At 53.3% G+C, this 57,671-nt stretch carries 47 protein-coding genes and 1 tRNA gene (2 of these 48 running past the window's edge); 19 read left to right on the top strand and 29 right to left on the bottom strand.

The features are described 5' to 3' along the window. Positions 1-479, bottom strand: the 5' portion of a protein-coding gene (locus tag ACE6ED_RS03335; protein ID WP_410825540.1) for a TetR/AcrR family transcriptional regulator. 214 nt of this gene lie to the left of the window's left edge; 479 of the gene's 693 nt are visible here — the first part of the coding sequence; the start codon lies at positions 477-479; its stop codon lies off the left edge, out of view. Positions 480-720: 241 nt separating this feature from the next. Between ACE6ED_RS03335 and ACE6ED_RS03330 the strand changes: the two genes are divergently transcribed. Then, on the top strand, positions 721-1,407 hold the full coding sequence (locus ACE6ED_RS03330; protein ID WP_410825539.1) for a DUF6273 domain-containing protein: 687 nt from the start codon (positions 721-723) through the stop codon (positions 1,405-1,407). Positions 1,408-1,498: 91 nt separating this feature from the next. Continuing rightward, positions 1,499-1,738, top strand: a complete 240-nt coding sequence (locus ACE6ED_RS03325; protein ID WP_410825538.1) for a hypothetical protein — start codon at positions 1,499-1,501, stop codon at positions 1,736-1,738. Here ACE6ED_RS03325 and ACE6ED_RS03320 read toward each other — a convergent pair. The 3 genes from ACE6ED_RS03320 to ACE6ED_RS03310 all read right to left on the bottom strand — a co-directional run bounded on the left by ACE6ED_RS03320 (position 1,716) and on the right by ACE6ED_RS03310 (position 5,893). Beyond that, positions 1,716-2,192, bottom strand: a complete 477-nt coding sequence (locus tag ACE6ED_RS03320) for a macro domain-containing protein (RefSeq protein ID WP_410825537.1) — start codon at positions 2,190-2,192, stop codon at positions 1,716-1,718. The genes ACE6ED_RS03325 and ACE6ED_RS03320 overlap by 23 nt on opposite strands. A gap of 124 nt (positions 2,193-2,316) precedes the next feature. Continuing rightward, a complete protein-coding gene (locus ACE6ED_RS03315; protein ID WP_410825536.1) occupies positions 2,317-4,383 on the bottom strand; it encodes a HelD family protein in 2,067 nt (688 codons plus the stop codon). A 289-nt stretch (positions 4,384-4,672) separates the two neighbouring features. Next, positions 4,673-5,893, bottom strand: coding sequence for an MFS transporter (locus ACE6ED_RS03310; protein ID WP_410825535.1), 1,221 nt, complete (start codon positions 5,891-5,893; stop codon positions 4,673-4,675). A gap of 162 nt (positions 5,894-6,055) precedes the next feature. On the opposite strand from ACE6ED_RS03310, the gene ACE6ED_RS03305 reads away from it, so the two are divergent. Next, on the top strand, positions 6,056-6,646 hold the full coding sequence (locus ACE6ED_RS03305) for a TetR/AcrR family transcriptional regulator (RefSeq protein ID WP_410825534.1): 591 nt from the start codon (positions 6,056-6,058) through the stop codon (positions 6,644-6,646). Between the two features lie 141 nt (positions 6,647-6,787). Here the strand turns inward: ACE6ED_RS03305 and ACE6ED_RS03300 are convergent, their stop codons facing one another. After that, positions 6,788-7,459, bottom strand: a complete 672-nt coding sequence (locus tag ACE6ED_RS03300; protein WP_410825533.1) for an O-methyltransferase — start codon at positions 7,457-7,459, stop codon at positions 6,788-6,790. Positions 7,460-7,584: 125 nt separating this feature from the next. On the opposite strand from ACE6ED_RS03300, the gene ACE6ED_RS03295 reads away from it, so the two are divergent. From ACE6ED_RS03295 to ACE6ED_RS03285, 3 genes are all read left to right on the top strand, one after another. Continuing rightward, entirely contained in the window at positions 7,585-8,493 is a 909-nt protein-coding gene (locus ACE6ED_RS03295; RefSeq protein ID WP_410825532.1) for a LysR family transcriptional regulator, read from the top strand. Between the two features lie 67 nt (positions 8,494-8,560). Beyond that, positions 8,561-9,007: a MarR family winged helix-turn-helix transcriptional regulator gene (locus ACE6ED_RS03290; protein ID WP_410825531.1), complete on the top strand. Its 447-nt coding sequence runs from the start codon at positions 8,561-8,563 to the stop codon at positions 9,005-9,007. Positions 9,008-9,147: 140 nt separating this feature from the next. Continuing rightward, positions 9,148-9,960: an NmrA family NAD(P)-binding protein gene (locus ACE6ED_RS03285; RefSeq protein WP_410825530.1), complete on the top strand. Its 813-nt coding sequence runs from the start codon at positions 9,148-9,150 to the stop codon at positions 9,958-9,960. Between the two features lie 53 nt (positions 9,961-10,013). Here ACE6ED_RS03285 and ACE6ED_RS03280 read toward each other — a convergent pair whose 3' ends face one another. The 8 genes from ACE6ED_RS03280 to ACE6ED_RS03245 form a co-directional block, all read right to left on the bottom strand. Next, the gene (locus ACE6ED_RS03280) at positions 10,014-10,394 is read right to left on the bottom strand and encodes a VOC family protein (protein ID WP_410825529.1); all 381 of its coding nucleotides are present in this window, start codon (positions 10,392-10,394) and stop codon (positions 10,014-10,016) included. Positions 10,395-10,528: 134 nt separating this feature from the next. Further along, entirely contained in the window at positions 10,529-10,876 is a 348-nt protein-coding gene (locus ACE6ED_RS03275; RefSeq protein ID WP_019685981.1) for a winged helix-turn-helix transcriptional regulator, read from the bottom strand. 160 nt (positions 10,877-11,036) lie between these two features. Then, the gene (locus ACE6ED_RS03270; protein WP_410825528.1) at positions 11,037-11,783 is read right to left on the bottom strand and encodes an SDR family NAD(P)-dependent oxidoreductase; all 747 of its coding nucleotides are present in this window, start codon (positions 11,781-11,783) and stop codon (positions 11,037-11,039) included. Positions 11,784-12,225: 442 nt separating this feature from the next. Then, entirely contained in the window at positions 12,226-12,648 is a 423-nt protein-coding gene (locus ACE6ED_RS03265) for a DUF1801 domain-containing protein (protein WP_410825527.1), read from the bottom strand. A 170-nt stretch (positions 12,649-12,818) separates the two neighbouring features. Further along, positions 12,819-13,532, bottom strand: coding sequence for a hypothetical protein (locus ACE6ED_RS03260; protein ID WP_410825526.1), 714 nt, complete (start codon positions 13,530-13,532; stop codon positions 12,819-12,821). 27 nt (positions 13,533-13,559) lie between these two features. Next, positions 13,560-14,711, bottom strand: a complete 1,152-nt coding sequence (locus ACE6ED_RS03255; RefSeq protein ID WP_410825525.1) for a hypothetical protein — start codon at positions 14,709-14,711, stop codon at positions 13,560-13,562. 97 nt (positions 14,712-14,808) lie between these two features. After that, on the bottom strand, positions 14,809-16,446 hold the full coding sequence (locus ACE6ED_RS03250) for a sensor histidine kinase (RefSeq protein ID WP_410825524.1): 1,638 nt from the start codon (positions 16,444-16,446) through the stop codon (positions 14,809-14,811). A gap of 1 nt (position 16,447) precedes the next feature. Further along, positions 16,448-17,137: a response regulator transcription factor gene (locus tag ACE6ED_RS03245; RefSeq protein ID WP_410825523.1), complete on the bottom strand. Its 690-nt coding sequence runs from the start codon at positions 17,135-17,137 to the stop codon at positions 16,448-16,450. Between the two features lie 139 nt (positions 17,138-17,276). On the opposite strand from ACE6ED_RS03245, the gene ACE6ED_RS03240 reads away from it, so the two are divergent. The 3 genes from ACE6ED_RS03240 to ACE6ED_RS03230 all read left to right on the top strand — a co-directional run bounded on the left by ACE6ED_RS03240 (position 17,277) and on the right by ACE6ED_RS03230 (position 19,785). Then, positions 17,277-17,879, top strand: a complete 603-nt coding sequence (locus tag ACE6ED_RS03240; RefSeq protein WP_410825522.1) for a hypothetical protein — start codon at positions 17,277-17,279, stop codon at positions 17,877-17,879. Between the two features lie 566 nt (positions 17,880-18,445). After that, a complete protein-coding gene (locus ACE6ED_RS03235; protein WP_410825521.1) occupies positions 18,446-19,273 on the top strand; it encodes a hypothetical protein in 828 nt (275 codons plus the stop codon). Positions 19,274-19,335: 62 nt separating this feature from the next. Then, a complete protein-coding gene (locus ACE6ED_RS03230; protein WP_410825520.1) occupies positions 19,336-19,785 on the top strand; it encodes a hypothetical protein in 450 nt (149 codons plus the stop codon). A gap of 1,178 nt (positions 19,786-20,963) precedes the next feature. On the opposite strand, the gene ACE6ED_RS03225 is transcribed toward ACE6ED_RS03230, so the two are convergent. Beyond that, positions 20,964-28,772 carry a pullulanase gene (locus ACE6ED_RS03225; RefSeq protein ID WP_410825519.1) on the bottom strand — a complete coding sequence of 2,603 codons (7,809 nt, stop codon included), beginning with the start codon at positions 28,770-28,772 and terminating at the stop codon, positions 20,964-20,966. Between the two features lie 394 nt (positions 28,773-29,166). Between ACE6ED_RS03225 and ACE6ED_RS03220 the strand changes: the two genes are divergently transcribed. The 8 genes from ACE6ED_RS03220 (at position 29,167) to ACE6ED_RS03185 (ending at position 37,907) form a co-directional block, all read left to right on the top strand. Further along, positions 29,167-29,871 carry a response regulator transcription factor gene (locus ACE6ED_RS03220; RefSeq protein ID WP_410825518.1) on the top strand — a complete coding sequence of 235 codons (705 nt, stop codon included), beginning with the start codon at positions 29,167-29,169 and terminating at the stop codon, positions 29,869-29,871. Between the two features lie 106 nt (positions 29,872-29,977). Next, the gene (locus ACE6ED_RS03215; protein WP_410825517.1) at positions 29,978-30,748 is read left to right on the top strand and encodes a prolipoprotein diacylglyceryl transferase; all 771 of its coding nucleotides are present in this window, start codon (positions 29,978-29,980) and stop codon (positions 30,746-30,748) included. Between the two features lie 98 nt (positions 30,749-30,846). Then, a complete protein-coding gene (locus tag ACE6ED_RS03210; protein ID WP_410825516.1) occupies positions 30,847-32,301 on the top strand; it encodes a HAMP domain-containing sensor histidine kinase in 1,455 nt (484 codons plus the stop codon). Between the two features lie 109 nt (positions 32,302-32,410). Continuing rightward, positions 32,411-33,175, top strand: a complete 765-nt coding sequence (locus ACE6ED_RS03205) for an ABC transporter ATP-binding protein (RefSeq protein ID WP_410825515.1) — start codon at positions 32,411-32,413, stop codon at positions 33,173-33,175. Next, the gene (locus ACE6ED_RS03200; protein ID WP_410825514.1) at positions 33,175-35,577 is read left to right on the top strand and encodes an ABC transporter permease; all 2,403 of its coding nucleotides are present in this window, start codon (positions 33,175-33,177) and stop codon (positions 35,575-35,577) included. The genes ACE6ED_RS03205 and ACE6ED_RS03200 overlap by 1 nt, the downstream gene beginning before the upstream one ends. A gap of 248 nt (positions 35,578-35,825) precedes the next feature. After that, positions 35,826-35,898 (top strand) — tRNA-Ala (locus tag ACE6ED_RS03195). A gap of 578 nt (positions 35,899-36,476) precedes the next feature. Further along, entirely contained in the window at positions 36,477-37,253 is a 777-nt protein-coding gene (locus ACE6ED_RS03190; RefSeq protein WP_410825513.1) for a hypothetical protein, read from the top strand. A 66-nt stretch (positions 37,254-37,319) separates the two neighbouring features. After that, a complete protein-coding gene (locus ACE6ED_RS03185) occupies positions 37,320-37,907 on the top strand; it encodes a DUF4256 domain-containing protein (RefSeq protein ID WP_410825512.1) in 588 nt (195 codons plus the stop codon). Positions 37,908-38,202: 295 nt separating this feature from the next. On the opposite strand, the gene ACE6ED_RS03180 is transcribed toward ACE6ED_RS03185, so the two are convergent. Beyond that, positions 38,203-40,248 carry an arginine--tRNA ligase gene (locus ACE6ED_RS03180; RefSeq protein WP_410825511.1) on the bottom strand — a complete coding sequence of 682 codons (2,046 nt, stop codon included), beginning with the start codon at positions 40,246-40,248 and terminating at the stop codon, positions 38,203-38,205. Between the two features lie 522 nt (positions 40,249-40,770). After that, positions 40,771-41,256 (bottom strand): transcriptional regulator NrdR, encoded by a 486-nt coding sequence (nrdR, locus tag ACE6ED_RS03175; protein WP_410825510.1) that lies wholly within the window; start codon positions 41,254-41,256, stop codon positions 40,771-40,773. A 111-nt stretch (positions 41,257-41,367) separates the two neighbouring features. Between nrdR and ACE6ED_RS03170 the strand changes: the two genes are divergently transcribed. Next, positions 41,368-41,589 carry a small, acid-soluble spore protein, alpha/beta type gene (locus ACE6ED_RS03170; protein ID WP_410825509.1) on the top strand — a complete coding sequence of 74 codons (222 nt, stop codon included), beginning with the start codon at positions 41,368-41,370 and terminating at the stop codon, positions 41,587-41,589. Positions 41,590-41,660: 71 nt separating this feature from the next. On the opposite strand, the gene ACE6ED_RS03165 is transcribed toward ACE6ED_RS03170, so the two are convergent. From ACE6ED_RS03165 to ACE6ED_RS03135, 7 genes are all read right to left on the bottom strand, one after another. Further along, a complete protein-coding gene (locus ACE6ED_RS03165; protein WP_410825508.1) occupies positions 41,661-42,224 on the bottom strand; it encodes a lytic transglycosylase domain-containing protein in 564 nt (187 codons plus the stop codon). After that, positions 42,221-42,817, bottom strand: a complete 597-nt coding sequence (coaE, locus tag ACE6ED_RS03160) for a dephospho-CoA kinase (RefSeq protein WP_410825507.1) — start codon at positions 42,815-42,817, stop codon at positions 42,221-42,223. The genes ACE6ED_RS03165 and coaE overlap by 4 nt, the downstream gene beginning before the upstream one ends. Before the next feature lie 13 nt (positions 42,818-42,830). Then, positions 42,831-43,826 (bottom strand): manganese efflux pump, encoded by a 996-nt coding sequence (locus ACE6ED_RS03155; RefSeq protein ID WP_410825506.1) that lies wholly within the window; start codon positions 43,824-43,826, stop codon positions 42,831-42,833. Positions 43,827-44,034: 208 nt separating this feature from the next. Continuing rightward, positions 44,035-44,871: a DNA-formamidopyrimidine glycosylase gene (gene mutM / locus ACE6ED_RS03150; RefSeq protein ID WP_410825505.1), complete on the bottom strand. Its 837-nt coding sequence runs from the start codon at positions 44,869-44,871 to the stop codon at positions 44,035-44,037. A gap of 51 nt (positions 44,872-44,922) precedes the next feature. Then, the gene (gene polA, locus ACE6ED_RS03145) at positions 44,923-47,586 is read right to left on the bottom strand and encodes a DNA polymerase I (protein ID WP_410825504.1); all 2,664 of its coding nucleotides are present in this window, start codon (positions 47,584-47,586) and stop codon (positions 44,923-44,925) included. A gap of 265 nt (positions 47,587-47,851) precedes the next feature. Then, positions 47,852-48,748 (bottom strand): SDR family oxidoreductase, encoded by an 897-nt coding sequence (locus ACE6ED_RS03140; protein ID WP_410825503.1) that lies wholly within the window; start codon positions 48,746-48,748, stop codon positions 47,852-47,854. 221 nt (positions 48,749-48,969) lie between these two features. Then, entirely contained in the window at positions 48,970-49,449 is a 480-nt protein-coding gene (locus ACE6ED_RS03135) for a DinB family protein (RefSeq protein WP_410825616.1), read from the bottom strand. Between the two features lie 154 nt (positions 49,450-49,603). Between ACE6ED_RS03135 and ACE6ED_RS03130 the strand changes: the two genes are divergently transcribed. After that, complete coding sequence (locus tag ACE6ED_RS03130) at positions 49,604-49,864, top strand: transposase (RefSeq protein WP_410825502.1); 261 nt, start codon at positions 49,604-49,606, stop codon at positions 49,862-49,864. A 1,132-nt stretch (positions 49,865-50,996) separates the two neighbouring features. Here ACE6ED_RS03130 and ACE6ED_RS03125 read toward each other — a convergent pair. The 6 genes from ACE6ED_RS03125 to ACE6ED_RS03100 form a co-directional block, all read right to left on the bottom strand. Then, positions 50,997-51,821 (bottom strand): carbohydrate ABC transporter permease, encoded by an 825-nt coding sequence (locus tag ACE6ED_RS03125; protein ID WP_410825501.1) that lies wholly within the window; start codon positions 51,819-51,821, stop codon positions 50,997-50,999. After that, complete coding sequence (locus ACE6ED_RS03120; protein WP_410825500.1) at positions 51,814-52,710, bottom strand: carbohydrate ABC transporter permease; 897 nt, start codon at positions 52,708-52,710, stop codon at positions 51,814-51,816. Before ACE6ED_RS03120 ends, ACE6ED_RS03125 begins: the two co-directional genes overlap by 8 nt. A gap of 10 nt (positions 52,711-52,720) precedes the next feature. Beyond that, positions 52,721-54,028: an ABC transporter substrate-binding protein gene (locus tag ACE6ED_RS03115; protein ID WP_410825499.1), complete on the bottom strand. Its 1,308-nt coding sequence runs from the start codon at positions 54,026-54,028 to the stop codon at positions 52,721-52,723. Positions 54,029-54,161: 133 nt separating this feature from the next. Continuing rightward, complete coding sequence (locus ACE6ED_RS03110) at positions 54,162-55,988, bottom strand: cache domain-containing sensor histidine kinase (protein WP_410825498.1); 1,827 nt, start codon at positions 55,986-55,988, stop codon at positions 54,162-54,164. Then, complete coding sequence (locus ACE6ED_RS03105) at positions 55,985-57,538, bottom strand: response regulator (RefSeq protein WP_410825497.1); 1,554 nt, start codon at positions 57,536-57,538, stop codon at positions 55,985-55,987. Before ACE6ED_RS03105 ends, ACE6ED_RS03110 begins: the two co-directional genes overlap by 4 nt. A gap of 34 nt (positions 57,539-57,572) precedes the next feature. Then, positions 57,573-57,671, bottom strand: partial view of a hypothetical protein gene (locus ACE6ED_RS03100; protein ID WP_410825496.1) — the 3' portion only. 948 nt of this gene lie beyond the right edge of the window; 99 of the gene's 1,047 nt are visible here — the last part of the coding sequence; its start codon lies beyond the right edge, outside the window; it ends in the stop codon at positions 57,573-57,575.

The following is a 57,671-nucleotide window of genomic DNA, read 5'->3' as shown; positions in this document are numbered from 1 at the left end:
TCGAAGATCCGGGCGATCCCGCGCAGATTGTCCGGATAACTTTCCGCTGCAACGTTCCGTATATTCGGGTCTGTCATCGCTTTCGAAAAAAACTGGACAAACAGCCGCGCCTGATCCTCCAAAGGGATCGCCATCTGCTCCGCTCCCTCCAGCTCCGAGACATTAATTGCCCGTCCGGATGGTTCACGGTAGGGAGGCAGCAGCTGGTTCAGCACAATATCCAGCATCTCGCCAGCGGCCATGCCGGGACGGATTTCGGACTCGATTTTTCGTCCATAGTAGGCCATAAATGCTTTAAACGCCTCTACGGTCAGCTCATCTTTATTTTTGAAATAATAGACTACGACACCCTTGGAACAGCCTGCATACTCCGCCACTTTATCCAAGGTCATGCCTTCCATCCCGCGCTCACTGATGCAGGTTAAGGTGGCATTGATCAGCTCGGCCCGCCGGCGGGGTTCCATTCCTATTTTCGGCATCTGTCGCCGCCTCCTTTTTTATACTGAACGGTCAGAATAAAAAAAGTGTACATAATCTCCCCAGGTTTTGTCAATCCGCTTAACCTCAGAAAATCCCCACCTTAAAGTTGAACCTTAAAGTACGGGAGTAATTAATCGGAAAATAAGAGCTTGCGGTATCAAGGTTATCCCCTGCTCAACCGGAAGATTGCATGAATGTTGTATGATCAAAGGCATAAAGGAAAATAAGGAGGAGACTTACGTGGGAAAAGGGAGTTTTACTTTCACGCCGAACCGGAGCTTTGAGCCCGGTGAAAAGATTACTTTCGGCCAGTATCCGCAATCTGAAGACGGGAGCAAGCTGCCGATTGTTTGGCGTATTCTCGAAATTTCAGGCAGCAAATGTTTTTTATTGAGCGAAGATATTTTGGACTGCAAGCGGTATCACGGCAAAAGTGCGGATGTTACCTGGCGGGATAGCCCAGATATCACATGGCAAGATTGCGATTTGCGCAAGTGGCTGAACGATGAATTTTATCACGCCGCTTTCAGCGCAGCAGAACAGGAATATATAGCAACCGTACATTGTACAGACAATGGAGCGGACAGTCCGGATACGGAGGACAAGGTGTTCGTGCTCAGCGTTGCCGAACTAGAGAGATTTTCTGAACTGCATGGCAGGGAATTGCGGCGGGCCGTTGGGACGGACTTTGCCAAATTAAAAAAAGCCGACGGATGCAGCTTGTATGTATATGACAAGTCGAACAAAGAGAACTACATCGTTAGAGACGGCAAAGAGGCCGCCTGCTCCTGGTGGTGGCTGCGGACCCGGGGGAATAAGCCTTCGCGTGCTTATTTTGTCGGTCCAGGCTGCAGTATCCGCAGTTATGCCAATGTCAGCTTGGCCCGTGACGGCGTTCGTCCCGCACTTATCCTGCGTCTTCCCTAAATAGAGGAGAACCATGCATCCTCAATAAAAATGCTAGGGGCGCCGCGCTTCTCCTGAAAGGCCTGCATCCAGGAAGCCCGCGCGCTCCCCTATGCAGTTTAGGTTTCTTATACTCCTATGTGCCTCTTATGTTTCTTATGTTTCTTATGTTTCTTATGTTTCTTATGTTTCTTATGTTTCTTATGTTTCTTATGTTTCTTATGTTTCTTATGTTTCTGCTGCCTCCACTGCTTCTGCTGTTTCTGCTGTTTCTGCTGTTTCTGCTGTTTCTGCTGTTTCTGCTGTTTCTGCTGTTTCTGCTGTTTCTGCTATTTCCCCGCACTCTCCGTAATCCCGGCTGGCAGGTATACCTCAAACCTGACTTCAGGCAGTTCAGCGGCCGCCGTTTCGATCAGCGGTTTCACAACCTCCCAGTCCAGTCCGCCAAGCCCGCAGCCTAAAGCAGGCACAGCGACGGAGCGTATCCCATGCTGGCGAAGTGTCTCGGTTAATCCGGCTAATCCGTTCCGGATATCCTCCAGCTTGGATTTGCCCCGCCAATGGCGTTTGGTCGGAAAATTAATAATCCACCGGGAAGCCGAGTCCGTATCTACAGGAACGGCCAACATCCGGCCCGGGGCCATCTCTCCCGCTGCACAAGCCGCTGCATAATGTTCAAAGTTACCAGGGTACGCCTGTTTAAACTGCAGGGCAATCCCCTTGCCCATTACCCCCATACAATTCACGGCGTTGACCAAAGCTTCTGCCTCCGACTCCAGTAAATTCCCTTGCTTGTATTCCAGCATATTCCCACCACCCTCGAATGTATGTTCCCATACTACCGGACCCGTAATATTTTGTCAATTCGCCCGCGGCTCCTATTCTGTCCTAGCATGCGAGGATGAACGGTGACCGTTATCATGATACGTCCTAGCCCTTGGGGATGAGCAGTGAACGTTCTCCATGGTACGTCAGCACCAGTTTATGCATCGCTCTCGTACAAGCGATATACAGCAGGCTCCGGTCCAGCTCGTTATCATAATTTGAAGCATTCACAAAAGGCACGAGCACCTGGTCGAACTCCAGCCCTTTTGCCATATGGACCGTGGTCACTATAACGCCCTCTTCAAACTTGACACTATCAAAATCCAGCAGCAATACGCCGCTGCCATTCGAATGCAGCAGCTCATGCAGCGCCCGGGCCTGGGTTTGCGTCTTGCAGACGATCCCCAGCGTACGGTAGTGGGCGGATGTCCGGAAAACGCCGATCAGCTCTCGTATCTGCTCCACTTCTTCTGGCTCATCGGCCGAAGACAGCATTTCAGGAACGGCTCCATGCCGTTCGATCGGAACGATGCGGCTGTTAGGCGCGATTTTTTTGGCAAAGTTGATGATTTCGACAGTGGACCGGTAGCTTTTGAGCAGATGGACCGTGTCGGCTTCGGGAAACACCTGCTTGATGCCGCCGATGGAAGAAGAGGAATACGGATTTACAGACTGATTGGCATCCCCCAAAATCGTTTTCCGGCACTTGAACAACTCGCCGAGCACCTTGTACTGAACTGCGGTGTAGTCCTGCATCTCGTCAATGACCAGATGCTTGATTTCCTCATACCCCTTCGCCCCCTCCAGCTGCAGCTTTAAATACAGGAGCGGAAAAACATCGGAATATTCCAATTTGCGCGGCTTTAGCCGCATAAACAGCTCCGGTCTGCCCGCCTCGGCATAAAATTGCTGATAGAAGGCGAGCAGGTTTGGAAGCTTCAGCATTTTTTTGACCGCAGCCTTGATTTTATTTGTGTCTGCTGTCTTTAGCCTGCCTCCGTCGCTGTCGCGCGCATTGGAAGCAACCGATGCCGCCGTCTTGTCCACTCTGCGTTTTAACGGAAGTCCGGCGAAGGATTGATACGCCTCCGCAATCCGCTCTGCAGAGATATGAAGATTTGGAAAACCGATTTCAACCGGACAAAAATAGCGGCCGCTTGCCTCCTCCACAAACGCATCTATACGGTGAATGATCTCGATCCCCGCTTTGCAGCGGATACGTTCAATCCGGTCAGGGCCGCAGGACTCCGTCAGCTCCGCCACCTGCTCGTGGAACGTCTGAAACTCGCAAACCCCGGCAAGCTCGGCCGCCGCAATGTCCTCCATGCCAAGCTCTGCAATTGGCTCTTCCCCAAGTTCGGGCAGCACGTTGGAGATGTAGTCGGCAAACACCTTGTTCGGCGACAAAATCAGGATGTTATGCGAATTAACCGACGCCTTATGCCTGTACAGCAGATAAGCGATCCGGTGCAGCGCGACGGACGTTTTGCCGGATCCGGCCGCGCCTTGAATAATCAGTTCGCGGGACGATTCGTTTCGGATGATATCGTTTTGTTCCTTTTGGATCGTGGCGACGATATCCTTCATTTTCTCGTCCGAGGTTCGGCTGAGCTCCCGTTGAAGTACATCGTCATTGATGTTCATAGCGCTTTCGATCATGTATTCCATTTGCCCCTGCTGAATCCGGTACTGCCGTTTTAACTCCACTGTTCCCTCAATTTGGCCTTGCGGCGCTGTATAGCGCGCCGGCCCCAGACTATAATCGTAGAACAGGCTGGCGACGGGCGAACGCCAATCATAAATTGCATATTCCTGCCCAGTCTCTTCGTCAAATGCAGTTACACCGATGTAATAAGTCCCCCCTGCTCTCTGATCATCAGCCTGAAAATCAACTCTGCCAAAATAAGGCGATGACAGCAGCTTCTGCAATCTGCTGCGTTTCAGCACCGCGTTTTCTCCCCTGTCGATGGCCAAGGAAATGTCAACGACATTGGCGGCACGTTCGGCGGGATCCAGCTGATCCCGGTTCTCCCAGACATATTGTTTGGCCAACACAATATCCCGGCCTGCCGTCCGGATCCGCTCGTCCAGCGCTTCGGCCGCCCCGCGGATTCTGGCGAGCATATCGTCCAAAAATCTTCTTTCTTCCTTCTCCGTAGCATGAATGGTCATCGCTTCTCCCTCTATTCTTGAAAAATGTAATTCCAAGTATAGAGAAAACAATAAAAAAATATAGACTTATTCTTTCCGGCGAATTATCATGTAATTATCGTGGGTCCAAAAAAGGGTATACAATTTTAGTAACGGATGGTCAACGCCTCGACTTCTTTTGTAGAAGCAGGGGCGTTTTTTGCGATATTCCCAGCCGCTCGCTCAACAACAATTCCATCCATGACGTCCTAGCCCCATCGCATAAAAAACAGGCGCCGGCATTTTGCCGGCGCCCTGCTGCATCCAACCTTTAATTCACGGAATGTTGTCCTGCCCGTCCCCGGCTTGTATATTCCGTGAGAAAATACAGGAATGCGGCCAGCGGAACACCTGCGCCAATCAGCGCTGTCAACCCCCAGCCCCCGTTAGCATAAGCCCAGCCGCCAAGCGAGGAGCCAATCGCTCCGCCGATAAAAAACACCGCCATAAACAGCCCGTTCAGACGTCCTCTCGCCTCATTCCCCAGCGAATAAATCGCACGCTGCCCGATGACCAGGTTACCCGACACGGCCATATCCAGCAGGATCGCGGCGGCGACGAGCAGCGCCAAGGACACGGCCGAATGACTGCGGACGAGATACGTCAGCACAAAAGATAGTACGGCAATGCTCATAGCAATACCGGTTAACCGCCCGCTCCAGCCTTTATCCGCAAGCCGTCCGGCAATCGGCGCCGCAACGGCTCCCCCTACCCCGGCCAGCGCAAACAACGCAATTCCCTGCTGAGACATCCCAAAATCGTCCGCAAGCCGCAGCGGGACAACCGTCCAGAAGAGGCTGAACACCCCGAACAAACTGGCTTGATAGATGGCCCGGCGGCGCAGGATTGGGGTGTTTTTGAACAAGGTGCCCAGCGATACGATTAGCGCCCCGTAGCTTAATGCAGGCGAAGGTTTACGCTCCGGAAGAACCCGCGCCAGCACCAGCGTCAGCAGCGCAATAACGCCGGCGGACAGGGCAAACACCGCCTGCCAGCCCCAGATGCCGGTCAGGAAGCTTGCTACAGGCCGTGCGAACATAATCCCAAGCAGCAGCCCGCTCATTACATTGCCCACCACTTGGCCGCGCTGGCTGTCGGATGCCAGGAAGGAAGCATAAGGCACCAGAATTTGCGCGGCAACCGATCCAAGCCCGATAAAGAAAGACGCGGTTAGGAACAGCGCTCCCCCGGTCGTAAAAGCAGCCGCTAACAGCGCAGCAATCACAGCAAGCAGTGAAATGACGGTCAGCCGGCGGTTTTCTACCAAATCGCTGAGCGGTACGATAAACAGCAGTCCGATTACGTAGCCGACCTGTGTCAAAGTGACGATCAATCCCGCTGATTCCAGCGAAAGGCCCGTTGCTTCGCTGATCGGGCCAATCAGCGTTTGGGAATAATACAGGTTAGCCACGATCAGGCCGCAGGCAGCCGCCAATAAAAACATCAGCCAGCCCGGAATCCGCCGTCCTTCGTCCGCTTGTTTCTTAGTCATTGTAATTCCTCCTCTTTCACTCCATTTTAAATACTGTACGTTCAGTTCACTAATTCATGTCTAAATAATATACTGAACGTATCGTTTTGTAAATAGGTTTTTTTAATTCTTTTTTTGGTATAATAAACGTATCGTTTTTATGTATACAGGGAGGACATGCCTATGACCGCCAAGCGGGGACGTCCGCGCAATCCGGATACCCAACAATCCATCATCACTGCATCGTATGAACTGCTGCTCGAAGAAGGCTTCGCCTCGGTTACTGTAGAAAAAATCGCGGAACGCGCAGGCGTCAGCAAAGCCACCATCTATAAATGGTGGCCTGGGAAGGCGGCCGTTGTCATGGACGGTTTTCTGGCCGCGTCAACCGAAAGACTGCCGGTACCCGATACAGGTTCGGTACGGGAAGACATTCGAATTCACGCGACCAACCTGGCCCGGTTTCTGACCAGCCGGGAGGGCCGGGTGATCAAAGAGCTGATCGGGGAAGGCCAATTCGATCCCAAAGTGGCGGAAGCCTACCGCGCCCGGTATTTCCAGCCCCGCCGGCTGGAGGCCAAACAGATGCTGGAGCGCGGCATAAGCCGGGGAGAGCTGAAGAAGGAGCTGGATACCGAGCTGTGCATCGATCTGATGTATGGTCCGATTTTTTACCAGCTGCTGGTGTTAAGCGACACGCTGGAGGAAACATATGTCGAGAACATCGTCCGGACTGCATTTGCGGGAATTGCCCCGGATGAACAAGCTGAGTGAGCAAAATCCGTTCGTGGTTACCCCTTCGAACACACAGCAAAAAGAGGACAAACCGAAGTTTCCGGCTGGCCTCTTCCTACAAAAAAGAATCTGCCCGGCTGGTGTATTGTCCCGGCCTGGCAGGTTTTTGTCTATTCGGGGTTACTCTTCGACGATGCCGATCAGGAATCCGTCGTATCCTTTACCCCCCACCGTCTGTATCGCGGTTGCGGTTAACCGGGGTTCTGCGGAGATCAGATCAAAAAAGGTTCGCACCCCCTGCACCCGGGGATCACCGCTGTTTTCTGCTACAATCTCCCCATCACGGATGACGTTATCGCCGATAATGACCGTACCCGGATGCGCAAACCGAAGCGCCCATTTTAAATAACCAGGGTTGTTGGGTTTATCCGCATCGATAAAAATCAGATCAAACGGCTCGGTTCCTTCCTCTTCCATCCGGGCCAGCTCCATCAATGCTTCCCCGTTTCGCAGCGTGATTTTCTTTTCCACCCCGGCCCGCTTAAAATTAGACCGAGCTGTCTGTGCAGCGCCAGGATCGATCTCGAGCGTCACCAGCTGTCCGCCTTCGGGCAGCGCCCGGGCCAGCCAAATGGTGCTGTATCCTCCAAGTGTGCCGATTTCCAGTATGCGTTTGGCTCCTTGCATCCTTGCAAAGATCTGCAGCAGCTGACCTTGGCCAGGAGTCACGTCAATTTCCGGGAGCCCGGCCTCTTTGTTAGCGGCCAGCACCTCATCCATAATGGAATCCTGCGGGATGAGACGCTCCGTAAGGTAGTCATCGACCTCTGCCCATCGTTTATTTTGCGTCATACCAACACGCCCCTTCTCAAGAATTTGACTTCCTGAGTTCACTATACGTCAATATAAATTATAAATATAATATATGTTAATCGTATAATCATAATTTAAATATATGAATAGAAAAGGATGATCCGATGAATCTGCATGCCCTGCGCCTCTTCCACACCGTTGCGTCTACCGGCAGTGTCACACGCGCTTCGGAGCTGCTAAATATCAGCCAGCCTGCGATTACAAGTCAGATCAAGAAGTTTGAAAGCGAGCTTTCCCTCACGCTGCTTCGTCCGCAAGGAAGAGGAATCGCTTTGACCAGCGCCGGCGAGAACGTCGCCATGCTGGCCAAACGGTTATTTGGCGTCGAGCAGCAAATCGAGCAGTACGCCTCTGATTATGCATCGGGCTACAAGGGTTATGTCCCCGTCGCCGCGACCTATTTGCCTTCCCATTATCTGTTGCCTGCATGGATCGCCAAGTTCAAGCAGCAGTACGAGCAGGTAGAAATGAATATCCTGACTACCAACTCCAGCGATGCGCTTAACAAGCTGCTGCAGGGTGAAGCCGACATCGCCATATACGGAGGCATGCCGGAGGATCATCCGGACACGCTTACGACGGAGCATTTATTCCGGGATGAACTGTGGTTCGTGGTCGCGCCTGGGCACAGGTACGCCAACTGCACGATTTCTTTGGCAGAGATGATGAAGGAGCCTTTCGTGATGCGGGAGGAAGGCAGCTCGACCCGGGCAAGACTGCTGGCGTTATGCCGGACCTACAACGCTCCAATGCCGCGCATCAGTCTGCAGTTCAACGGACTGCACGAAGCCATTCAGGCGGTTATTGCAGGATACGGGGCCAATTTTGTTTCTTCGCTTGTGGTAAAAGAGCATGTGGACCGTGGAGCCTTATGCCGGGTACATGTGACGGACGTTCATTTGGAGAATACGATCGCCATCTGTACGCGCAAAAATGAGACGCTGTCCGCTGCGGCCCAGCATTTTATCGAAACCGTCCGCCGAAATCCGCATAAGGGAGCACTTGACAAATAAGGAACCGAATCGCCATAATATAATTAGTTAAGCGATTAACTATTTAGGTTTAGGGAGGTGTAACCGATTGGATGATCTGCAGGATTACGTACTGGATCTGCCGCTGCCAAACCGCGTTTTCTTTACCCTGGTCGAGACCACGGCTCAATTGGTGGATGTTTCCGAGAAGTATTGGCAGTCCCATGGTTTGAACGGAGCCAGAATACGCATCCTGGTGGAACTGATGAAAGAAGGCGGCACCCTGCTCCCCTCCCGGCTGGCACAGCAGATCGGCGTAACCAAAGCCAACATCAGTTTGCTCCTCGTCCCGCTGGAGAATGAAGGCCTTATTCGCCGGGACAGCCATCCCCAGGACGGCCGTAAGTCGGTGATCTCAATAACAAACACAGGCCAACACCTGCTGATGCAGCATCTGCCTGTAAACAGACAACAGGTTGCCGGCAAAATGAAGGCATTAAACGACAAAGAATTAACACAGCTTCTGGCCTTACTCCGGAAATTACGCGAAGGATAAAGGGTTGGGCAGGCGTTGCGGTGTCCAGCGCCGCGGCTGTCCAACGTTTTTGTCCAATGTCCGGCGCCGCAGGAAATGCAACGTTTTTCGTCCAATTAGTTTAGCGCTTAACTAAATTTCGACAAAGAAGGTGCCGAAACATGTCTATTCTCATCACAGGTGCAGCCGGGAAACTCGGAAGGCTGGTCATCAAGCAGCTCCTTCCCCTGGTTGGGCCCGGTCCAATCGTTGCGTGTGTCCGCCAGCCGGAATCGCAAACTGCATTGGAGGACCTGGGAGTCACCGTCCGCATGTGCGACTACGATCATCCCGGTTCTTTACAGCAAGCCTTTGCAGGAGGGTCAACTCTTCTGCTGATTTCAAGTCCGCATCCCGACGATACGGTCCGTCTGCGGCAGCACGCCCATGTAATTGAAGCAGCGAAGCAGGCGGGTATCAGCCAACTATTATACACCAGCTTTGCTTTTCCGGAAAAAAGCGGCATTTCGCTCACCTATCTGCATTTGGCTACGGAATATGCGATCCGCACAACGGGCATCCCCTACACTTTTTTACGGAATGGGCTCTACACGGACTTTATCAGTGCGCTGGATCTAAATTCAGCCATCGCTTCGGGCCATTTGCGGGTGAATCCGGGACCATGGGCGTTCAACTCGGTTACGCGTGACGATCTGGCTGCCGCCGCCGCAGCCGTAATAACCGGGCAGGGTCATCACAACAAAACTTATGAGCTTGCGTCACCAAACGTATGGACCTTCGACGAGCTTGCCAGCATCCTGTCCGAGCTGACCGGCCGCCCCGTCTCCCTGGATCAGAGCGCGGAGGTTTCTCATTGGATTTTCAGCTTTTTAAAACGGATCGACACCACTTCGACCTCTACCGATCTGGAAAAGCTGATTGGCCGCCCGGTAACCCTGCTGAAAGACAGCATCAGATCCCTAATCGAGATTTAGAATTTAGGATTTAGGGTTCCAGGACCGGCCGATCAGCCAGGAAAACAGGGAGCTTAATTTAACCGGTTGACCAGCTCGTATTTATTTCCGCACGGGTCTTCAAAATAAACAGCATAATAGGTTGGACTAATCGGGAAAAGCCTAGGGCCGTCGTTGATCACACCGCCGCTTTCCTTCACCACTTTTGCAATATGGTCGACCTCCGCATGATCGTTGGCCCAGAAGCCGATGAGGTTTTCGTTAGGTTTATGATTGGGGTCTTCTGTAATGGCAAAATAGGCGGCGCTGGGCAATTCCCCATCTGCGGCAAATACTCTCCAGTTGGCGCTGTGAAAGGTACGGGTAAAGCCCAGTTCAGGCAGAAGCTTTTCGTAAAACGGTAAAGCGTCCTCCAAACGGTTGACTCGAAGATCGATATGGCTGAATCGGTTCATAGGTTCTCAGCTCCTGATATAAACAGATAGATTAATGTCCTTAGTTTTGTAGTGCACTTTGTTAATTACGAAGTAACCTGTACTAGAATATTGCTCATCACTCGAAAACATCAACGTAAAATTCTGCACAACTGTTAATCCAGATACAAAATCTCAATCTCGCCCGGAGCGAAGGATTGCTCTGCGTAATTTCCCCCCCAATCACAAAGCGATCTCAAAATGGGTTCAAGTGATTGACCCAGTTCCGTCGTTGAATATTCCACCTTAGGCGGTACCTGATTGTACATCTTTCTGCGAATTAATCCGTCTGTTTCCAGTTCACGAAGTGTTTGAATCAGCATCTTTTGCGATATATTATGAACGAGTCGCTTAAGCTCTCCCGTCCGTTTAGGTCCTTTTATTAAATAGTACAGAACAAGCCCCTTCCACTTTCCTCCGATAACCTCTAGTGTAACTTCCAGTTCACAGAAAAATGTTTTCATATCAATGCACCATCTCCCGACCTAAGAATATCCCCTTCATGTATCGCTTGATCCTTCAAGGATCACTGAAGGAAAAATTGAACGTTACATGGAGGGGATAATACAATCGCATTTAAGTTGATTTAAAAATCTTTGTCGTTTGAAAATTATTATGTCCTGGTTAAACTTGAGCTACTCCGCCATCTACGAATAATTCAACGCCGTTCATATAGCTGCTTTCATTAGAGGCTAGGAACATGACAGCATTGGAGATCTCTTCAACCTGCCCCACTCTGCCGAGCGGAATATCATTTTTTGCCTGTTCCAGGAGTTTATCTAGTTCAGAGCCAAATAACTCATCGTACGCCGGCGTTACGACTGTTCCCGGACTAAGGATGTTTATACGAATTTCGGTCCCTCTCATATCAAGAATCCAGCTGCGGACGAGCTGTCTGATCGCTGCCTTGGATGCACCATAGATACTAAACGCTGGCATCCCCGTCGAGCCAGCAGTGGATCCCGTTAGAATAATCGAACCTCTTTTATTTGGGAACAAAGCTAATGCCTTTTGTACTGTAAAGATGGTTCCTTTCACGTTGACATCGAAAGTCTTGTAGTATTGTGCTTCTGTAATTTCTCCTAATGGAAGCAATGACCCTAGTCCGGCATTTGCAAAGAGAATGTCCAAGTGTCCCTTTTCTCGCTTAACTGTTTCGAATAATATATCTAGATCTTCCGATTTAGATATGTCACCTCGGACACCTGTAACATTCTTTCCGATCTGCTTTACTGCTTCATCCAGTTCACGTTGTCTGCGTCCCGTGATAAAAACGTAAGCCCCTTCTTTTACGAACTGTTGTGCCGACGCGAGACCAATGCCGCTTGTACCTCCGGTTACAACTGCTACCTTCCCGTCAAATTTCCCCATTCTATAACACTCCTTTTATAATGATTTATATGGTGCAGGATGCTCTGTCTGCCTCATGAACCTCCTATGAACGATAGTATGGGGGAAAAGTTACAAGAAAAACAGTACCCACTTTTTTGTGATATAGTCACCAAAAAGTGATAATTGAGGCGGCACAAGCGTTTGTTTTTACAGCCTAACAGGTGGAATTGAGCTCCATTAAGTTTGAGTTAGGTACCCCTAACTATCATATCAGGCTTATCATAATCCACATGATGGTTGGCTCCAATCATTCTGCCCGGCTCCCATGGTGTTCGTCTGCTCCTTCCGGTAAATTGATCCCAATAGAAAAAACGCAGTCTACAGGCTGCGTTAGACCACGTTTGTTCAGAGCTGTGTTGTAAGGCTGCTTAATCAGATACTCTGTCCTTCAATTACTCCTGCGGATACGTCCTGCAGACCGTTACTCCTGCGGGTACATCTCCTGCAAAAACTGTACGGATTCACGGATCAGCTGCTGCAATACGTCGATCCGGATATCGTCAACTTTATTGATATATACACACGCTTTCCCTGCTGTGTGCTTGCCGAACTCCTGCAGCAGGGCTTCCCGCCGGGTATCGCCTGTTGCAAAATACAAACTGATTTTGGCCTTCCGGGGCGAAAACCCAACCAGCGGCGCGTCCCCTTCATGGCCGGTTGCATACTTGTAGTGATAGGATCCAAAACCGATGATGCTCGGTCCCCACATTTTGGCCGGAAATCCGGTTGTCTCGCTGAAAATATCCAACAGCTTGTACGCATCCTCACGCTTCTTGAGGTTGTCTACCATTTCAATAAACTCGATTATGCTGTTTTCGGTTTCTTTTGTTTTCAGTTCGTACATGAAGGTTCCTTTCCCCGTGCGATTTTGGATGTAACGTAGCATCCGGAGGAACGGCTTGTCAAGGGCGGAGAAGCGGCTTGGCCGACTTAGGCCTACTCGCAGCCCCCTGCAGGCGGTCCCCGCCAAGGAGAGCACCCCCGGGAACCGCCAAACGGGATAGGGTTAAAAAACTACTTTAGCTTCTGCACGCTGACAGCGATTTGTTCAAGCTCCTTTGCGCTCACTTTGCCGTCCGGCGAGCTGAGCGTCACGAAACGGTCGTCCAGCTGGAAGCCGAGCAGCGGCGTTTTGTCCGGTGTATACCATTTTGCGGCGGTTCCGTTGGACAGCTTGACCCCCTTGGCCGCGTAACCGCCGGAGTAATCGCGTGGAGATACGCTGACCGTCATGTGGGTGAACCGCAAGGTTACACCGTCGCCCGCGCCTACACTTACATAGGCGTCTCCCTTAGCCGCCTGGACCGGAGCATAGGCGGTCTCAAAACCATCGAACTGGGCAAAAGCCGCTTTGATCGCCTTTTTTTGCTCAGCGGAGTAGCTGACGGAGACCAAATCCGATACCGCGCCGGTTTCGCCGCCATCGCTTCCATTGCTGATACTGCTGCTGCCAATCCGCACCTGTTTGCTGCCTGCGTCATACGTAACCGGTACATCCAGCGCATCCGACAGCGCCCGGACCGGCAGATAGGTCAAATTGTTGTACGTGATGGCGGTCAGCGATTTGCCGCTGCCGTCTTTTGGCGTAAAGGCTTGGCCGTCTACCTGGAAAGTGATGGTGTGGTTCAAATAGGCGGTGATTTTATCCAATTGGGTTCCGGCATAAACGCCGGCGGCACCCGTTAACGTCATTCCAAGTACCAGCGTAGTTAATACTGTTTTTTTCATAAGGGCATGTTCCTCTCTAAATGGATATTATTTAAAATCAATAATCACCGTGGCGCTTAACTCCTGTTTGTCCTGAAACGTTACCCCAAGCCGCGTTCCGGACGGATTCCAGCTCAGCGGATAGGTTGGAAAATACGACGGGCCCACAGGCGAGACAAGCCCGGATGACGAATTGAACACGTAGACGCCGTTCATGCCGCCTTTTTCTTCCGTATAAACGGCGAATGCCAGCTTGGACGAGTCAGCGGACCAGGACAGATACGGCAGCAGGTCCCCTTCGGCAATCAGCGACCCCTGCAGGTTGCCTTCATAATCGTAAATGAGCAGCTTGAGCGTTCCTTCACTATCCGCAGCGGAGACGGCGATGCGTTTTCCGTCGGGCGACAGCTGAAACTCCTGAACCTGTTCGACAAGGGTATCGGGCTCAGGCTGTTCCGGTGTAAACCGCTTCAGCTTCCCCTCTCCATCGGTGTAGTAGATGTATCCGCCGCCTGCTGTAAACTGGTGAAAAACACTCTGCGCTGCTGCTTCGTCGCGCAGTTCGATTTTGTTTTTTGAGCCGTCCTTTCCGATCGCCCAAATCTCGCCCCGGCCTTCCATCGACCCGGCTGCCAGCACATAAACGCCGTCGTTCAGCCAGCCGCCGGATTCAAGATAATTATCTACCTGCACAGGGATAATGTTTCCGGTCGCCTGATCCTTCAGCGTGTTCTCTGCGGTATATTTGTTTTTCCAGGTCTGGATGAACAGCCTGCCGCCGGATGGCGAAGGGAAAGCTTTGACGTACGGGAACCCTTCGTGCTGGGCTTCAGCTGCCGGGAGCTCCGTTTGAGCGCCGGTATTTACGTTCACCTTGCTCCATTTATAGGTGTACTGGGCTTCTTCGGTGTCCGTCGCCGCCTTGGTCCGGGTTGTCGTCATAATGACGGCTTCATCATCCGACAGCCAGCGCTCGATATTCGCTCCCTGCAGGCGATGTACGGCTTTGACTGCCGCAGCACCCGTCCGCTCGGCCTTGGGGGCTGCGTTCTCTTTGACGACGGTAAGCTCGCGTTTGCCGTTCGCCGAGGATTCGGCTTCGTGCGTAGCATCGCCGGAAGCCGCGCCGCAGCCGCTAAGCAGGCCGGCCATCAGCATCAGCGACAACCCGAGGCCTGCGGCTTCCTTTCCTTTTGACATCTTCATCCCCCCCTGTGACTACAGTATAATGAGCCGATATTTCATCCGCATATCCGGCTTGTTTCCAACTTGTAAACAATGCAAACAGCCCGGAAGTCTAATCGGACTCCGGGCCCCCGCCTACGCCATTCTCCGCCGGACGTTCATTCGGCAAAAACAGCCGGAAAACCGAGCCCGAAGCTCCCGACTCCGCCAGCAGCAGCTCTCCGCCCTGCTTGCGGGCAAGACTGCGCGCCAGCGGCAGGCCCAAACCGGTACCGCCGCTCGTGCGGGAACGGTCGCCGCTTACCGTGTAAAACGGCTCAAAAATCAGCTCCCGCGCTTCCGGCGGAATCCCGGGGCCAGTGTCGGCTACTTCGACCATCCAGAAGGTGCTGTTTAGCGGATTTACAGGGTCCGGGCGGGCCGTCAGGTCAGCTGTCTCTGCCGGACCTGAAGCGGCTAATCCCCCTGACCTTTCACCCGCCGAATCTGGGAGCGCCGCCGGACTTGACAGGTCTTCCGGTTCTCTCACCGAAAGCCGGATCGAACCGCCGGGCCGGTTGTATTTGATGGCGTTATCGAGCAGATTCAGCATAATATGCATCACATTGTCCGGATCGGCCCAGGCGCTGCCGCCGCGCAGCTCGGCGGTCACTTCAATCTCTTTGGCCTCGGCCTTCGCCTTGATCCGGCTTAACGCGTGTTCAAGCAGCGGCGTTAACTCCACCTGCTGCCCGCGTGTTTCAAAATCGTACACATCCATAGCCGACAGCTGCAGCGCGCGCTCCACCAGGCTGAGCAAACGCTGTGCTTCGGAGCGGATGACGCCGGATGCCTCCGACAGCAGCGCCGGATCGTCGCCGTACATTTCCAGCAGGTCCGCGTAAGCCAGGATGGAGGTCAGCGGGGTTTTCAGTTCGTGGCTGATGTTGCCGATAAACCGTTTTTGCTGCTGCTCCAGCTCCCGCAGCTGCCGGGCCGTCTCCTGCAGCTTACGTTTTTCCTCGTTCAGTGCCCCGACGGAAGCGGCGATGCTGCCGCTCATCTCATAAATACCGCGCGCCAGCTGACCCAGCTCGTCCCTGCGGAAGGAAGAAGGCGCTGCCGGATAGCGGCCCTGTCCAATCGCCTTCGCTTCTTCATTCATGCGCCGGATGACGCCGACCTGCCGCCTGACGAGCAGGAACACGGCTGCGAATCCCGCCGCTAGCATCCCGGCCCCCGCCACCAGAAACAGCTTGCGGATCTCTTCATAAAAAGCCTGCTGCTCAGCAAGCGAAGCATGAAACTGAATCGTGCCGATCCGGTTCTCTTCACTGTAGAGCGGAGCCAAATAAAGCAGGGAACTTCCCTGTGTAATATAGGCGGAATGCCCAAGCGCCGTATGAGCAAGCGCATCGCCGGCATCGGCCCGGGGCTGAAACGGCAGCGAAGTGCCGACCACGGCGCCGTCCGCGTCGTATAGCGTCACCGGCATGCCGCTTTGCGCGCCGAGATCGACCGCGAGCCGCTGGCCGTTTTCCTGGAGGTAGGCTTCCGGCGCCAGATCGGTCCCGGTCAGCAGCTCCTGCCTGAGCCGCAGCTCCGCCGCCTCGCTGCGCTGGGCGAAATTCGCTTCCAGCCGCTCCCGCTGATCGTCGCGGATGCCCGCCAGCACCAAAGCGCTGAGCCCGGCAACCACAAGCGCAAGCAGAACGGCCAGCAGCAGTGTTATTTTTACGGTAAGTCCAAATACCGGCCGTTTCTCCCGCATCTCAAGTCGTCTCCGCAGCTTTGTAGCCTATGCCGTAGACCGTTTGGATAAGACCCTGACGCTGCTTCAGCTTGCGCCGCAGCCGCTGCACATGAATGTCGATCGTCCGGGTGCCCCCGGCAAAATCAATATCCCACACCTGGGCCAACAGATCCTCCCGGGTGTAAACCCGCTCGGGGTTGCGCAGCAGAAGCAGCAGCAGATCGAACTCTTTTGGCGTCAGCTCGAGCTGCTCGTCCCCCGCTTTGGCGGTCCGGCTGACTGGGTCGGCGGTAACGCCTCCCAGCTTCGCAACCGCAGCTTCAGCCCATTCCGCTTCAGGGGCGGCATAGGCCCCGCGGCGGGCCAGTGCCTTAACCCGGGCAACCAGCTCGCGCATGTCAAACGGCTTGGTCATATAGTCGTCGGCGCCAAGCTCCAGGCCCAGCACCTTGTCGACAATGTCGTTTTTGACGGTCAGCAGCAGAATCGCAGGGCGGGCTTTTCCCTCCAGCTTCCGGCACACCTCATAACCGCCCAACCGCGGCATCATGACGTCAAGCACCATCACATCGGGTTTGAAGCTCTGCACCCGGTCCAGCGCCTCCTGGCCGTCCGCTCCGGTTTCGACCGTAAATCCCTCCCGGCGGAGTGCGTAGGCCACTGCACCGGATATGCTGCTCTCATCATCCACGACGAGGACTTTTGTCAATGTGATCGCTCCCTTGGTATCCGTATCGATTATCATTCTGTTTCTTTATACACCCTATACACCATTCCGCGCTACCCGCACCCAGCTATAGCGCAATAAATCCGGCTGTTTTTCCGCTACGTACGTCACCAAGCACGACTTGCAGAATAAAGCCGTCCCTTCTCGGCTCATTCGTGTTCAGTTTTTGTTAGCTGAAATTTTTAAACTATTGGATGAGGGAGGGAAACAGTACTTGGGAAAAAGAAAAGCAAATGTACAACGGACATGTGAACTGCCGGGCTGCAGCAGCCGGCATTATGCAAAGGGCATGTGCAGATTTCATTATTATAAGGATTGGAGCGCAAATAGACGGCAGGTGTCCGGCAGTGCCGGCACAGCGGCTTCAAAAGTAGATGCAAAGGTGGCTGCGATTAGAGCGGCTGCGAAACTGACTTCGGAAGCGGCTGCGAAAGCGGCTTCAGAATCTGCTGTGAAAGCGACTTCGGAAGCTGCTACGAAAGCGGCTTCAGAATCTGCTGCGAAAGCGACTTCGGAAGCGGCTGAGAAAGTGGCTTCAGAAGCGGCTGAGAAAACGACTTCGGAAGCGCCTGAGAAAGTGACTTCAGAAGCGCCTGAGAAAGTGGCTTCAGAAGCGCCTGAGCTTGATTCGGCATCAAATGAACCAGTATCGATTGAATCATCTTCGATTGAAGTGTCCGAGCGCAGCATCGATTCCTATGCTCGGGAAAGAAAGGAATCATAATTCGCACGCAAAAAAGGGGCTGGATCAACCTCCAGTCACCCTTTTTTAAGCATGTATACTTAATCTAACTCCGTATTTCTATCACGAGTACTAACCGCGACGGGTCAGCGAACTGCGGCGGGCCAGCGCCCTTAAACCGGGCGACAGCTTACGCATATCAAACGGCACATCTATAGTCATCGGCGCCTTCTGCCCGTCTGCTCCGGTCTCAACCGTAAATCCCTCCAGCGGGGTACATAGGTCACTACATCCTATATGCTGCACTCAACATCCACGACGAGATTTTTTCAATGTCATTGCTCCCTTGGTGTGTGTCTTTCCATTCCATTTACTTTTTGTCTCTCCGATTTGTGCCTTTGTAATGATAACTCCTTGAGTCACCCTGTCATTTTTTTCGATCACAAGAAAATCTACACTGAAAATATATTCATTTTATCATGATCTTCGCCTTTTCAAATCAACCATTAGATTATAAAACAAGTTTATGTCGTATGTCATATTTACAATAAATGGTTGTGTGATAAACTTTCTTTGTAGTCTAAATACCAAAAAAAAGGAGATTGTTTATGAAAAAGTCAAGTATGAAAAGTATTGTCGTAGCTTCTACTTTAGTCCCTTCCTTACTCTTGCATTCTATTCCTCCTGCATTTGCGAGTGATACAAATAATGTCGCTGATAATACAAACTCACTTCTAACCCAAACTTTAGTTGATGAACAATTTGAAGAACAAGTAAAAGCTGATCAAGAATATCATAAACAAGTCTACGAACAGTTATTAAATGAGAGCAGAGAAGCCGAAAGGGATTTCCAGTATCAAGAAAACTTTCTTAACGAACAAAACCAGTCTAATGTATCACAGGAGTCAGTCCTAGGTACTCAAGCTGTAACGAAGTCCTTTCTTAGAGGACAATGGAACACCGGTGCATCTATACTAATCTCATCCGGTTTTGTAATGACAGGTACTTTTCTTAGAAATTCGTTAAATGATAATGCCAGTAGATTAATGTATCCTAACAACTCCTCCTTTTCCAACTCAATTAAATATAGTCCGGAATTTCAGAAGCGCTTAACTTATTTCCAGTCCTTATTATCACGAACTAGCAGTTCATATTACTCTCAAAATAGCTCCTTCGGCTTAGAGAATAACAAAGATCAATTTTTAGCATTACATAATGTAGGTGTACAGTTCGCAGCACAAAAATCAAACGGAACTTGGAATATTATTGCTACAGTAAATGATGTATATAATTTTGAGTATTGGAACTATACTTCAAGTAATGGTCTTAACAATGCCTTCGTAACCCTGGTTAATAACTATGCTGCAGATTCACAAAGATTAGGCGCAATCGTACCTTACAGTATCGCCTTTTATATCCAATCCTCTTTTCATTAGAAAATAGACAAGAGAAGGGGGAAATCTCCTTCTCTTCTAAAACAATAGGAGAACCTAGCCTTATGCCAATCACAAAAAAAAGGAAATGGACTCCATTCTTCTTTATATTTCTACTCTTAACTTCTTGTTCTTTTATTGAGGATGCCCGTGACGACGTTGAACCAAATATAATTAAACTTACTGGCAATTATAGATTATTTCAAATAAGTGAGGATATAAACTATATAAAAGGAAAAATGGAACAGGACCCTATTAAGGTAGATTCTTTTATTACGGATGTTGGATGGAATGATGATTTCATTGTTTATAGAAGAAGTATCACTAGTACTGAAATGGAAGAAGGGGTATTAATAGCGGAAACGGGGAAGGTTATTGTTTTTAACCGTTCATTTTCTTTGAGTGACTTTCTCAGTCAAAAAAACCTTACTGAAGATGACCTTAAAATGTCATCCGTAAAAGACTTGATCGATGCCAAAGAGAAAAAACTTGGCAGGAAGAGCTTTACAAATTAATTAACTCAACTTTCGCAGAGCGAAAATCAGCTAAGCTCCAGACCTGGCGCGGATTTAACCGCAATGAAGTAATCGTCTTGAAAAAATAGAAAAACACCGCATCGTCCGCGGCGAACGCACCGCTCGGCGTGCTATTTTATTCACGGCGCGATGAAGTTAACACCCTACACTGGGCGGTTGCCTTGGCACAACTCATAGAACGGCTGAACGAAATTGCGACTCAGGTTGGGAAGAAATGCTTCACCCTAATTCATGTCAACTCCAGCACTGGATCTCCGGTTTGCCCAGTGATCTCAAGGCGTATCTGCCGATCTCAGGCTGCAAAAGTTGAGTTAATAAAAGCAGCGGCGGACCAAAACTTGATAAACCATGTCTTGGACTGCCGCTGTTGTCGTTGAACTACCTGGAACGAATCCTCTCCAGCGACAGACCCGCAGCGGATTACCACCGAACGCGGTACCGAGGTCTTTCCGGACCCAGAGGACGTTATTTCTGAAATTCCTGGGCTTTTGGGTTGCCTTGCGGACTCCAGGTCCGTTATTCGTGCCGAAAACATCCATACGATGGAATTTCCGCGTAAATAAGGGAATCTGAGTCCGTCACTTTGCCAAAACACGGAATAATTAGTAAATTAGGTCCCCTGAGTCCGGCAAGAAAGTCACAGGGGAGGTCAATGTTGAGCTGCTTCAAAAGGCCCTATAGTTTGGAAAAGCAAGACTGTGTTCAGGCAGGGAATGTTGTTATAACACAGAGTTACGCACCTTTCTTGTTGGCATGGTTGGTCGCACTACCATGATGCCAAACAAGTGAGGTGTTTTCTGTCAATACGAGTAAATCTACTGAATTCTCCTTACGCGCTCAAGGGTTTAATCCATTTTATTACATTACCTTCCTTGAAATTGTCATCAAATTCTAAAAAAAGGGGGCTGAAAAAATCCAGCCCCCTTTCTCAAACCTCGTATTCCCTTCCTTATCCTTCAAACCAGTGCGTCGGCAGGGGATTCGCCAAATTCTGCTCCCTCAAACATTAAGCGGGCAGATGGAGTGACGGACCTACTCCTACTCCTACTCCTCCTCCTCCCTCTACTCCTATTCTTACCCCACTTCTACTCCTACTCCTACTCCTCCCTCTACTCCTATTCTTACTCCTACTCCTACTCCTACTTTCACACCTACTCTTACTCCATCCGGTCCAACAAATTCAGCACCGCCTGCGCGCTTTCTGCACGAGTGGTTTCGGCTTTAGGCGCAAACCTGCCGTTTTCGTGTCCTTTCATCAGTCCAAGGGACAACGTTTTGTTCACTTCTTGCACCGCCCACGCGGAAATCTGCTGCTTATCCTTCAGCGCTGGTGCTTCCGCTGCCGTTGCCTTGTTACCCTGGAGATCGTATGCACGGTAGAGCATGACCGCCAGTTCTTCGCGGGTGATGGTTTCATTTGGAGCAAAAAGCTCCCGCCCTTTTCCGTTTACGAGTTTGTTCTGATTTGCCGCCGCCACCGCAGAGGCGTACCATGCGCTGCTGTCCACGTCTTTGAAGTCCGCGCCACCCGTGCTTTCAAGCCCCAGCGCCCGAACGAGCATTGCCGCAAACTGTGCCCGTGTCAGCGGCTGGTCCGGACGGAATGCGATGCCGTTCGTGCCGTTAACAATCTGTTTGGCCGCAAGTTGTTTGACCGCCTGCTCCGCCCAATGTCCGTTCATATCGCCAAACGATTTATCATATTCCAGCACGGCGTATTTGCTGAAATGACCCACTTCCGCCGTCAACAGCCCATTACTCCGCTTCCCTCCAGCATACTGAAGTTTTGCATCATCGGAGATGTGATAGATACCGGCCAAGCCGGTTTGAATATTGCTGCCGGCCGTTACTTCAAGCCGGACCGGTGCTGTAAACTGCTGCGGCCCGTATGTTTTGCCGTCCTTCGTCCGGACGGACAGTTTCAGATCGTACACCTTGCTGCCCAATGTCAGTTTTGCCTCTTCGGCAGCCGCTGCCTGTGTAATCAGCGCAGCCGCCGCCTGCGATGCGGTTTCCTCCAACTTAAATGAGATCACGGCACCCTGCGCTTGACCCGCCGGCACAAGCTGAGGCAGAGCCTTCAGCAGTGCAGACGGAAGCTGCACCGTGATGCCTTCCCGCTTCAGCTCCAGCGGTTTTGTCCCCAGAATCTCTCCTGCCGTCAACGGCAGAAGCACCTCAGTGTCCTTGGCATCAAGCTGGATTGTAACCATCGCTTGTTCAGTGCGCAGCGATTCTTCATTTACAATACGCTGTTCTCCAGCCGCGTTTGATGCAGCAGGGGTGCCCCCTGTGCTTGAGTTTCCGCCAGGGATACTGCCTGGGATACTAGGAGTGTTACTGCCTCCGTTACCCGGATTGCCACCGTTGTTACCGCTGCCGTTACCCGGGTTGCCACCGTTGTTACCGCCTCCATTGCCCGGATTGCCACCGTTGTCACCGCCGCCATTGCCCGGGTTGCCGCCATTGTCGCCGCCTCCATTGCCCGGGTTGCCGCCATTGTCGCCGCCTCCGTTACCCGGATTGCCGCCGTTATCGCCGCCTCCGTTACCCGGATTGCCGCCGTTGTCACCTCCGCCATCCGAAGGAACCGCGGCCAGAATCACCGTACCGCCCTCCGCCATAGCAGGAAGCGTCACCGTTACTTTTTGATCGGCCGATACGGTGTAAAGGGTGCCGCCGTAAAGGTCCTTCACCTTGCTTCCGGCCCGGAACGGCACCGGCAGAGTAACTTCTTTCGCTTCATTCTTTACATGAATCGCGGTAACGAGATGCTCGCCCGCATACTGCTTACCGAACGCCAGATAACCGTCCGCATCCGACGCCGTAATAGAGGTGCGGACTCCCTTCGAGAACACTTTGGAGTGCGCCGCGCGAATATTCAGCAGCTTCTGATAATGCGTGAACAGCTGTTTTTCGTTTTCCAGTCGGTCCCACGGCATGTCGCTGCGGTTTTCGCTGAATTCGCCTTTGCTCATATCCCCAGCATTTTTTCCGGAACGGCCAAGCTCTTCGCCGTAATACACAACCGGCTGGCCTTTGGCTGTAATTTGCAGCGCCGCAGCCGCCATCAGCTTCGCTTTGTCGCCTTCCACGTAATGGGATAGGAAGCCGTCCTCGTCATGGCTGCTCAGGAATTGGCCCATCATTTTGGTGTTATCCAGCTTCGCTTCCCGGTCCGCCAAATAAGCTTCTACCGATTCGACGCCGCCGTATACAAACTCTTTGGCTTTACCCTTAAAGCCGAAGTCCAGCAAGCTGTCCATCTGTCCGCTTTGCAGCGTTCCGCCGTTACTGTCGACCGTTGCTCCAAAATATTCGCCGATCATTTTGAATTGCGGATTGATTGCGGTCAACTCATTTCTGAATGCCTTCCATGTGGTTTCGTCGACGTGTTTCACCGTATCCACACGGAAGTAGTCGATCGTGTCCCCGCGGTCCGTTTTGGCGCGTTCCAGCCAGCCCGTCTGCCAGTCAATGATCCGTTCCCGAACCGCCGGATCTTCCGTAATGAAATCAGGCAGGCCCGCCAGCTCTCCTTTTACCGGATCAGTATCCGCGGACAAGCCGTCCGTGCGGAGCATATCCTTAAACCGGTCTTTATCCTCCTGCGTGATGTCCGGGGCGTTGTCTCCCGGCTTCAAGCCGTAGCCCGTGTGGTTCACCACCACGTCCACCATAATTTTGATGCCTTTGTCATGCGCTTTATCAATGAGCTCCTTGAAGGTCTCCAGGTCGCCCAAATGCTCATCAATCTTCGTAAAATCCTTTGCCCAATAGCCGTGGTATCCATACTGCTTGCCGCCAAAGCCTGCGCCTTGATTCGAGTCGATATTATCGACGATTGGCGTAATCCACAGCGTATTTATTCCCAGCTGCTCCATGTAATCAAGCTTGTCGATCAGGCCACGGAAATCGCCGCCGTGATACGCTTCCGGTTGCGCTTTGTCAACGTTTATGTTATTGGAAGCATCGCCATCCATGAAACGGTCGGTCAGCACAAAATAAATCCGTGCCTCATCCCAATCAAAATCCAGCTTGCCTGCGCCGGTTCCAGGCTTCACCGTCACCGCAGCTTCGCCGGTGTGACGGTTGCCGTATTGGTCAACCAGCGTGATGGGAATCGGCTGTTCACCAGCCGCAACCGTATCTTTTACAGCAATCGTATGCTCCAGCAGTTCGGGATCGACCTTCACCTGCGCCGGACCGCCCAGTGCGGTAAGATCAATTGAAACGTCCTTCAGCGTAACCGGCTCGGAAGAAGCAAATTTTATCTTCAGCACCGCGTTCTCACTGGACGAAACGGTCCCCGGAGTGACCTCCGCCTGCAGGTTCACGTCCGGATAACGGTACACCACCTGCGACTTTCCGTTTACGGTGTTTTTCGGATCGGTGATTTCTGTTTCCGTTCCGCCATGCGTAATGACAAACGTATAATCATACGTTCCAGGTGTCACGTTTTTAAGCGTGTAGCTAAACCATTCCTTCTGCGGGTCATAAACCATCGGAGCGAGCTCGCCGTTAAGGTTCACCTTTACATCCTTGAGCTCATTCATCCGCCCTTCCCGGAACAGCTGCTCATCCCGGTAGCGGAACGTGATATTTCCATCCGCAAGCTGCGGACCGGTAATACTCGGCAAAACATCCAGCTCATGCACCATGCTGGTCACATTCACCTTCGTGAAGGCTTCGCCCGGCTGCAGCGGAATGACGCGGTCATCCGGAATGTCCTGCTTCGCCGTATTCCAGTCGGTGCCTTTGCGGAGAACAAATCCGACGCCGGTGGTTTCCGGAGCCACCTCGATCCGCACGGTAGCCACGCCATTTTCAACCTTGTTAAAGTTAATCTGGTCGTTCTTTACCCCTGTGTTCCACACCCATAAATTCCAATCCGTATAGTCCTGGTCCGGACGGATATAGTTCAGCTGCACATACCGTTTGTTGTCCACCGCCTCCGCCGTAACGGTTACGGTGATCTCTTTTATGAAGCCGAGATAGGACACGGTGATGACCGCTGTTCCTTCCGACTTGCCTGTTACCAGACCTGCCGCTGTAACGGCAGCCACCTGCGGATTGCTGGAGGCGTAGGCCGCCTGTTTGGTTACATTCCGTTTGCCGCCGCCTTCATATTCGGCATAAACCGCGGTTTGGTGCGCCGTTCCTTTTTGAATCGTGTAGCTGTCTTTGTCGGCCGAGATGCCGCTGACTACGGCGGCTGACGCCTCGGTCTTAATCATTACAGCCGTCAATGGGTCGATCGTGATGGAGCCCGGGGTTAATGAAAACCCGGAAACCTCCGCGACGGCGTCTGTGCCCGCTTCATCGTTATCAACCAGCACCGTTCCGGCTGTAAGGTCTTCGCTCAGCGTAAGCGTTCTGGATTTGCTGTCGGCATTCACAAAAACATAATAACTGCCGGTGCCGTCCGTCGCCTTGTTTTTGTAGGCAATCACCAGATCCTGCGCCTTCACTTCCGGAATTTGAAGCAGCGTCACGTTGGAGTTGACCATGGATTGATCGCCGAGGCGGAAAGCGTCCGTTGATTTTCTCAGCTTGATCAGTCCGGCCGTATATTCCCGCGTTTTGTTGTTCTCCGGAAATTTGACCGCATCCGTCGCTTTGGTCCAATCAAACTTGTTGATCGCATCGGAGGAGTCGTAAGAGTCGTGAATAAAATAGCCAAATGGCTTACCCGTCTCATCCGTCAGCTCGTGATACTTCTGCTCAGGCACGCCTTCGCCCAGCCACTGCTTCGTGCGCCCGTATTCCTGTCCCGCGTGGAGGAACGCCGTTCCCTGGGAGGTCAGCGTGAGCAAATTGCCCAGCCGGACCCGCTTGTGAATCTCCTGGTCGTTTGCTGCAACCGAGGGGTCTTTTTTGATCGACTGCGCAATGATGTCGTAGAGCGGCAGGTTGTCGTGAGCTTCAATATACTGCACCATGTCGCCCGGATCGTCTTCTTTGGTGTTACCCGGCTGGGCCTTGATATTGTTAAAAATCGTCTGGATGTCGCGCGCGCCGCCTGTAATAAACCGGGGTTCGCCTTCGCTGCCGTAGCCGGATTTCAGCTCGTTGCGGAACTCGTCGGAAAATACGCCGACGTCGTCCGTCTTATCCATCCAGTTCTGATCCGCTCCCTTGCCCGCCAGAGAAGGGTCGGACAAGTGTCCGCTGAACGTCACCCAGCCTTCGCCGATAAACAGGGCTTTCGGGTTGATCGCCGCTGCGGCATTGTAAGCGTTCTGGACTGCGTCATAGGTGGCGTCGCCCATCATGTCAAAACGCATGCCGTCGATTTTGTATTCGTCAAACCAGTATTTGACGGAATCGACCATCAGTTTTTCGGCCATCTTGTGGTTTGTCGCCAGGTTATTGCCGAAGCCGCCGATGAAGTTGCCGTTTGCATCCTGGAAAGCGTAATAGTTCGGTACGATGTCGTTCAGAAATTCGGCTTTTGCCATATGCGTGTATACTACGTCCAAAACAACGCCCATATCCGCTTCATGAATGGCGTCAATCATCGCCTTCAGCTCTTTGATCCGCAGCTCCGGATCGGCAGGATTTTCGGAATAAGCGCCGTCAGGTGAAAAATAACTGTGGGGATCGTACCCCCAGTTGTATTCGTTACCAGTCGTGGAGTAGGCCAGCTCCCGGTTCTTCATCTCCGCTTCGTCCCCGTAATACCAAGCCATCACGGGCATCAGCTGCACGTGGGTGACGCCAAGCGACTTGATATACTCCAGCTTTTCTTTGAAAGCGGCGTACGAACCCCAGGTTGCGTTATGCAGATCACTTTCAATCGATGGGTCCGAAGTGAAATCCCGGACGTGAACTTCCCAGATCACGGCGTCTTCCCGCTGCTCATAACCCGGAATGTCCGCAAAATCAAAGCCTTCAGGGTCTGTCTGGCTGAGATCGACGATGGCTGCTTTACCGACGGTGTCGCCGTCAGGTCCGGTTTCCCCTTTGGTGTTCACCCGGAACTCCGCCATCGATTTGGCGTAGGGGTCAAGCACGGTTTTGGTCACACCGTTGTTCGTCACTTCATATTGGTAAAAATACCCCCTAAAATCCTGCACCCCGAGATCCCCGGGTTTCAATTGCGCAGACCACACCCCTTTATCGCCTTTCACCAGATCTACAGCGCCGATAAATTGAGCCGCATCTTCTTTGCTGTACAGCTTCACAGTTACGTCACTAGCCGTAGGCGCCCACAGCTTGAGCTCCGCGCCGCCCGCCTGGTAAGCCGCTCCAAGATCGCTGCCGTCATAGGCGTACACTTCATCAAGCATTCTCCATCCGGTAGAGGCGGAAACGGTTTTCCCGGCGTAAGTTACGCTGAGCGGGATTTGATCCAGCTGGAACGGCGCCAACACTTCGACAGTTGTTGCGCTGGTAACGTTTGCATTTTGGACAGCAAGCGGTTTGCCATCTTTGTCTGTAAGCTGCAGTTCATTTTTGAGCGTTTCCGGCTCCAGACCCTCGGTCAAGGTGAACCCAAGCTGGATTTTGCCGGGAGACAATACCTCGGCCGAGACCAGCCCCGCCGCCACTTCGCCGTATGGGGAGATGTAGACGGTGTTGTCCCCTTCCTTGATGAACAGATGCTGATAACGGTCCGCCAGGGAAAACCCTTTGTCGCCGCCGTCTTTACCGGCATCGCCCTTGGAGGGATCGAGGACCAGGAAGCTGATTTTCTGAGCTCCGGGTTTCATCGGAATATCCACATAAGCGCCAAAACGGTCCGTTTGCCCGGCCGGGAAACGGGTTGCACCCGCAGGCCAGTCTGTTGAAGGCGCCGCAACATCGTCGCCCCAGATCCATAACCCGTAGGAGCTGTAGTTTCCATCCGCTCTCTGGTAGTGAATGCGCAGTGTGTCCGCCGGGAGCTGGACCGGCTCGTAGCTGTAGACGGTGTCGGAGCCCTCCTTCAGCCATACTTCATTTCTATCCGGGGAAGCAAGGCTGAATTTTTTGTCCCCGCCGTCTTTATTGCCGGAGACGCGGTCTACAACAACAATGCCGACTTTTTGCGCGCCCTCTTTCAGCGGAATATCCACGAAAGCGCCGTAGCTGTCCTCCTGCCCGCCTGGAAAAGGCAGCGCCCCTGCCGGCCAGTTGGCGGACGGAGCCGCAACATCTTCAAATAACCACAAGCCAATGCTGCCGTAATTGGCGTCCGCACGGTTATAGTGGACCCGCAGATGGCCCTCCGGAACCGGCGTTCCCGGGGCTGCCGGCACGTTAAACTCCGCGGCAACGCGATGATCCTCCGCATGATAGCTGAATGTGACCTTCGTGTCCTGCAGCAGCCGGAGCGTCTCCCGTTCAGCCGGGTATACCGGGGCTGCGCTATCTGTGCCCAAAGCGATCTGATATTCATGGTTGCCGCCGTACACATCGGCTGTAACCGTATACACGTTGTCGTAATCCAAGTCCTGCAAAATCAATCCCGCATCGGCAGGCGACCAGTCGGCCGCTTCACCGATACCAGTCTGGAAGCTGCCGATGACCCGGGGAAGCTTCTCCGCCGGGATCGGAGTGTAATATGTAGAATCAGCAATCCGGTGTGTCCCGTGATTGTAATAGAAGGTGACCTGCGCCTCCTCCGTCAGGGTGATAACAATATTGCCTTCTTTGTCCTTCCCCGCCGGATTGGAATAATTGGCGAAGCCGTAGCTTTCGTCCCATGTGCCGCCAACCGCTATTTTGTATTCGTAGGTTCCCGCCGGCAGATGGCCGGTGTACCTGTATTCCCCGTTCCCCATATCGCTCATGGCGGTGGCGGAAGCGGCAGGGTCCCAATCCGAGCCGTGGCCCAGCTCCGATTGCAGATTTCCAACCAAGGTCACCTGGAGCGGCGCTTCATTTGCCTGTGCCGACGGCGGGATACCGATCAAGGAACCAATCAGGGTAAAAATCATCAGAATGGACCACCATCGTTTGCTTGATGCTGTCAGTTTCATGAACACATAATCCTCCTTTTGTTCTCAGATGCGGTGCATGGATTTGCGCAAACGGTTGCATAAACAGGTTTAAGCTGCCACGAAATAAAACAGGACAACCATTGACGATCCCCTCCATGACCATTCGGGTTTTCACACCGGCCAATACATGAAAGCGATTACAATAGAAACGTTTGCACCATATATTCTAGTGGCGTCTTTCGTTGACGTCAATACTAATTTCTTTTGTGTACAGTAAAAAATAGCTAACATTCCTTAACAGAGTCTATACGTTGCTATGGTAGAATGAGTGGAGATCTGTAATACGGAAGCTACACTCTCACCGGAGACACCGGAGTAACCTCATCTTCGCCCGTATTGCTTGAATTCAGTTCATACAGTAGGAGATAAAACCATGAATCAGCCTAAACGAATCCTTGTGATTGAGGACGAACAGGACATTTCCCGCATTATCAAAGATTACATCCAGCTTCATGGTTACGAAGTACATATTGCGGACAGCGGCTCGGACGGCCTCCGGCTTGCGGAGACGCTGTCGCCCGACTTCATCATTCTGGACATTATGCTGCCTGATGCCAACGGCATCGAGCTGTGCAGGCAGCTGCGGGACCTCACTTCGATGCCGATCCTGATCTTAAGCGCCCGCGGCAGCGATACGGACAAAGTGCTGGGGCTGGGGTTCGGCGCGGACGATTATATGACCAAACCCTTTTCTTTAAGCGAGTTGAACGCAAGGATTCAAGCCCATCTCCGCCGGCTGGAAGTCCTCATGCCTCAGCCCGGCGCCTCCCATGCGGATACCCTCCGTCTGGGCCCGCTTACCATCGACAAAAAAGCCTACAAAACAACGCTTGGAGGGCAAGAAATCTCGTTGTCCGCCAAGGAGTTTGAACTGCTGTTTTTTTTAGCCGAGCACAAAAACCAGGTCTTCTCCAAAAGCCAGCTCCTGGATCAAATTTGGGGTTACGATTCGTATGGGGATGAGAACACGATCACGGTCTATATCCGGCGGCTGCGGGAAAAACTCGAAACCGACCCGTCCAACCCGGCTTATATCAAAACCGTCTGGGGCGTCGGCTACAAATTTAACCTGGATTAACTCTACGAGGCAGCTCACTTCCAATGTATGCTATTATATAATTGCATGCTTGGTAAGCAAAAGGAAAACAAGATGAAGTTTGAAATAACGTTAGGGGTTGACGGCTATGCAGAATGAGTTGCTTAAGATTGGTCCCATAACCATCTATGGTTATGGATTGATGATTGCGCTGGGGATATTTTTGGCATACCGGCTCGTTGTTTACCGGGCTGAAAAACGTCAGTATAATCTATCCCATATTTTCTCCTTAACAGTTTGGGCCTTAACAGGAGGATTTATTGGGGCAAAGGTATTGTACTGGATCACTCAATTTAAAAACATCATCAATAATCCCGGCATTCTTCTTAACCTTGGTGAAGGCTTTGTTGTATTTGGTGGAATTATAGGCGGCATAGCGGCTGGTTTCGTATATTGTAAAGTACATAAAATTAATTTCCGTCAACATATGGACCTTTTCGTGCCCTCTCTAGCATTGGCTCAGGGGTGTGGAAGACTCGGCTGTCAGCTGGCAGGCTGCTGTTATGGCCATGAAACGGACAGCCCGTTTGGAATTACATTTCACAATTCTGAATTCGCACCTAATGACGTCTCTTTGGTACCAACGCAATTAATAGAGAGTGCTTATAGCTTCAGCCTTTGCATTTTACTACTGTTTGTGGCCAAAAGAACCAATAAGCCAGGACTTGTTGCTTGCATCTACTTGATCTTTTACAGTCTGGGAAGATTTATAATCGAGTTTTATCGAGGAGACATTATTCGAGGAGAAGTGGGGTTATTCTCGACATCACAGTTCATTTCGTTAATTGTTGTTCTTATAACCAGTCTCCTAGTTTTCCTGTCTCAGTATCAGACCAGATTCGCAGGCAATAAAGTATAATCCATATATCAAAATGAAACCTCTTGTCTGTACAGGCAGGAGGTTTTATTGCGGTAGGGTAAACAATGAAATCACAATAATGGAATGGAGAAGTGACATTGAAATATTGGAGCCAATGGTTTAAGAGATGGTTGGCCTGCGCACTCGGATGCCTGCTGATTTGTGCAGGCTGCGGAGCACTGCTGGTGATCCAGCTGTCCCGCGGGGAGCAGCAGACGGTTCCTGCCTATGTGGTGAATCAAGCCCGGGTCGAGGTAAGCGAAATCATGTTTTTATTAGAAAAATATCATACAGCTCTGGAGGCAGGCACCCCGCATCAAATCCGGGAACAACTGCTGCGGCTGAGCCGGGAAAAGAAGCTGAATTGGGTCTACGCCGGTCTGGACGGCGCGGTTTGGTTTGATTCCTCCTCGCCCGCTCAGCCAACCAACCGGAAGCTTCAGCTCAAGAATGACCTGCATTATGACTTATATTCGGCCAAAACCGGTCCCGGTTCCTTTACCTTAGCTTTCCCTGTCATCGATCCAACATCGGGAAAACAAACCGGAAATGCTTTGTTTACTTTGCCCGAATCCGCTGTTGCCTACGAGCCCCCGTCTTCCTTTCCGGTTACGGCTGCGGTGCTGATGTCCGTCTCCCTCTGTCTGCTTCTCCTGCTTCTGCTTACCCTTAGAAAAAAGATCAAGCATGATCTGCTTGAGGGGATTAACGGATTAAAGGATCATTCGGAAGCTATTCTTAAGGGGAACTATGAACAAAGGGTAGAATACGGAAAACCGGATGAAGTTGGCGAGGTGTATGCCGTGTTTGACCAGATGCGGAATGAAATCATGGAACTGAGCCTGCAACGAGAAGCCCAGGACAAAGCAAAAAAAGAACTGATCTCCAACATTTCGCATGATCTGAAAACCCCGCTGACCGCTATCAAAGCTTATATTGAGGCAATTCAGGCGGGAGTTTGCACCGATTTGCCCGCTGTCATGGAGTATATGGATATCATTCAGGCACAAGCCAATAAAATGGCCGGATTGGTCGAAGACCTCCTGGTGCATGCGCTGCGGGACTTGGGGCAAATCTCGGTTACACCGGTGGAATGCTACAGCCGGGAGGTTTTCAGCGGCATTCTAAGACCGATGGGGCCTTATATCCGGACGGCAGGCGTGAATTTTATTGAACCGCCGGAGATTCCCAACGTGCTGATCCGCGTTGACCCGGTGAGGATGGAACAGCTCCTCTCCAATCTGATCGCCAATGCTTTGAAGCACACGAAGGCGGGCGACACGATCCAAATTGCAATCGTCCGGCAGCAAGACCGGCTGTTGATCACAGTATCTGACACTGGAGAAGGCATTTTGCCGCAGGATATGCCCTTTATCTTTGAGCGTTATTTCCAGGGAAGCGCTCCTTCCCGGTACGAAAAACGGTTTAAAGAAGGCTCCGGCTTAGGCTTGTCCATCTGCAAGCACATTATCGAAGCCCATCACGGGAGCATCTCCTTCAAAAGCGTTAAGGCTCAAGGAACGGAATTTTATCTCAGTCTGCCCTTATGCTGAAAGGAACCGAAAACCGGCTTGTAAGGATTTATTAATAACTTGATAAGCTCCCTGCAAGATTCCCCCTCTACAATTGAAAAAAACAGCCTCACTGAAGGGAAATCGCATTATGACAAAAGCCGTCATCATCCAAACCAAAAACCTCTGCAAAACCTATTCCACCGGCAGCGAGCAGTTTCATGCTATCCGCAACATCGATTTGGAGATTTATCAGGGGGATTTTACGGTCATTATGGGCGATTCGGGCTCCGGCAAATCCACCCTGCTCTACCTGCTGAGCGGTCTCGATTCCTTAACGGCGGGCGAGGTCTACTTCCGCGAGCAGCGCCTGAACACCTTTTCCGAAAAAGAGCTGGCGGCATTCCGGACCCAAAAAATCGGCTACATCTACCAGAGCAGCAACCTGGTGCCGGATCTCACGCTGTTTGAAAACATTGCGCTGCCCGGTTATGTCGCGCGGACGCCGAAACGCAAAGTGAAGGAAAAAGCAGACGAGCTGATGCGGGCCATGAGCATCCAGGATCAGTCGCACCGCCTGCCTGCCGAAGTATCCGGAGGCCAGCAGCAGCGGGCGGCGATTGCCCGGGCGCTCATTAATACACCCGAGCTTTTGTTCGCCGATGAGCCGACGGGGAGTCTAAACTACGAGCAGGGTGTTGCCGTGCTGGATATTTTGACAAAGATGAATGCGCAAGGGCAATCCGTCGTTATGGTCACCCATGATATCAAAGCCGCCTGCCGGGGGAACCGGCTGATTTTTATCCGGGACGGAAAAGTGGGCGGAATGCTGGAATTTGGCCCCTACTCTCCGGATCAGCTGCAGGACAGGGAAGCGCTCATTTTCTCTTATATCTCCGAAAGGGGAAATGGGTAATGGCTGCGATTTGGACCATTTGTCTCGGGAATTTGAGAAGGCGCAAAGTACAAAACGGACTGATCGCTTTGCTCCTGCTGCTGTCCACGCTCCTGATCAACACGGCACTCACCGTAATTTCCAACTCCCAGGACCTGTATGAGGATTTGCACCGGGACACGGCCGGGTCGCATGAGCTTTTGAATTTGACCAGAGGGCTGCATGACCCCCAACAAGTGCAGAAATGGTGGGCTTCGCAGGAAGGCATTACGGCATCCGTGCTTCAGCCCTACAAGCCTTTGGCCGGCGTCATGCACAAGGGTGAGGATATCCCCAACGTCTATTTGTATATGATGAACACGCCGGACCGGCCGTTTGGTACGGATGAGCTGGTGTTTGCCCAAGGCCAAGAAACGGCCCATCCCGCCCGGGGAACCGTATGGATTCCCACCTCTCTCGCCTACAAATACAACGTTGCGGTCGGGGATGAACTGCAGTTTAAAACAGGAAATACTCCTGTGCGGCTGACGGTTTCGGCCGTGGTTATCGACCTGTCGCATGGCGGCCCCTTCTCCACCACAGCGCGGATTTGGATGAACCATGCGGATTACCAGCGCGAGCTTAGCGCTGTACCAGGCGGCGATTCGTATCTCATGGGCATCCGCTTTGACAATTATGCCGAGCGTGCCGGCTACTGGGAACGCTTCGAAAGCGATTTGGGCACCCCTTTTCTGGAGGAGCGGACCACTTTTGAGGAAATTTCGGCTTTTTATTTTATCATGAATAAAATCATCGGCTTTGTCATGAGCTTCCTTGGCCTGTTGATGATGCTGGTAGCTTTATATACCATCGGCTTCACGATTTCGGACGCAATCCTGGCCAATTACAGAACTATCGGGGTGTTTAAATCCATGGGGCTGTCGTCAGGACAAATTATCTCCGCTTACCTGGCCCAATACAGCTTCCTTTCGCTGCTGACGATCCTGCCGGGGTTGGCTCTCAGCCGGCTGGTGTCCAGCGTTATTATTGATCAGTCCCTGTCCTTTATTAAAACCGACGATGCTTCGATTCGGATTCAAAATGGCGGTACGGAATGGATCGTCGGAGCCGGAATTCTGCTGCTGATTCTGCTGTGTGTATGGCTGTACGCAAGCAGAACCCGCCAGGTCCAGCCGATGCAGGCCATCCGCTATGGCATGTCCGAGGCGGCCCACCATAGGCTCACCGGACGCTGGAATGCGGGACGTAAGCGGGGAAAAGAATTTGAGCGCTGGCCTGTCCCTTGGGTAATCGGAGTGAGGAATGTAACGCAAAACGTAAAAGGCTCCCTTCTGCTGCTCATTTTAACCACGCTAACGTCGGCGGTCCTTGTGTTTGGTTTGGTGTTATTAAACAGCATCAATCAGATGCAAAAAACATCACCGCTTTGGGGCTACGACGCTTCCGACGTGGTTCTTATGGTCGTAAACGAATCAGCCCTTGACCGCGATGCTATAGAAGCAAGCCTCCAGGCGGATCCCCGGGTCCTTCATTTGAACTGGGTGGGGCCATCTATTGGGGTAGTACCCGCCAACAAGACGCAGCGCCCGGGCTCCACAGGCCGTTCTCTGGAATCGGTGAGTTTTCCGCTGACTGTAGTGGACGGCAGTGCAGATGAAATCGGCTTTGCCTCCTTATCGGGGCGAAATCCGCGCAATAAAAATGAAATCTCTATTGGCATCAATATCTCCCGGCAGCTGCAAAAAGAACTGGGGGACACGCTCGAAGTTTATATCGAAGGCAAACCGCATATTTTTACCGTAACCGGCATCTATCAGTCGATTTCCAATATGTCCAATCAAGCCAGAGTGACGGCGGACGCGGTAAGCAAGCTGAATCCCGACGCAGGATATATTACTTTAAAAAACAGCGCTGATTCGGACATGGTCGTGCGGGAGCTTACCGTCAAATACGGCTCAAGCATCCAGCCGATCAAACAGCAGACGCTGCTCGATTCCGTATTTAAGGAGGCTGCAGGCGTGCTGCTTATACCGCTGAGTATTTTGGCCTTGTTATTTCTTATGGTAACCTGCCTCATCATCTACAGCACCTGCCGGATTCATATACGCAAAATGACCAAAACCTATGGCATCTATAAATCTATCGGGTTAACCTCCAATACGCTGCGGGGTGCGGTAACCTGGGGCATTGCCGGACTTGCGGCTGTGGGCGCTTGTGTGGGAACCCTCTGCGGGATCTATCTTCTGCCTGCCATTTTAAGAGGACTGTTGTCTTCTTATGGAATCGTCCAGCTTCCCCTCCTTGTCCAGTGGACGGATATCCTGCTGGTTGTTCTGGTGATCATGGCCGTCTCAAGTTTCGGCAGCTGGATTGCTTCCCAAGTGATCCGCAGTACGTCACCGCGGATTCTCGTTACGGAGTAGATGTAGACGGGATTAAGCCGGAGACGGGATTAGGCTAGAGATAGGATTAAGCCGGAGACGGGATTAAGCCGGAGACGGGATTAAGCCGGAGACGGGATTAAGCCAGATGATCCGCTAATGTTATTTTTCAAAAAAAGAGTTGACACCCGCAGCCGATTTTTATATGATATAGAAGTCGGCTGCGGAACACAACAACATGCCAGACACTATGAGAAGCTGATGTACATATCGGTTGATCATTCATCTACGGGGCCTTAGCTCAGCTGGGAGAGCGCATCGCTGGCAGCGATGAGGTCAGGGGTTCGATCCCCCTAGGCTCCATATTTATTAAGACGTGGTCCACTAGGATCGCGTCTTTTTTTGAAGCTTATGAGGGCGAAACTATTAGAGATTCCGTCTGCGCGAACGAATGAATGCATAAACTACTCTACCATTGTAACGGAACTGAGCGACCTTATTTCTTTATATAAGGCCCCGATTATAATTTAACGGAACTCACCGCCGCTATTTGATCAATTTGCTGTAAAAAACACTTAAACTGCATCAGTAACGCTTCTGAGTTCCGTTAGAATTTATTCCCGGCCATTTGGAGCCCCATAACGGCTCTCTGTTCCGTTAGCCCCATCTATGTTTCGCAGACTCTCGCCTCTTTGTTCGTATACGGAAAGCTGCAGCCGGGAGAACGCTGCCTTATCCAGGAAAAATGAGTTTCCTGCTGTTGAACGCACCCTGACGTTGGATAGAAAGGCTCATTCTCCAGTCCTCGGTAATTGACGCCAAGCCATCCGCAGCGTAAAATGATCGGTAATCAGAAGGCCATGCAACCTTTAAGGTTCAACCTCGTGTATACGCGGGTTGGATCTTTTTTGCGTTGGCTATGGGCATAGGAGGATGTAGACATGTTAAGAACAGAGCTGCTGCTTGAAAGACTGGAAGCGATTGGCCAGGCGCTTGAACATAAAAGCGGCGCACTTGCGCTGCTGGGCCTGGGTTCCGTGGGCATTGAACGCGAAAGGCTGGATGAATATTCGGATCTTGATTTTTTTGTGATTGTGCAGCCGGGCTGCAAAATGCGGTTTATTAACCAGCTGGATTGGCTGGAGGATGCATATCCGTTGGCTTACCATTTTCAAAATACGGCGGACGGGCACAAAATCATGTTTGCAGATGGGATTTACGGTGAGTTTGCTGTATTTGAGGAAACCGAACTGGAAAACATCGCTTACTCCGAAGGAAAAATCGTCTGGAATGCTCCCGCCTATACCGCGGACCATCTTGAAAAACCGATATACAAAACACCCGTAACCCGGCCGGAATCGGCCGATTATCCGCTCAACGAAGCTTTAACCAACTTGTATGTGGGCCTTTGCAGGTATGCCAGAGGCGAAAAGCTGTCTGCTCTCCGGTTTGTGCAGGGTCATGCCATAGACAGCATCCTGTCCGTCATGCATCTGTTGGAACAGGAAGTCGACTTCTATCCGGACAAATTCGGAAACGAAAGACGGTTTGAAGCCAGGTTCCCTGCTTGTTCGGACACGTTGGGGAGTATGCTACAGGGCTATGATAAAGTCCCGGAGTCTGCCATTGAAATCCTGAAGTATCTGGAGAGCGTGTATCCTGTAAACGAACAAATGAGCGCCGAAATCCGAAGATTAGCCGAGCAGTGCCGTTTGTAATTGAATGCCGAATCAGGGTAGAATGGCTGTAAGGTTTTAGTTAAAATTTAAGAGGGGTGTTCTTTGATGGCAACCGGCAATACAAATCCCGGAATTGAGGATAAAACACTGTCACCAGAACAACACGAAGAGCTGCTTCGGACTTTGCAAGCCCGTTTTGAGAAATACGCTAACCGTCACGAGGGTCTGGATTGGTCTGAAGTCCAAGCCAAGCTGGAAGCTAGTCCGGACAAGCTGTGGTCGCTCCATCAGATGGAAATCACCGAAGGCGAACCGGACGTGGTTGGACGGGATGAAGAAACAGGCGAATACCTGTTTATGGATTGCTCGGCGGAAAGCCCGAAAGGCCGCAGAAGTATCTGCTACGACCACGAAGCGCTGGAGGCCAGAAAAGCCAACAAACCAGCAGACAGCGCAATGAATATGGCGGCCGCCATGGGCATTGAAATGTTAACGGAAGAACAGTACCGCGAACTCCAGCAGCTTGGCAAATTCGACGCTAAAACCTCAAGCTGGTTAACAACTCCTTCCGAAATCAGACAGCTTGGAGGCTCTATCTTCGGCGATTACCGCTACGGGAAGGTCTTTATTTATCATAACGGCGCGGATTCGTATTATGGCGCCAGAGGTTTCCGCGGTTTGCTTCGGGTTTAGTTTAAGTTTTTGGGATACATAAAGCAGAAACCTGCTTACACGCCATTTTATGGCGTGTTTTTTGTCTCAGCGGCGCTACGAAGGTAGTCTTCCGCTCCCGAATCGCCATGGCTGACAGCAAAGAACTCCTTACACAATGAGCTTTTTGCTGTCCAGCTCACAAGATAAGGGTAGCAAGCGTGTTAATAAGGAACTAGCACGTTAATAAGGAACTAGCGTGTTAATAAGGAACTAGCGTGTTAAAAGCTAATAGCCCCTAAGAGTGGTGAACAAACGGCAAGCAACTTTTAGTCACCTACACCCGCTCCGGCGCAGGCAGTCCAAGCACGCTCAGCGCTTCGCCCAACGTTTCCTGAAACTTGGCGGTAAGCCACAGTCTGAGCGCCTGCGTATCTTCATCCGCCTTCAAAATAGGACACGCGGCATAAAAGTTGTTAAACAGCGTGGCCAGCTCGTACGCGTAATTGCAAATTATGCTCGGCGTCAGGTCCACACAGGCCGTGTACAGGGTATCCTGCCAGGCGGCGAGCTGACGCAGCAACCCGTACTCCGCTTTCTCCAGCGGCTCGTTTTCGGCCGGGGTTCTCCATTTTACATGCAGAACGCCTGTTGATGCGTTTTCAGCCCCTGCTCCGTGCTCCCCTGCCGAGTCGCCTGCCGCCTTCTTCAATATACCGGCCGACCGTGCGTACGAATACATCAAATACACGCCGGTATTCCCCGTCACTTCCGTTGCCTGCTGCAGATCAAACACCACTTCCGTCAGCAGGCTGTACCGGAGAAGATAATACCGGATGGCCGCAGCCGCCATCACTCTGCTGGATAACCCGTCCCTGTCCGGTCTTTTGTCCTCGATAATCCGTTCCATCCGGTCCAGCAGTTCAGCAATTTTAATCCCGATGCCCTGCCGGCCCGACATGGCATACGAAGCTCTGCCGTCCGAGGTGTCGATTCCAAGCTCCGCAGCCGTACCTGGACTCAAAGAAACGACGCCATAACCGACATGACGCAGATTGTCCGCCTGCTCAGCGTATCCCAGCACCTCAAGCGCTTGTTTGACCATGGCCTGCGGGTACTCCTGCCTATGGTCGATTACATTAATAACCCTGTCCGCTCCGCCGAAGGCTGCGGCTGTTCCGCTGCGGTGAGTCGTCCACAGATCCTCAGCAAAGCTCTTGTATTTAAAATCCTTCCCCAGTACACCGAATTTCCACAGGTGGTAGGCGATATCCTTGGCAGTGTAGGTCAAAATCCCGTTCGAGCGAACCAGCACCTTGTCCTGGCTGTGTTCGTCCTGCTTGTGTTCGTCCTGCTTTTGTACGTTCTGGCTGTGTTCGTTCTGGCTGTGTACGCCCTGCTTGTGTACGCCCTGCTTGTGTTCGTCCTGCTTGTGTTCGTCCTGATTGTGTTCGTCTTCGCCGCTACCTCCGTCCCGATCCGGCCCGGTCGACGGCTGCCTCAGCACCCAGCATCCCGCTTGTTTCCCGCTATCCATCCGGACAACATGTGAGGTTTGCTTCAGCAAATCAAACGCAGCGTCCCAGAACCCTTCGCCAACAATACCGCTCTCCCAGACCAAAAGGTCATAGGTTATACCGAATTCGCCCATTTCCTCAAGATGCTCCCGCACAATCCGCTCGGCGGCGATAAGGCCAATCCAGGCCAGGTTGCCTTTTCCCTCCTCAAGCGAATGAAGGACCTGTGTTCTTTGTTCCAGCAGCACCGGCGTCTCCGCATATTGTTTGTTCACCCTGGAGTAGACATCCCAGCAAAAATCGCCAAAACGCGCATGCTCCCCCTGATGCGTAGTATTTAGCAGACCTACTACGGTATCGGCCAGCTGGTTGCCGAGATCGTCGATGTAATTGTGGACTTCGACGCGATACCCGGCTTTTTTCATGAAACGGGCCAGGCTGTCGCCGATACAAGCGTTGCGCAGATGGCCGATATGCGCCGACTTGTTCGGGTTGATGGAAGTATGCTCAATGACAGCTTTCCGGTTTTCGCCAATGGAAGGCCATGCAAATTCACTGACAGCCCACCGGTTCCAGTTCACATACAGATTGAGGAATCCCGGCGGAGCGACTTCAATCCGGGCAACCAGGCCTCCAAAATGTCCCCGCTGCTCCAACGTGTTTTTCAGCATCTGCGCGATTTGCACGGGCGGTTTACGCAAAAGTTTGGCAAGCTGCATGGCAATGTTGGTTGAATAGTCCCCGTGCTCAATATGAGCCGGCTGTTCGACCCGAACCGTAAATTTATTCGTTTGATCCGGGGCCACCCCGTCAAGAAGCTGCTTAACCGATTGTTCTATTTCTTTGACCAGTGTTTCACTTATCATGTCCATCTCCCTCTCCAGATAAAATAAAAAAAGCCTCGTCTCCAAAAGAGACGAAGCTTGCTTCGCGGTACCACTCTTATTGTTAAACGGTGAAATTCAGCCCGCAGCCTTATCCGCCCCAAGGGTGCGTGCTGCAAATAGGCGGAGTTTTCTTCCGTTTAACCCCTCCAAAGATAACGGTCTTAGCCGTGACTTCCTACCGCCTGGCCCCTTCGGATTCCCGGCATTTTACCGGGTCCCGCGTACATTATGCTGCGGGGCAAGCCTTGGCTTTGTTTAAGCCCGCAGGCTTCCGCCAGGTTCAGAAGTCCTTCTCGTGGGTGCGCTTCATGGCCGGTTTGTGTACCGGCTCCCACCCTCCCGGCTCGCTTGGACTCCACCGACAACTACTCTCCCAGTCCCTGAATTTCGAATATATTGTGCATCATTATACTCAATAACCCCGCAAGGAACAAGTAGTTTTTTGGAAAAATCAAGGAGGGAGCAGGCAAGTACCTCCAAACGACGGCCCACGGTCTGCCGTCACATGCCGCTAGGTCCCTCCATGTCGCTGGTCCCTTTGGAAAGCAGCCCCTTCAATTCCTTCATAAACATATTAATGTCCTTGAACTGGCGGTAGACCGAAGCAAACCGGACGTAGGCGACTTCGTCGACCGGGTACAGCTGCTCCATCACCAGCTCGCCGATCTGCCGGCTCTCTACTTCCGCCACGGCGATGCCGCGCAGCGACTTTTCGACCTCAGAGACAATCGCCTCCAGGCGCTCGACGGATACCGGACGTTTCTCGCAGGCGCGGATAAGGCCCCGGAGAATTTTGTCCCGGCTGAATTCTTCGCGGCTGCCGTCCTTTTTGATCACCATCAGCGGCGTCTCTTCGACCATCTCAAATGTGGTGAACCGCCTGCTGCAGCGCTCGCACTCGCGTCTGCGCCGGATCGATTTATTTTCGTTGGCCGGCCGGGAATCCAGCACTTTTGTTCCCGAGTAGTCGCAGTAAGGGCATTTCACGAACCTTCACTTCCTTTGCGAAATTTTCCATATATACCTAATTAATTGGGGTTATGAATATGGCAAGTCCGGCGCATAATACAGTTACCAACCGATAGGAGGTGAACAGCAATGGGACAAAACAACAACAACTCCAACAACCTGGTGGTGCCTAGAGCCAATGCGGCTTTGGAGCAACTGAAATTCGAGGTTGCTCAAGAACTGGGAATCCAGCTCTCCCCGGACGGATACCAAGGCAATAAAACTTCTTACGAAAACGGTTCGATCGGAGGTTTCATCACGAAACGCCTCGTAACGATCGCCGAACAGCAACTGGCAGGCCAGTTCCAATAATCGGCCTTGATAGCATGACGAGAGAAGTGTTGACTGGCTCCGGCCGGTCAACGCTTCTTTGTATTTTCCCGCTAAAAACTGCTGTATATCTCCGTGTACTGTTTGTAATAATGGATCACGCGCTGCACATAATGCCGGGTCTCCCCGATAGGAATGTCTTTAATGGTTTCGGCGCTGCCGTCCCAGTCCCCTTCTTTGAGCCACTTTTTCACATTGCCCGGTCCCGCATTATAGGCGGCAATGGCCGCCGTGCGGTTGCCGTCGAACTGGCGGAACAGCGACTGCAAGTACCAGGTTCCCACTTCGATATTGGCGGAAGGCTCCTCCTTCAGGCGTTCAATCGGCACATCGGGAAGCTTGGCCTTTTCGAGGGCCCATTTGGCCGTCTCCGGCATCAGCTGCATGAGGCCAACGGCACCTTTTTTAGATTCGCGTCCGGGCGTGTAGTTGGTCTCTACGCGGATAATGGCCGCCACCAGAAACGGATCGATATCATAGGTCTCGGCATGCTTGCGGATTTCTTCTTTATATTGAATGGGATAAAACCAGGTCATCCAGTTCGTATTTAGAAAAAGGACGGCGACGAAGCCGAGGAACAGGAGTAGCAGCACTCTTTTTTTGCGTAAAAATTTCATGACAGCCCCAGCCTGTCCCACAGCAGTTCCACCTGCACCCGCGTTTCTTCCAGTCCCTGGCTGTTATCGACGACATAGTCGGCGAGTCCGCGCTTCACCTCGATATCCATTTGCGAATCCAGCCGGGCTTCCGCCTGCTCCCGTTTCAGGCCGTTGCGGGCCATTAGACGTTCCAGCTGCGTTTCTCTCGGCGCATACACCACAAGGATCCGCTCGAACATTTCCTGCAGCCCCGATTCATACAGCAGCGGGATATCGGCGATGACAAGGCCTCCGGGATGTTCCCGCTCCAGCCTGTCCATCTGTCCCCGGATTTCCGCACGGATTGCGGGATGAGTCAATTCGTTCAGCTTCCGGCGGGCCGCTTCGTCATGAAACACGATTTCGCCCAGCTTCGAGCGGTTCAGCGTTCCGTCCTCCTGCAGCAGGTCTTGTCCAAAATGACGCACCACCGCCTCCAGCACCGGATGCCCGGGAAGCATCACTTCCCTGGCAATCACGTCAGCATCCACAAGCTGCGCGCCTTTGGCGGCCAGCAGAGCGGAGACGGTGCTTTTTCCGGAGGCAATGCCCCCGGTCAAGCCCATAATCATATGTTTGCTCACCTCATAACAGCTTCATTATACCCATGATGATCAACAATAACGCCGGCAAGGCGGCCGCGTTCTTCATCCATACGCTCCCGGCGAACCGGAAACCGGTCTTCATACCCAACACGAGAAATGACCCGCTGAACAGTGCAATCAGCAGCGACGTCGCTCCCGGATGAAAACCGAGCAGCGCGGCGCCCAGTCCCGCGCCAAATGCATCGAGAGACAAAGCCGCCCCGAGCACTACCGCCTCCAGAGGAGAGATGCTGCCCGATGCGTCTAGGTCCGCAGAAGACGGCGTGCGCAAAATCTGGATCACGACGCCGATCCGCCGCAGCTCCAGCGAATACACGCGTTTCGGCTCCGCTGCATCCAAGCGGGCGGAATCCGCGCCGGCTGAGAGGGCCGGGGACGGCAGGCTGCCGGAAGGCGGCAGGGGCGACGCCGGAGCACTCAGCCCCCAAGCGCCCGCAGCGGCGCGGGACGGCTGCGTCCGGGATGGCCGCTCCTTGGGCGGCAGAGCCCTGGACGGCGGCGCATCCGGCTGCAGGAAGCGGGACGGCGAAAGGCCCGGGAGCGTACGCGTTCCCCGGTCCGCCGCAAGCCGCAGCTTACCGGCTGCTTCGCTGCGTACGCGTACGGTCTGAGACCGCCTGCCCCCCGCGCCTTCCGCTGTCCGGCTGACAGCCGCCGCTACCCGCAGCTCCGGCGGGCCGGGCGGATGCTCCTTTTCTTTTTCCTTCTGAATCAACAGTTGAATAAACGACCAACAGCCCATTACAACCAAAATGACTGCCCCGACTACTGAAGCGGCGTCCGGCGACACCCATTCGGCCAGTAATACGCCCGCCTGCATGGAAATTCCGATGACCACGCCCGAACAGAGCGAAATGATCAGAATCGACAGCAGCGGAATCCGCAGCTTGCGCAGTCCGTACGTAATGCCCACCCCGAAGCTGTCCAGGCTGAGCGCCAGGGCCAGCAGCAGCAGCGAAAAAACGGAACCAAGCACCGCAATCCCTCCCGTGAAGAAACGGCAAAGCCTCAGGGTGCGTGCGTACGCTCCTTCGGCTTTGTCGTGTGCCAGATCGGCTTACTTCACCCAGTATATGGGCGGAGGGATCGTCAGGTGCCAATGCTTAAACGGGATTCCCTGACAGCCGGGCAGCGCCCGGCAAGTTCATTACATTTTCCTATTTTCCATACCCAGCAATCCGGGACTATTCCCGGACAATCGGCTGGCAGTTCGGGCAAAAATGCGTCCCCCGGCCGCCAACGACACTTTTCTCAATCAAGGTGCCGCAGTTGGCGCACGGCTCAGCCTTGCGGCCGTAAATCAGCAGCTGATGCTGATAGCTTCCGCTTTCTCCCTGGCCGTTCACGTAGGATTTAACGGAGGAACCGCCAGCCAGCACCGCTTCGCGCAGCGTCGCCACAATCGCTTGATGCAGCTTGTCCAGCTCCATAGAGGTCAGGCTGTTGGCCGGACGCTCCGGATGAATGCCTGCCCGGTGCAGCGACTCATCCACATAAATATTGCCGATACCGACGATATATGCCTGGTTGAGCAATACTGTTTTGATACGGGTGGAGCGCTTGCTGACAATCTCCTTGAACTTATCGGGCGTGAACTCGGGGTCCAGCGGCTCAATGCCAAGCCCGTTCAGCGGAGGCAGCAGGAATTCTTCACCGGGCTGGAACAGGTCCATCGTGCCAAACTGGCGGACATCCGTATAACGCAGCTCCGTGCCGTCCTCGAAATAAAAAATCACATGCGTATGCTTATCCAGCGGTTCGCCCGCGGCATACAGTCCGTACCGGCCTTCCATCCGCAGATGGGAGACCAGCACAAGGCCGTCGAACAGGATGCGCAAAAATTTGCCGCGCCGCTCCACGCCCTGCACCGTATGTCCCGCAAGCATTGTCTCGAACGCGCGGATGTCGTCGGGTCTCCGGATGATCCGGGCGAGCCGGACCGTGACACTCTTTATCTTCTTGCCTGTAATCAGCGTATTTAATGTTGACTTGACGGTTTCTACTTCCGGCAGTTCCGGCATGATGTCTTCACCTCTACTCCATTATACCGGATCGTCCCGGCTGGAGCATGCCTATTTCGCTTCGTACCAGTTCTTCCCGTAGCTGACCTCCGCTTTCAGCGGAACGGACAGCTTCAGCGCGCCTTCCATCACTTCAGGGACAAGCTGCTTCATCAGCTCCAGCTCGTCTTCCGGCACCTCGAACACCAATTCGTCATGCACCTGCAGCAGCATCCGGCTCTTCAGCCCCCGCTCAGCGAGCGCCGCATCCATCTGTACCATCGCCAGCTTGATGATGTCGGCCGCCGTTCCTTGAATCGGCGTATTCATCGCCGTCCGTTCGGCAAACGAACGCAAATTAAAGTTGCTTGCGTTGATCTCGGGCAGATAACGCCGCCGCTCCAGCAGCGTCGTCACATAACCGTTCTTGCGCGCCTCCACCACGATCTCGTCCATATACCGGCGCACACCCTGGAACACTTCAAAATACTGGTCGATAAACCGGGCGGCTTCTTTCCGGGTAATGTTCAGGTTCTGCGACAGCCCGTAGTCGCTGATGCCGTAGACGATGCCGAAGTTGACCGCTTTGGCCGAGCGCCGCATGTTGGCATCCACCTCGTCCGGGCCGACGCCAAACACGTCCATCGCCGTCTTCGTATGGATGTCCATGTCATGCAGAAATGCTTCCTTCAGCCGCTCGTCGTCCGAAATATGCGCCAGCACCCGCAGCTCGATCTGCGAGTAGTCGGCAGCCAAAATCGACCAGCCCGGCTCGGACGGGACAAATACCTTGCGGATTTTCCGGCCTTCTTCCAAGCGGATGGGAATATTCTGCAGGTTCGGATACTGGCTGCTCAGGCGGCCCGTTGCAGCAATTGTCTGCCGGTAAAAGGTATGCACTTTGTGTGTATCGGATGTAATCTCCTTCAGCAGTCCTTCCACATAGGTAGATTGGAGCTTGGCGATCGTGCGGTACTGCAGGATTAACCGGACGATATCGTGATACGGCGCCAGCTTCTCCAGCACTTCGGCGTCGGTGGAGTAACCGGTTTTGGTTTTTTTGACGACCGGAAGCTCCAGCTTGACGAACAAAATTTCGCCGAGCTGCTTCGGAGAATTCAGATTAAATTCTGTACCGGCAATCTCGTAAATTTGAGCGACCAATTCGGCGATCTGCGCTTCAAATTCTTTGCCAAGCTCCCGCAGCTCGTCCGGATTGGCCATAATCCCCTGCTTCTCCATATCGGCCAAAATCCGCGACAGCGGCATCTCCAAATCCACGAACAGCGGGGTCATCTTCGTCCGCTCCAGCTCTTCGCCCTGCTTGCGGACCAGCGCTGCAATTGCCGCGCTTTTGCGGGCGACATGGGCGCCAAGTGTATCCAGCTCGGGAACCTTATATTTGGCTCCTTTGCCGAAAACTTCTTCATCCGCTGCCAGCCGGGGCAGCCCGTATTTGGCTACCAGGTCGCTCAGGTTCTGATTCGCTTCGGTCGGATCAAGCAAATACGCCGCCAGCTGCACATCGAAAGCCGCGCCGGCAAAAGCAACCCCCTGCCAATGCAGCGCCAGATCCGCCCGGTGCAGGTCGTAGCCGCTTTTTCGTGCTTCTGGATCGGCCAGCCAGTCCCGCAGCCCGGAAGCGGCATCTAGCTTCAGCAGCTCAAACGGCACGAAATAATGTTTCTCCGCCGTGGAGAACGCGATGCCAATTACTTTGCTCCGGTGCGGGTTCTCTCCGTGAGTCTCGACATGCAGCGCCTCCACGCCGGACAGCCCCCGGATCAGCTCGTCCAGCGAATCTTCGCTGACGACGGAAATCTCCAGTTCGGCTTCCGGCTGCGCAGCAGCTCCGTCCGCTGCCGGGCCCGCAGTCGCGCTCAGCGACAGGCGCTCCAGCAGCGATTTGAACTCCAGCTTGGCCAGCGCCGGCCCCGCGGTCTCCCGGTTCAAACCGGGAAACGCCATCGCTTCCCAGGAATGCTCCAGCGGCACCTCGCGGTAGATGGTCGCAAGCTTTTTGCTCATTACCGCATCATCGGCATGGGCTTCCAGCTTCTCTTTCATCTTGCCCTTCAGCTCTCCGGTTCCGGCGATGACGCCTTCAACCGAACCAAACTGGTGCAGCAGCTTCAAGGCGGTTTTTTCGCCTACCCCCGGCACGCCGGGGATGTTGTCGCTGGCATCGCCCATCAGCCCCTTGAGGTCGATGATTTGCTCGGGTGTCAGGTCGTATTTTTCACGGATGTGTTCAGGGTCGTACAGTTCAATGTCCGTTACCCCTTTGCGGATGAGCGCTACCGTCGTGTGCTCCGAAGCCAGCTGCAGCATATCCTTATCCCCGGAAACCACCATGACCTTCCGGCCTTCGCTTTCCGCCTGCTTCGAGATACTGCCGATAATATCGTCCGCTTCATAATTCTCAATTTCGTATTGGGGTACGCCGAGATCGCGCAGCAGCTGCTTCAGCAGCGGGAACTGCTCGGACAGCTCAGGCGGCGTCTTCTGGCGGCCTCCTTTATAATCCTGGTAGCCTTCATGCCGGAACGTAACTTTTCCCGCGTCGAACGCCACGATCAGATGGGTGGGTTTGTGCTCCTCGATCAGACGAAGCAGCATGGTGGTAAATCCGTATACGGCATTTGTCTGCTGGCCCGCGGTATTCGTCAGCGGCGGCATCGCAAAAAACGCCCGGTAAATGACGTTATTTCCATCAATCAGAATCAACTTGTCCATACAGCACCTCGCCTCAGTTCTCTTTGCTCACTCCATCTTAACATAACCCTCCGCAAAAACAGAACCAAAGTCCCGCCGCAATACGCAAAAAAAGGCCCGCTGTTCGCGAGCCTTGGGCGGAAAGGAACGATCGTGTCCTTTCCTATTTCAGCCTTGCGGGTATTGTCTTCCGCCCGGCAGTCAACCCAGCCTGCAGCTTCTGCGGGATGTGGCTAGGCCAGTAGTCCGCAAAAGCTGTATCGGCGGCCGGTGTTCGCTTGTATCCTTACGGCGTCGGGGTGCCTCCGTTGGCGTTCAGCGTCTCCCCGCTGACGTAGCTGGATTCCTGGCTCGCCAGGAACACGTAAGCCGGAGCCATCTCCGCCGGCTGGCCTGGACGGCCCAGCGGCGTCTGGGAGCCAAAATCCTTCAGCTTCTCCACCGGCTGTCCGCCGACGATCTGCAGCGGCGTCCACACCGGGCCCGGTGCAACAACGTTCACCCGGATACCTTGTTCGGCTACCTGCTGGGCCAGCGCTTTGCTGAAGGTGTTGATCGCCGCTTTTGTAGTCGCATAGTCCAGCAGAATCGGCGACGGCTTATAAGCCTGGATCGAGGAGGTATTGATGATCGAGCTGCCCGGCTTCATGTGTTTAATCGCCGCCTTGCACAGCCAGAACATCGCATACACATTTGTTTTGAACGTCTCATCGAACTGTTCGGTCGTCAGCTCGTCAATCTTGGGCACAAACTGCTGTTTGCCCGCGACAACCGCCAGAATATCGAGACCGCCGAGCTGTTCCACAGCGGCTTCGACAAGACGCTCGCAGTAGCTTTCGTCTTTGACGTCGCCCGGCATCGCGACAGCCTTCCGCCCAGCTTCCTCAATCAGCTTGACGACCTGCTGCGCATCGGCTTCTTCTTCAGGCATATAAGAGAGGAGCACATCGGCGCCTTCCCGCGCATAAGCGATCGCCACCGCGCGGCCAATTCCGCTGTCCGCTCCAGTAACGATCGCTTTGCGTCCGGTCAGACGGCCGGTTCCCCGGTATGACGTTTCGCCGCAATCCGGCACAGGGTTCATCTCCTGCTGGAGCCCCGGCCCTTCCTGCTGCTGCTGGAATTCGGGTCCTGCTTTCGGATATTGAGTCGTAGGGTCCTGCATCGTATACTGGTCAGCCATGTTCAGTTCCTCCTTCGGTAGGTTGGACTTTAGATTCGTAAGTTGACTCTAAAATCATTAACCTTCCCGCGGGGATTTAAACGGCGTCTCTGCCTGGTGAAAACTGTATTGCCCGTTAGGCTGTGGTCCACCTGGACTGAACAAGTGAAGCGGAGCTGGCACTGCGGCCAAATTGGGACTTCCGGCTGCTGTTAGTTGCCACCGGATCCCTGGCCGGCTCCTCAAGAACGGCTTTCGATCCCCAGTCCCAAGCCAATCACATTTGCGCTGACCGGCTTCCGTCCGATCTCCCGCGCCCAAACCGAAAGCTGTCCGCAGTGATGAATTTCATGGGCGATCATGTGCGATAGCACTTCGTTCCGGGTGCACTGCCGGATACTGCCGTCCGGCAGCTCGTCCTCCAACCGGTTGTCACCCATGGCGGGATCCCAGTCCGACAGAAACCGCTCCACGTCCGGCCGAAAAACAGCGTCCAGCTCCATCACCCGCTCCAGGCTGCGGTACCCGTCAAAACTCTCCTGAAAATCCGGTTTTCCTTCCAGCACCCGAATCCAGCTCCACTCCACATCGGCGATATGGAAAAGGGTGTGCAGAATCCCGCCCACACCGCCTGTGCGTTGACGAAGCAGCTCATCCTCCGGCACCTCCCGGCACCATTCGTACCAGGCATCCCGGATGATCCGGTTATAGCGAAACATCATATGCGGCAAGCTTCCGCCTCCTCTTTTTAATCGGTTTTATCACCTTCTAATTCTATCATCCGTACACGGAGCATGGTGAGGTAAAAAACAATTATAGCGGCTAGGGTTTGTACGCAAACTGTAAATTAAGGGAATAATCTGGTGAAAATGGGCTATGAGACGAAGATACGAGATAACAGACCGTGAGCGGAAGTCGTTCAGATGTTTTTGCCGCCATTCCGAAAATCACAAGGAGGCCGACCACCTAAAGGACCGTCGTCAGATGCTAAATGCCGTCCTGCGGGTTGCCCGTACCGGCGCACCATGGCGTGATTTACCCGATTATTATGGCCCTTGGTCTTCGTCCTACAGCTTTCTCTGGCGGCTACAAAAGGCGGGAATCTGGGATGAAAATCCTGAACCACTTTACCATTGAGCCCGGCTTTGGTTACCATTGAACCCGACTTTGAGCAAATAATCATGATGGATACAACCATAGTCCGAGTCCATCCGCATGGGGCTGGCGCACAAGGGGCAGAGCAAGCAAGCAAGCGATCGGACGTTCCCGGAGCTGCGTACAGTAACTAGTCAGATTGCAGTACAATCACATTGCGCAATCTGTAAATCCGTATGAAGGGAAAGAATGCCAAGCCGGGACGGGTGTGGCGAGATCACCTGTTTATTGTCAGATCGGTCTCCATTATACCTAACACTTTGGACCGAATCCTCTCCTGTGACACCCGCAGCGGATTACCACCGAATGCGATAGGGAGGTCTTTACAGAGGTCTTTACGGAGATCTTTACGGAGGTCTTTACGGAGGTCTTTACGGAGGTCTTTACGGAGGTCTTTACGGAGGTCTTTAGGGAGGTCTTTACGGAGGTCCTTGCGGAGGTCCTTGCGGAGGTCTTGGCGGACCCAGCGGCCGTTATTTCTGAAATTCTTGGGCTTTGGTATGCCTGACGGACTCCAGTTCCGTTATTCGTACCGAAAACACACTAACTATGGCTTCTCCGCGTAAATAGGTGCTTCTGAGTCCGCAACTTTGCCAAAACACGGAATATTCAGCAATTAAGGTCCTCTGAGTCCGTACACTTGTACCCGTACTGCTGGGGAACCCGCTACGTTTTGAATTCACACATGGACCGCCACACACTTCCAGGAAGGGTTAGATTGGGTTACGATGGGTTACTTTGGGATACTATGGGTTGCTATGAATTACGATGGGTTGCGTTTGGTTACGTTGGGTTACGTTGAGTTGGGTTAGGTTGGGTTGGGTTGGGTTGGGTTACGATGGGTTACTAAATGCTATCAACCCTGGGTCTACAGAATCGAGAATTGTTGGCCGATCGAGCTTATGACAAGACAGCGAGCCTGCTCAAGGCTTTTTTGGCGTTGATTTCGATGAGGTTATGGCTGAAGTAAGTTTGCGTACAGACTCTAGTGAAAAATAGAGGAGAGGCGGGACTGGCACTGCGGCAAATATAAACATCTGGCCGCCCGCGAAGAACCCGCCCCCGCTCCCCCCTGACAGAACGCGGCAAGCACACACTGTACCAACCGCTGCCCTTACTTAACCGATCCAATCATCCCCGCTACAAACTGCTTTTGCATCAGGAAAAAAACAAGTGCCGTCGGCAGCGTCCCGATAACGATCGCCATAAGGATCATGCCGTAGTCCGGCGCATAACCCGAGCCCAGGATGGAGATCAGGAGCGGCATCGTCCGGTTCTCCGGCGACTGCAGCACAACAAGCGGCCACAGATAACTGTTCCAGCTGGCCATAAACGTAATGATCGCACCCGCCGCATACGTCGTCCGCATCGTCGGCACAAAAATCCGGAGGAAGATGCCGAGCTCGCCCAGCCCGTCGATCCGTCCCGCTTCGACCAGCTCACGCGGAAACATTTTGGTGCTCTGCCGGAAAAAGAAAATCAGGAACGCCGTCGCCGCCGTCGGCAAAATGACCGAAGCAAAGGTATCGATTCCGATCCACGGCAGCGTGCCGGTCACATCCGCGAACATCCGGTACAGCGGCACCATCAGCGCCGCAAACGGAATCATCATGGACAAGAGCAGCACAGTAAACACGGCGTCCTTCAGCCGGCTGCGGAACATTTCGAACCCGTACCCGGCGAGCGAGGCGATCAGAAGTGAAAGTACCGTTGTCGTGATTGAAATTTGCGCCGAATTCAGCATCGATTGCCGGAGATCGGTGGTCTCCAGCAGCTTGCTGAAGTTCTCGGCCAGATAGGTACCCGGCAGCAGCCGGCCCCGGGTCACCTCCACCGACGGATTTGTTGAACCCACGATCATCCAAAAAAACGGAAATACCGATACAAACGCCGCCGCCGTCAGAAACCCATAGATAAAAAAACGTCTCAGCTTAGCCACTCCGATCACCTGCCGCTTTGAACTGGAGGACCGACAGCAGCACGATCATGACCAGAATCGAATAGGATACCGTTGCCGCGTAGCCGAAGTCCGCCGAATATTTAAAGGAAAGATTATAGATATACTGCGAAATAGTCATCGTCGCATTGCCGGGGCCACCCTTCGTGATGTTCATGACTTCGTCGAACAGCTGCAGCGTGCCGATCGTCGAGGTGATCGAAGTAAACAAAATAATCGGCTTCAGCAGCGGAACCGTAATCGAGACGAACTGGCGTCCTGAGGACGCGCCGTCGATCCGGGCGGCCTCGTAGACGGACTGGTCGATATTTTGCAGCGCGGACAAGTAAAAAATCATATTATAACCGGTCCAGCGCCAGGTAATCGCGAGGATAATCGTAATTTTGGCCCAAAACGGATCGGTAATCCACTGGATTGGAGCCTCGATCACATGCAGCCGGGTCAGAAACAGGTTCACCGGGCCATCCGCGGCAAACAAATACTTAAACACGACCGAATAGGCAACCAGCGACGTAACGCAGGGCAAAAAGATTGCCGTCCGGAACCAGCCTTTCCCCTTCAGCTTCGGATCGTTCAGCAGGACGGACAGGAACAGGGCCAGCAAGATCATCAGCGGCACTTGAATGAGCAGGTACAGGAACGTATTTTTCACTGTTGTCAAAAAGGTGGCGTCCACCAGCAGCCGCTCGTAATTGTCCAGACCGGTAAAGGCCAGGTTCGTCCCCGTTCCCGTCTGGAAGGAGAGAATCAGCGCCCGGATCATCGGATAGAAATAAAAACCTGATATCAGGAGAACGGACAGCAGTACAAACGACCAGCCGGTCCACGCTTTGCGGGCGCGCAGACCGAGACTCCGGCTCGGGTTATGCATGTCGGCCTCCTTACTTCACCTGCGCTTCGGCTTGGGTCTGCGCGTCGGCGAGGACCGCGTCCAGCGCTTTGCCGTTCAGGTAATTTTGCATTTCGACGACCAGGATATCCTCAACCGCATACGTGTGAAGGCCATAATTCACGCGCGGAATCGCTTCCGTCCATTTGGCGAAGTCCGCCACCGCTTTTTGCCCGCCGAAGAACTCGTCGGCCTGCCCGTAGGCTTCTCCGCCCGCAGCCGCTTTCAGCGTTCCGATAACACCGATGTCCTTCAGCAGCTTCTGGTACAGCTCGGCGTCCGAACCAAAGGTGGCTTTCATGAAGTCGGCCGCCGTGTCCGCGCCGTCCACGTTCAGCACATACCAGGAGCTGCCGCCGAGGTTAGAAGCATGAACCGATTCCGCTTGGCCCGGCAGCTTCGGAATCGGTGCAACCGCCCACTTGCCGGATTGATCTGCCGCCGCTTTGATAGACGGTGTAATCCAGTTGCCTGTCGGCACCGTCGCGACATCGCCGTTGTTCATCGCGGCCACGAACTGGCTCCAGTCGGCATGGATGTTAACGATGTCCGCTTCCATCATTTCTTTATAGATTTCAAAGGCTTCTTTTAAGGCGGCGTTGTCCGCGATGCTTGGCGTCTTGCCGTCCTCCGTCAGATACCAGGCTCCCGCGGACTGGATCATGACGCGGATCAAACCTAGATCGTTAGGGTCCTGCGTGATCCAGGCTTTGCCGGTTGCGGCTTTTACCTTTTTGCCGATTTCAATATACTGCTTCCAGTCGATATCCTGCAGGTCCTCCAGCTTGTAGCCTGCCTGCTCCAGATAATCGGTCCGCACGTACATGCCTGTTACGCCGGAGTCGAACGGAACGCCGTACTGTTTGCCGTCCAGGCTGGTTGGACCGATCTTGTAGTCGGCGAAATCCTCGCCTTTGATCTGCCCGCTGAGGTCGAAGAAGGAATCCGGGTAAGCCTGCAGGAAACCCTGCGCCCGGTAGTCTTCGATCAGGACAATATTCGGCAGGCCTTTGGTCGTACCCGAATTAAGGCCCGTGTTCAGCTTCTGGATGATATCGTTTTGCGCATATTCCACAATTTCGATGTTTACGTCCGGATGATCGGCCGCATAAGCGGCTTTGGCAGCCTCAAGCGCCGCAATGTTAAAGGCCGGGTCCCAGGCCCAGATGGTAACGGTCTTTGAACCCCCGCCCGGCGATCCTTCTTCCGCCGCGGAGCCGCCGTTTTCTCCCTTGGAGCCTGAACCGCAGGCGGTAAGCAGCAGCAGGATGATCAGCAGACAAGCCAGACTTTTTTTCATCGCTTATGTCCTCCCCTATGAACTATAATTGTAAGCGGTTACCGTTTACGCCTTTAGGATAGCATTGGGCTTTCCGGTCCTGTTAGCAATTCCTTTGCCTGCTTTTGTCATTCTTTTGGAGTCCATAAGGGAGTTATCCGGCTTCGGTGGTGTTTTCTTTGGATTCTTGGAAATTTATCGGTTTTTCCGGCAGCGGCAGGCGAATGCGGATACGGGTCCCTTCCCCGGGGCGGCTGATGATTTCGATTCCGTAGCGTTCCCCATACAGCAGCACAATCCGGTCATGAACGTTCTGAATGCCGATCCCCGTAAATAACTGGCGGCGGCTGCCTTGGCCCCGTGTCCCCCGTTTGGCGGCATCTGTATCCATCCCATCCCCGTTGTCCATCACCTCGCACAGCAGTCCTTCCCGCTCCCGGGAGATGAGGACGTGAATCACTCCCTCAGCTTTGGTATGGAACGCATGGAAAAAGGCGTTTTCGACAAAAGGCTGGAGAATCAGCTTCGGCACCCGGTATTCCAGGCAATCAGGCGACACAAAATAATTGACCCGGATCCGTTCCCCGTACCGGACGTGGTTAATAAACGCGTAAGCTTTGAGCTGCTCCAGCTCCTCCCGGACGGTGATCGTTTCGCTGACACTGCCGAGGGCATGCTGCAGCATGGAGATCAGCGCATGAATGGTCTCGACCGCTTTGTCCCGGCTGCCCTGCTGGACCAGAAATTTGATCGAAGCGAGCGTATTATACAAAAAATGCGGGTTAATCTGATGCTGCAGCGCCGCCAGCTCTGCGTTCCGCTGTTCCTTTTGGGTTTCCATCAGCTTGACGACATACCGTTTCACTTCGTCCAGCATGTAATTATAAGCATGCGCCAGCTCCTGGAACTCGAAGCTGCCCGGGACTTTGATGTAATTGTGGAAACCCCGTTCGGTGATTTTGGACATCTGCCGGACTAGCAGGGTCAGCGACCGGGTCAGCCTTCTGGAGATCAGGAACACCACGATAAGAGCGGCCAGCACAATGCCGGAGCAGATTAACGCCACTGCCTTGGTGTTCACAATCTGGCCAAGCGCCGTACGTTTGTCGATCAAATTCACGATCGTGTAGTCGGATAACGGCAGTTCATCCGCAAGCGCTATCATTTGCCTGCCGCGAAACTTCAGCTCTGTGTATCCAAGCGATTCGTCCCGGATCCGGGCGGCCGCCTCAAGCAGCTGTTCCCCGGATTCGCCTTCCAGCCCGCGCAGGCTGCTGGAGACCACCTTGCCTTCCCCGTTCACAATCGCAACATCGTTTCCGCTGCTGGCAAAGTTCGCATAAAAGGAGCGGAATTCGTGCCCGGGAATGGTGATGTACAGCTGGCCGTAAGGTTCGCCGCCGTTCTGGGCGGTCAGCGCCCGGGTCGCCACAATCAGCGGGGAAGACGGCGCGCCGTAAGCGGCATCATCTTCCCGGTAGAAGCTGTAGGACAGCTTGCCCGGTTCGCGCAGCATCCCGGCCGTCAGCGGATGCCGGCGCAGTGCGGCGTCCGTCAGCAGCAGGCGGTTCGTATTCGTCGAATAACTCCGCCCGTTGCTGCCCATGATTTTCATGGAAGCGCCATAAGGGTCGAGGTTCGTCTGGATTTTTTTCATCTGCTGGATCATGCTGTAGTAGCTCTTCATTTCGCTGAGCGAGCTGGAATCCCCTTCCGTCAAAAAACGCTTAATCGTCCCGCTCATCCGGGTATTGTTCGCCGCGGTCACGATGGAATAATGAAAAGCCTCGAAGTTGGCTTTAATCTGGCTGATGACCTTGGAGTTCGTAATGCTGAACGTCTCCATAAACAGCTTCTCCGACATCCGGACGGTCGTCCACATGACCAGAACCGCTACGGCGACGATCGAAACCAAGGTGACAAGGAACATTTTGATAAACAGGCTTTGGGATTTGAGGCGTTCGGCAAGGCTCCGTTTCATTGGCCCCGCTCCATGCCCCAATGCTTGCGCCGGTATTCGCTTGGCGACAGTCCCGTGTATTTGCGGAACACTTTGCAAAAATAGCTGTGGTCCCCGTATCCGACCCGGCTGCCGATATCGGCAATGGGCAGTTCACCGGACCGGAGCAGCACAGCCGCTTTATCTGTGCGGATTTTGTTCAGGTATTCCTTGAAGCCTTCTTTGACTTGGGCGGTAAACAAGGTGGAGAGGTATGTCGGGTTAAAATGAAACCGGGCGGCCAGCTCCGTCAGTGTCAGCGGCTCCGCATAGTGCTCTTCAATGTAGTCCAGCACTTTTCGCACACTAGCTCCGCTGCCTTGCACCGGCTGGCGGCTGCCGGCCCAACCCAGTACCTTAGCAGCAAATTCATCCATGAAATCCACTGCCTCGCGGACATGCCGGGCTTCATCGATCCGGCGGAACATCCGGTATTTCTCCTCCTCCAGCTCGGGCAGATGGCTGAGCTGGGTTGCTGCGGTAAAGACCATGCCGCCCAGCAGCGACTTGAATTCAAATACATCGGTTTGTCCGTAACCGGCGGCCGCCTCAACATAACGGCGCATCTCGTCAAACGCTTCTTCCAGCTGCAGCCGCTTCACCCGCCCGGCGAACTCGGGCAGCGAAAACGCCGGCGGCGGAGCGGAAGCGGGATGGAGCAGCTCCGCATCCAGCATCCGCCGCTCCGGCAAAAAAAACCGCTGCCGCAGCAGCCGGCTGTAGCTGTCCCGGTGCACGTCCCGCAGCTCCGCCAGGGAGCTGAAGGGTTGGCTGACGATCCACTGCAGCTGCGGCCAGCTCTCCTCCTGCGTCCGGTCCACCTGCGCCAGAAGCTGCCGCACCCGCTCAAGCCCGCGCTCCGTTCCGTTTGCGAGCAGCATCTCCCGTTCCTCGGCGCGCAGGGTATACACAGCTGCTTCCGCTTCGTCCGCCGCCGCGTTTAACGCCTGCCGCAATTGGAGCAGCGGCGGCTCCGTCCCGCTCTCCTGCGGGAACGCCGGCTCTTCCCCGCAGCAGCCAAGCAGCAGGAATCGCCCGTACGGGAAGCTGCTGTCCCCGATTTCCTGGCCGGCGTCGTATCCGGCCAGCAGCCGGCAGAGCAGCGGCTCGATCCCGGAAGCATCGCCAGCGGCCGCTTCATGATGCCCGCCAGGCAGGCGGCTTCTGGCTTCCCGCAGAACACCAAGCAGCATCCCGGCTTCCAGCTTCGGCTTCAGGATATAATCGGCGGCTCCGCTCTGAAACGACGACCGCACATAATCAAATTCGCTGAAGCTGCTCAGCACAATCACCTCGGTACCCGGATAGTCCTGTTTGACGCGCCGGGTCAGCTCTTCGCCGTCCATTACCGGCATGACAATGTCCGTAATCACCAGCTGCGGGCGCAGGCTCTCTATCAGCGCCAGCGCTTCCCGGCCGTTGCCCGCCTCCCCGGTAATCCGGAAGCCTTCCCGCTCCCAGTCCAGCAAATACTTAATGCCCTGCCGGACCAGCATTTCGTCATCGACGATCAGCACCTCACAGAGATTCATCGGCGTTCCCCCTTTTGATGTGAGTCTAACGCTTTCAGCTTGATGTTTGGATCGTTTTAGAGACAGCTATTTGCTGAATGCCTTTTTTTGTAATGATGTAATTTGCGGGCAGGCACGTTGTACCCGGATGATT

Origin of the sequence: Paenibacillus nanchangensis, assembly GCF_046543445.1 — a bacterium.
In the GTDB taxonomy this organism is placed as follows: domain Bacteria; phylum Bacillota; class Bacilli; order Paenibacillales; family Paenibacillaceae; genus Paenibacillus_AQ; species Paenibacillus_AQ nanchangensis.
This window is presented reverse-complemented; position numbering and strand designations above follow the sequence as displayed.

Coding starts and splice junctions, on each gene's coding strand:
- ACE6ED_RS03325 (WP_410825538.1), top strand. CDS start 1,499: ATGCAGTTTAGGTTTCTTATACTCCTATGTGCCTCTTATGTTTCTTAT.
- ACE6ED_RS03320 (WP_410825537.1), bottom strand. CDS start 2,192: ATGCTGGAATACAAGCAAGGGAATTTACTGGAGTCGGAGGCAGAAGCT.
- ACE6ED_RS03315 (WP_410825536.1), bottom strand. CDS start 4,383: ATGACCATTCATGCTACGGAGAAGGAAGAAAGAAGATTTTTGGACGAT.
- ACE6ED_RS03310 (WP_410825535.1), bottom strand. CDS start 5,893: ATGACTAAGAAACAAGCGGACGAAGGACGGCGGATTCCGGGCTGGCTG.
- ACE6ED_RS03305 (WP_410825534.1), top strand. CDS start 6,056: ATGACCGCCAAGCGGGGACGTCCGCGCAATCCGGATACCCAACAATCC.
- ACE6ED_RS03300 (WP_410825533.1), bottom strand. CDS start 7,459: ATGACGCAAAATAAACGATGGGCAGAGGTCGATGACTACCTTACGGAG.
- ACE6ED_RS03295 (WP_410825532.1), top strand. CDS start 7,585: ATGAATCTGCATGCCCTGCGCCTCTTCCACACCGTTGCGTCTACCGGC.
- ACE6ED_RS03285 (WP_410825530.1), top strand. CDS start 9,148: ATGTCTATTCTCATCACAGGTGCAGCCGGGAAACTCGGAAGGCTGGTC.
- ACE6ED_RS03280 (WP_410825529.1), bottom strand. CDS start 10,394: ATGAACCGATTCAGCCATATCGATCTTCGAGTCAACCGTTTGGAGGAC.
- ACE6ED_RS03275 (WP_019685981.1), bottom strand. CDS start 10,876: ATGAAAACATTTTTCTGTGAACTGGAAGTTACACTAGAGGTTATCGGA.
- ACE6ED_RS03270 (WP_410825528.1), bottom strand. CDS start 11,783: ATGGGGAAATTTGACGGGAAGGTAGCAGTTGTAACCGGAGGTACAAGC.
- ACE6ED_RS03265 (WP_410825527.1), bottom strand. CDS start 12,648: ATGTACGAACTGAAAACAAAAGAAACCGAAAACAGCATAATCGAGTTT.
- ACE6ED_RS03260 (WP_410825526.1), bottom strand. CDS start 13,532: ATGAAAAAAACAGTATTAACTACGCTGGTACTTGGAATGACGTTAACG.
- ACE6ED_RS03255 (WP_410825525.1), bottom strand. CDS start 14,711: ATGTCAAAAGGAAAGGAAGCCGCAGGCCTCGGGTTGTCGCTGATGCTG.
- ACE6ED_RS03250 (WP_410825524.1), bottom strand. CDS start 16,446: ATGCGGGAGAAACGGCCGGTATTTGGACTTACCGTAAAAATAACACTG.
- ACE6ED_RS03235 (WP_410825521.1), top strand. CDS start 18,446: ATGAAAAAGTCAAGTATGAAAAGTATTGTCGTAGCTTCTACTTTAGTC.
- ACE6ED_RS03230 (WP_410825520.1), top strand. CDS start 19,336: ATGCCAATCACAAAAAAAAGGAAATGGACTCCATTCTTCTTTATATTT.
- ACE6ED_RS03225 (WP_410825519.1), bottom strand. CDS start 28,772: ATGAAACTGACAGCATCAAGCAAACGATGGTGGTCCATTCTGATGATT.
- ACE6ED_RS03220 (WP_410825518.1), top strand. CDS start 29,167: ATGAATCAGCCTAAACGAATCCTTGTGATTGAGGACGAACAGGACATT.
- ACE6ED_RS03215 (WP_410825517.1), top strand. CDS start 29,978: ATGCAGAATGAGTTGCTTAAGATTGGTCCCATAACCATCTATGGTTAT.
- ACE6ED_RS03205 (WP_410825515.1), top strand. CDS start 32,411: ATGACAAAAGCCGTCATCATCCAAACCAAAAACCTCTGCAAAACCTAT.
- ACE6ED_RS03200 (WP_410825514.1), top strand. CDS start 33,175: ATGGCTGCGATTTGGACCATTTGTCTCGGGAATTTGAGAAGGCGCAAA.
- ACE6ED_RS03190 (WP_410825513.1), top strand. CDS start 36,477: ATGTTAAGAACAGAGCTGCTGCTTGAAAGACTGGAAGCGATTGGCCAG.
- ACE6ED_RS03185 (WP_410825512.1), top strand. CDS start 37,320: ATGGCAACCGGCAATACAAATCCCGGAATTGAGGATAAAACACTGTCA.
- ACE6ED_RS03180 (WP_410825511.1), bottom strand. CDS start 40,248: ATGATAAGTGAAACACTGGTCAAAGAAATAGAACAATCGGTTAAGCAG.
- ACE6ED_RS03170 (WP_410825509.1), top strand. CDS start 41,368: ATGGGACAAAACAACAACAACTCCAACAACCTGGTGGTGCCTAGAGCC.
- ACE6ED_RS03165 (WP_410825508.1), bottom strand. CDS start 42,224: ATGAAATTTTTACGCAAAAAAAGAGTGCTGCTACTCCTGTTCCTCGGC.
- coaE (WP_410825507.1), bottom strand. CDS start 42,817: ATGATTATGGGCTTGACCGGGGGCATTGCCTCCGGAAAAAGCACCGTC.
- mutM (WP_410825505.1), bottom strand. CDS start 44,871: ATGCCGGAACTGCCGGAAGTAGAAACCGTCAAGTCAACATTAAATACG.
- polA (WP_410825504.1), bottom strand. CDS start 47,586: ATGGACAAGTTGATTCTGATTGATGGAAATAACGTCATTTACCGGGCG.
- ACE6ED_RS03140 (WP_410825503.1), bottom strand. CDS start 48,748: ATGGCTGACCAGTATACGATGCAGGACCCTACGACTCAATATCCGAAA.
- ACE6ED_RS03135 (WP_410825616.1), bottom strand. CDS start 49,449: ATGATGTTTCGCTATAACCGGATCATCCGGGATGCCTGGTACGAATGG.
- ACE6ED_RS03130 (WP_410825502.1), top strand. CDS start 49,604: ATGAGACGAAGATACGAGATAACAGACCGTGAGCGGAAGTCGTTCAGA.
- ACE6ED_RS03120 (WP_410825500.1), bottom strand. CDS start 52,710: ATGCATAACCCGAGCCGGAGTCTCGGTCTGCGCGCCCGCAAAGCGTGG.
- ACE6ED_RS03115 (WP_410825499.1), bottom strand. CDS start 54,028: ATGAAAAAAAGTCTGGCTTGTCTGCTGATCATCCTGCTGCTGCTTACC.
- ACE6ED_RS03110 (WP_410825498.1), bottom strand. CDS start 55,988: ATGAAACGGAGCCTTGCCGAACGCCTCAAATCCCAAAGCCTGTTTATC.
- ACE6ED_RS03105 (WP_410825497.1), bottom strand. CDS start 57,538: ATGAATCTCTGTGAGGTGCTGATCGTCGATGACGAAATGCTGGTCCGG.